This is a genomic window from Flavobacterium chungangense LMG 26729, from assembly GCF_000735715.2.
In the GTDB taxonomy this organism is placed as follows: Bacteria; Bacteroidota; Bacteroidia; order Flavobacteriales; family Flavobacteriaceae; genus Flavobacterium; species Flavobacterium chungangense.
This window is the reverse complement of the sequence record NZ_JASY01000002.1, coordinates 576,715-634,385: the sequence shown is the minus strand read 5'-3', so window position 1 is coordinate 634,385 and position 57,671 is coordinate 576,715. Positions and strand designations below refer to the sequence as shown.

The 57,671-nt window shown below is 34.9% G+C and carries 42 protein-coding genes and 2 riboswitches (2 of these 44 only partly in view); of the genes, 8 read left to right on the top strand and 34 right to left on the bottom strand.

Going from position 1 to position 57,671, the window contains the following annotated elements; genetic code table 11:
* The 3 genes from JE46_RS05910 to JE46_RS05895 all read right to left on the bottom strand — a co-directional run.
* Positions 1 to 278 carry the 5' portion of a transposase gene (locus JE46_RS05910; protein WP_035136430.1) on the bottom strand. It extends 313 nt beyond the left edge of the window, so 278 of the gene's 591 nt are visible here — the first part of the coding sequence; it begins with the start codon at positions 276 to 278; its stop codon lies off the left edge, out of view.
* A 133-nt stretch (positions 279 to 411) separates the two neighbouring features.
* Positions 412 to 6,084, bottom strand: a complete 5,673-nt coding sequence (locus tag JE46_RS05905) for an alpha-2-macroglobulin family protein (RefSeq protein ID WP_031454337.1) — start codon at positions 6,082 to 6,084, stop codon at positions 412 to 414.
* A gap of 763 nt (positions 6,085 to 6,847) precedes the next feature.
* On the bottom strand, positions 6,848 to 7,291 hold the full coding sequence (locus JE46_RS05895; protein ID WP_031454335.1) for a nucleoside deaminase: 444 nt from the start codon (positions 7,289 to 7,291) through the stop codon (positions 6,848 to 6,850).
* Positions 7,292 to 7,353: 62 nt separating this feature from the next.
* Between JE46_RS05895 and JE46_RS05890 the strand changes: the two genes are divergently transcribed.
* The 4 genes from JE46_RS05890 to JE46_RS05875 are packed head-to-tail and all read left to right on the top strand — an operon-like array spanning position 7,354 to position 11,809.
* A complete protein-coding gene (locus JE46_RS05890; protein WP_051872826.1) occupies positions 7,354 to 8,229 on the top strand; it encodes an energy transducer TonB in 876 nt (291 codons plus the stop codon).
* Positions 8,229 to 8,921 carry a hypothetical protein gene (locus JE46_RS05885; RefSeq protein ID WP_031454333.1) on the top strand — a complete coding sequence of 231 codons (693 nt, stop codon included), beginning with the start codon at positions 8,229 to 8,231 and terminating at the stop codon, positions 8,919 to 8,921. The genes JE46_RS05890 and JE46_RS05885 overlap by 1 nt, the downstream gene beginning before the upstream one ends.
* A 54-nt stretch (positions 8,922 to 8,975) precedes the next feature.
* Positions 8,976 to 10,766 (top strand): 1-deoxy-D-xylulose-5-phosphate synthase, encoded by a 1,791-nt coding sequence (locus JE46_RS05880; RefSeq protein ID WP_031454332.1) that lies wholly within the window; start codon positions 8,976 to 8,978, stop codon positions 10,764 to 10,766.
* A 41-nt stretch (positions 10,767 to 10,807) separates the two neighbouring features.
* Entirely contained in the window at positions 10,808 to 11,809 is a 1,002-nt protein-coding gene (locus JE46_RS05875; protein WP_031454331.1) for a DUF3078 domain-containing protein, read from the top strand.
* On the opposite strand, the gene JE46_RS05870 is transcribed toward JE46_RS05875, so the two are convergent.
* Positions 11,810 to 13,153 carry a deoxyguanosinetriphosphate triphosphohydrolase gene (locus JE46_RS05870; protein ID WP_031454330.1) on the bottom strand — a complete coding sequence of 448 codons (1,344 nt, stop codon included), beginning with the start codon at positions 13,151 to 13,153 and terminating at the stop codon, positions 11,810 to 11,812.
* 86 nt (positions 13,154 to 13,239) lie between these two features.
* Complete coding sequence (locus JE46_RS05865; RefSeq protein ID WP_031454329.1) at positions 13,240 to 13,701, bottom strand: Lrp/AsnC family transcriptional regulator; 462 nt, start codon at positions 13,699 to 13,701, stop codon at positions 13,240 to 13,242.
* Between the two features lie 157 nt (positions 13,702 to 13,858).
* Here JE46_RS05865 and metE point away from each other — a divergent pair, with 157 nt between their 5' ends.
* Both metE and gldA read left to right on the top strand, forming a co-directional pair.
* Positions 13,859 to 16,177 carry a 5-methyltetrahydropteroyltriglutamate--homocysteine S-methyltransferase gene (gene metE / locus JE46_RS05860; protein WP_031454328.1) on the top strand — a complete coding sequence of 773 codons (2,319 nt, stop codon included), beginning with the start codon at positions 13,859 to 13,861 and terminating at the stop codon, positions 16,175 to 16,177.
* Positions 16,178 to 16,459: 282 nt separating this feature from the next.
* Entirely contained in the window at positions 16,460 to 17,356 is an 897-nt protein-coding gene (gldA, locus tag JE46_RS05855) for a gliding motility-associated ABC transporter ATP-binding subunit GldA (protein ID WP_031454327.1), read from the top strand.
* A gap of 61 nt (positions 17,357 to 17,417) precedes the next feature.
* Here the strand turns inward: gldA and JE46_RS05850 are convergent, their stop codons facing one another.
* Both JE46_RS05850 and JE46_RS05845 read right to left on the bottom strand, forming a co-directional pair.
* Positions 17,418 to 18,182: a hypothetical protein gene (locus tag JE46_RS05850; protein ID WP_051872825.1), complete on the bottom strand. Its 765-nt coding sequence runs from the start codon at positions 18,180 to 18,182 to the stop codon at positions 17,418 to 17,420.
* Positions 18,183 to 18,265: 83 nt separating this feature from the next.
* The gene (locus JE46_RS05845) at positions 18,266 to 19,393 is read right to left on the bottom strand and encodes an AraC family transcriptional regulator (protein WP_031454325.1); all 1,128 of its coding nucleotides are present in this window, start codon (positions 19,391 to 19,393) and stop codon (positions 18,266 to 18,268) included.
* A gap of 208 nt (positions 19,394 to 19,601) precedes the next feature.
* On the opposite strand from JE46_RS05845, the gene JE46_RS05840 reads away from it, so the two are divergent.
* Positions 19,602 to 22,046, top strand: coding sequence for a TonB-dependent receptor (locus tag JE46_RS05840; RefSeq protein ID WP_031454324.1), 2,445 nt, complete (start codon positions 19,602 to 19,604; stop codon positions 22,044 to 22,046).
* 113 nt (positions 22,047 to 22,159) lie between these two features.
* Here JE46_RS05840 and JE46_RS05835 read toward each other — a convergent pair whose 3' ends face one another.
* The 18 genes from JE46_RS05835 to JE46_RS05755 form a co-directional block, all read right to left on the bottom strand.
* Positions 22,160 to 23,014 (bottom strand): alpha/beta hydrolase, encoded by an 855-nt coding sequence (locus JE46_RS05835; RefSeq protein ID WP_083480850.1) that lies wholly within the window; start codon positions 23,012 to 23,014, stop codon positions 22,160 to 22,162.
* Between the two features lie 382 nt (positions 23,015 to 23,396).
* Positions 23,397 to 24,800, bottom strand: a complete 1,404-nt coding sequence (locus JE46_RS05830; RefSeq protein ID WP_031454322.1) for a pyridoxal phosphate-dependent decarboxylase family protein — start codon at positions 24,798 to 24,800, stop codon at positions 23,397 to 23,399.
* Between the two features lie 59 nt (positions 24,801 to 24,859).
* Positions 24,860 to 27,874: a T9SS type B sorting domain-containing protein gene (locus JE46_RS05825; RefSeq protein ID WP_031454321.1), complete on the bottom strand. Its 3,015-nt coding sequence runs from the start codon at positions 27,872 to 27,874 to the stop codon at positions 24,860 to 24,862.
* A gap of 238 nt (positions 27,875 to 28,112) precedes the next feature.
* Positions 28,113 to 29,336 carry a dicarboxylate/amino acid:cation symporter gene (locus tag JE46_RS05820; RefSeq protein WP_031454320.1) on the bottom strand — a complete coding sequence of 408 codons (1,224 nt, stop codon included), beginning with the start codon at positions 29,334 to 29,336 and terminating at the stop codon, positions 28,113 to 28,115.
* A gap of 119 nt (positions 29,337 to 29,455) precedes the next feature.
* Positions 29,456 to 30,109, bottom strand: a complete 654-nt coding sequence (locus JE46_RS05815) for a class I SAM-dependent methyltransferase (RefSeq protein WP_031454319.1) — start codon at positions 30,107 to 30,109, stop codon at positions 29,456 to 29,458.
* Positions 30,110 to 30,295: 186 nt separating this feature from the next.
* A complete protein-coding gene (gene metF, locus JE46_RS05810) occupies positions 30,296 to 31,252 on the bottom strand; it encodes a methylenetetrahydrofolate reductase [NAD(P)H] (protein ID WP_031454318.1) in 957 nt (318 codons plus the stop codon).
* A gap of 78 nt (positions 31,253 to 31,330) precedes the next feature.
* Positions 31,331 to 34,006, bottom strand: a complete 2,676-nt coding sequence (metH, locus tag JE46_RS05805; protein ID WP_083480849.1) for a methionine synthase — start codon at positions 34,004 to 34,006, stop codon at positions 31,331 to 31,333.
* 241 nt (positions 34,007 to 34,247) lie between these two features.
* Positions 34,248 to 34,919: a hypothetical protein gene (locus tag JE46_RS05800; RefSeq protein ID WP_031454316.1), complete on the bottom strand. Its 672-nt coding sequence runs from the start codon at positions 34,917 to 34,919 to the stop codon at positions 34,248 to 34,250.
* 61 nt (positions 34,920 to 34,980) lie between these two features.
* Positions 34,981 to 35,985: a homocysteine S-methyltransferase family protein gene (locus JE46_RS05795; protein WP_031454315.1), complete on the bottom strand. Its 1,005-nt coding sequence runs from the start codon at positions 35,983 to 35,985 to the stop codon at positions 34,981 to 34,983.
* Between the two features lie 265 nt (positions 35,986 to 36,250).
* Positions 36,251 to 36,364: riboswitch (SAM riboswitch) on the bottom strand.
* A gap of 214 nt (positions 36,365 to 36,578) precedes the next feature.
* Positions 36,579 to 36,707 (bottom strand): hypothetical protein, encoded by a 129-nt coding sequence (locus JE46_RS24615; protein ID WP_262494090.1) that lies wholly within the window; start codon positions 36,705 to 36,707, stop codon positions 36,579 to 36,581.
* A 221-nt stretch (positions 36,708 to 36,928) separates the two neighbouring features.
* Positions 36,929 to 37,981 (bottom strand): NAD(P)/FAD-dependent oxidoreductase, encoded by a 1,053-nt coding sequence (locus tag JE46_RS05790; RefSeq protein ID WP_031454314.1) that lies wholly within the window; start codon positions 37,979 to 37,981, stop codon positions 36,929 to 36,931.
* 196 nt (positions 37,982 to 38,177) lie between these two features.
* Complete coding sequence (locus JE46_RS05785; RefSeq protein WP_031454313.1) at positions 38,178 to 38,759, bottom strand: precorrin-2 dehydrogenase/sirohydrochlorin ferrochelatase family protein; 582 nt, start codon at positions 38,757 to 38,759, stop codon at positions 38,178 to 38,180.
* 190 nt (positions 38,760 to 38,949) lie between these two features.
* Positions 38,950 to 39,726, bottom strand: coding sequence for a uroporphyrinogen-III C-methyltransferase (cobA, locus tag JE46_RS05780; protein WP_031454312.1), 777 nt, complete (start codon positions 39,724 to 39,726; stop codon positions 38,950 to 38,952).
* Positions 39,719 to 41,809: a HEPN domain-containing protein gene (locus JE46_RS05775; RefSeq protein ID WP_031454311.1), complete on the bottom strand. Its 2,091-nt coding sequence runs from the start codon at positions 41,807 to 41,809 to the stop codon at positions 39,719 to 39,721. The genes cobA and JE46_RS05775 overlap by 8 nt, the downstream gene beginning before the upstream one ends.
* Positions 41,810 to 41,943: 134 nt before the next feature.
* Positions 41,944 to 43,188: a sulfate adenylyltransferase subunit 1 gene (locus JE46_RS05770; protein ID WP_031454310.1), complete on the bottom strand. Its 1,245-nt coding sequence runs from the start codon at positions 43,186 to 43,188 to the stop codon at positions 41,944 to 41,946.
* Between the two features lie 141 nt (positions 43,189 to 43,329).
* Positions 43,330 to 44,229, bottom strand: a complete 900-nt coding sequence (gene cysD, locus JE46_RS05765) for a sulfate adenylyltransferase subunit CysD (protein ID WP_031454309.1) — start codon at positions 44,227 to 44,229, stop codon at positions 43,330 to 43,332.
* A 140-nt stretch (positions 44,230 to 44,369) separates the two neighbouring features.
* Entirely contained in the window at positions 44,370 to 45,080 is a 711-nt protein-coding gene (locus JE46_RS05760; RefSeq protein ID WP_031454308.1) for a phosphoadenylyl-sulfate reductase, read from the bottom strand.
* 27 nt (positions 45,081 to 45,107) lie between these two features.
* Positions 45,108 to 46,010, bottom strand: a complete 903-nt coding sequence (locus JE46_RS05755; RefSeq protein WP_031454307.1) for a sulfite exporter TauE/SafE family protein — start codon at positions 46,008 to 46,010, stop codon at positions 45,108 to 45,110.
* A gap of 309 nt (positions 46,011 to 46,319) precedes the next feature.
* Here JE46_RS05755 and JE46_RS05750 point away from each other — a divergent pair, with 309 nt between their 5' ends.
* Complete coding sequence (locus JE46_RS05750) at positions 46,320 to 47,102, top strand: sulfite exporter TauE/SafE family protein (RefSeq protein ID WP_031454306.1); 783 nt, start codon at positions 46,320 to 46,322, stop codon at positions 47,100 to 47,102.
* Positions 47,103 to 47,181: 79 nt separating this feature from the next.
* On the opposite strand, the gene JE46_RS05745 is transcribed toward JE46_RS05750, so the two are convergent.
* From JE46_RS05745 to JE46_RS05710, 9 genes are all read right to left on the bottom strand, one after another.
* Entirely contained in the window at positions 47,182 to 47,592 is a 411-nt protein-coding gene (locus JE46_RS05745; RefSeq protein WP_031454305.1) for an RrF2 family transcriptional regulator, read from the bottom strand.
* A 314-nt stretch (positions 47,593 to 47,906) separates the two neighbouring features.
* Positions 47,907 to 49,079 (bottom strand): trans-sulfuration enzyme family protein, encoded by a 1,173-nt coding sequence (locus tag JE46_RS05740; protein ID WP_031454304.1) that lies wholly within the window; start codon positions 49,077 to 49,079, stop codon positions 47,907 to 47,909.
* 148 nt (positions 49,080 to 49,227) lie between these two features.
* The gene (locus JE46_RS05735; protein WP_031454303.1) at positions 49,228 to 49,659 is read right to left on the bottom strand and encodes an OsmC family protein; all 432 of its coding nucleotides are present in this window, start codon (positions 49,657 to 49,659) and stop codon (positions 49,228 to 49,230) included.
* Between the two features lie 66 nt (positions 49,660 to 49,725).
* Positions 49,726 to 52,140, bottom strand: coding sequence for a bifunctional aspartate kinase/homoserine dehydrogenase I (gene thrA, locus JE46_RS05730; protein ID WP_031454302.1), 2,415 nt, complete (start codon positions 52,138 to 52,140; stop codon positions 49,726 to 49,728).
* A gap of 21 nt (positions 52,141 to 52,161) precedes the next feature.
* Positions 52,162 to 53,124 (bottom strand): alpha/beta fold hydrolase, encoded by a 963-nt coding sequence (locus JE46_RS05725; RefSeq protein WP_236010659.1) that lies wholly within the window; start codon positions 53,122 to 53,124, stop codon positions 52,162 to 52,164.
* 78 nt (positions 53,125 to 53,202) lie between these two features.
* Positions 53,203 to 53,310: riboswitch (SAM riboswitch) on the bottom strand.
* Positions 53,311 to 53,497: 187 nt separating this feature from the next.
* Complete coding sequence (locus JE46_RS05720; protein ID WP_055726140.1) at positions 53,498 to 53,698, bottom strand: hypothetical protein; 201 nt, start codon at positions 53,696 to 53,698, stop codon at positions 53,498 to 53,500.
* 686 nt (positions 53,699 to 54,384) lie between these two features.
* The gene (locus JE46_RS05715; protein ID WP_031454299.1) at positions 54,385 to 55,692 is read right to left on the bottom strand and encodes an O-acetylhomoserine aminocarboxypropyltransferase/cysteine synthase family protein; all 1,308 of its coding nucleotides are present in this window, start codon (positions 55,690 to 55,692) and stop codon (positions 54,385 to 54,387) included.
* Positions 55,693 to 55,754: 62 nt separating this feature from the next.
* Positions 55,755 to 55,925: a hypothetical protein gene (locus JE46_RS24010; protein ID WP_157505879.1), complete on the bottom strand. Its 171-nt coding sequence runs from the start codon at positions 55,923 to 55,925 to the stop codon at positions 55,755 to 55,757.
* 367 nt (positions 55,926 to 56,292) lie between these two features.
* Positions 56,293 to 57,671 carry the final stretch of a TonB-dependent receptor plug domain-containing protein gene (locus JE46_RS05710; protein WP_031454298.1) on the bottom strand. Its footprint extends 1,465 nt past the window's final position, so 1,379 of the gene's 2,844 nt are visible here — the last part of the coding sequence; its start codon lies off the right edge, out of view; it ends in the stop codon at positions 56,293 to 56,295.

Genomic DNA, 57,671 nt, shown 5'->3' with positions numbered 1-57,671 from the left:
ATACTTTTAGAATAAGAATTGAATAAATTTGAAAATGGCAAATGTATTTTTTCTTTAAATTTTTCTGGCAGATCAATTTTGTCTTTTATTCTTAAAACAATATGAAAATGATTTTTGAGCAAACAATAACCGTAAACATCAGCAATTGGCAAAATATATTTTTTGACTTTTTCTAAAAAGTAGTTGTAATTCTTCTCTTCAACAAAAATATTCTCATTATTATTTCCCCGATTATAAACATGGTAATATTGACCAGCCTCAAAAACATCTTTTTCCACACTGTTATTTTTTATTATCCTAACAGGTTTATAAAACCTGTTAGGTATCTTATTTATTCTAATATTAAAAACCCATTGTAATACCTAACAGGTTTTATAAACCTGTTAGGATACACGTATAGGACTCGCAAAACTACTTCACCACCTCAACCCAGAATCCTTTTGTTCTGGCCAAAAACGTATTATCATACATCGCTTCACATTGTAATCCCGGTAAATAATAATTCCCCAAATAAGAAGCATTCAGTAAAATTCGGAAGACTTTTGTTTCTCCGGCTTTCATTCCAAAATAAAAATTAGTCCTGTCGTCCCGAATATCAATATAATCTGCCATGTTATTTGTTGCGTCACCATAATCGGTAAAACGTGTATTTACAATTTCAAATCCAGAAGGCAGAATTTGAGATAATGCTACATTTTCAACATGTTCATTTCTTTGATTTCTTATCGTCACTTCAGCAATAAATTCAGTTCCCTGACTAATTCTTGAAACATTGATAACGCTTCCTTTTCTGTTTTTGAAAACAATAGAAGCCGAAACATCACTCTGAATTGGTTTCTCCTGTCCGATTGGTAATATTCCGGTGTTCAAAACACGAACATAAACCGTATTATTTTTAATGTTTTTCAACGTTACGCTATTAGCACCCGTTTGAACAATCAAACTTCTGTCTGCAACCGTTTTTTTAGAGTTTATCGTTTCGCCTTTTCCGTTTTTGCTAAACTGAATATTGATTCCTTTTGGACCGTTACTAACCGCGAATTTTGACATCGCATACAAGCAATAAGCTGTAGTCTGAGTGCTCATCCATTGATTGTTTGACATTTGTTTGGCTAATTTTGAAGCCATTGCAAATGCTTTTTGTTTTTGCCCCAAAAGCAGCATTGTTTCTAAAGCCATTGCTCTGTTCCTTTCACTTGAACCATAGTAGTAATAATTATAATTACTCGATTCGTCTTCAATTTTACTATGTAAAAACAAATTCAATCCAGCCGATTTTTGTCCAGCCAAAACATACGCAGCAGCTAAACGAAGCTTACTTTCGTTAGAGATTCCTTTGGTTTCTCTTAATCTGTTCATTGAAGATAAATCTGCATTTCCGGCCAGAGCCAAAGTGTACAATCTGTATGACTGAGCCAGATCATTTCCGTATTTTGGTTCAAAACGCCATTGTTTTGCTTCGCGTTGTTGATAGGAAATCCATTTTGACTTGAAATTAATTGGCAACACATAGCCTTTTTTCTCTGCTTCAATCAGAAAATGTCCGGCGTATGAAGTTCCCCAATCATCTGCAATTGTATGTCCTTGCCAGTAAGCTACACCTCCATTTGACAATTGGAAACTTCCTAATCTTGCAATTCCGGCTGTAATATTCTTTTGAATAATTCCTTTTCGGGTTGCATCTAAATCAACAACATCATTCAAATACAATTGTGGAAAAACGGATGAAGTCGTTTGCTCTACACATCCATGAGGATATTGAATAAGATATTGCAATCTTCCATTCAAATTCATCGTTGGTATTGACGATACTTCCAATCGTGCTTTATTGCTTCCTGAAACTCCAAAGGTTTTCCATGAAATCGTTTTGGTACTGTTTGGAGGCAGAATCACATCGGTAAAAGTATTCGTAACCGGATTCGGGTTCGTCATATCAATTTCAACATCATAAACCGATTTCTCTTTTCCTGAAGTGGCAACAACCTGAACTTTGGCAATTCCGGTAGTAGCACCTACAACTAAATTAAAATAGGTCATTTTTTCATCAGGCGAAGCAAAAGTTAAAGACTGTGTCGCACTTCCCATAACTTTTAAACCATTGCTCGTTTTAATCTGAATCGAAACATTTTTAATGTTATTCTCTGTTGCAAAAACAGTAACCGGAATTGTCACTTTTTCTGAAGGCGATATTTTTCTTGGCAACGAAGCTAAAACCATCAACGGGCTTTTAACCGGAGTTGCTTTTTCAACACTTCCGTAAGCACTTGTATTGGCATCGCCCGCAACCACCATAGTCCGAACAGAACCAATATATTTTGGTAATTTTAATTGATGTGATTTGGTTTGGCCTTTATCTAATTTAAATGGACCATAATAAAGCACCACGGGTTTAAAACGATTGGCTTTTTTAGCTTTTCCACCACCTAAATCCTGATCTCCACCAATACTGAAAATCTGGTTTATTTTTCCGCCATACGCTCCAATTACATCATCATAAATATCCCAGGTTTTAACGCCTAAAGCTTCACGAACATAAAAACTATCCCAGGCATTTGGTGTTTTAAAACGGGTCAAATCCAAAAGACCTTCATCCACAACTGCGATAGTATAGGTCATTTCCTTTCCGGTTTTTTCACCCACTTTTACCGTAAACGCCTGCTCTGGTTTTAAAACATCAGGCATTGATAATGTTGGTAGCAAAATGGTATTTTTATCCACCACTTCAATCGGAACAATTCCGTACATACGAATTGGCGAATCGTTTTTTGTTGAAGCATGAGGTTGTAATAATGTGATATTAAAATACACATTTGGAGCCATTGCCGAAGTTATTGGAACTTCCACTTTTGTTTCTCCTTTTTGTGTTTTAGCCCAAATGGTCTGAACCACTTTTGATCCGTTTTCGATAGAAATCAAAGCGCGTCCGCCTTCACTGGACGGAAAAGATATTTGTGCTTTTTCGCCTACTGCATAATTCTTTTTATCTGTAGAAAAAACCAACATATTGGCTGTAGAAGCATCTCTGTTGCGTGTTTTCCCAGACCAAATTGGCCAGTCGATATTTACTGTTAAAGCAGTCGCATGACCGTCTGTATTATCTGAAACACGAATCAAGTAGCGTCCCCATTCTTCATCGGTTAATGAAAACTGAATACTTCCTCTTCCACTTGAATCTGTATTAACTATAAATGTTTTATAAGATGTTGTTGCATTCGAAGAATTATAATTAGACAAATTATCGCTCGAAGCATCCCACCACCAGCGCCATTCAACTTTATAAACCTTAACTTCCAGATTTCGTACTGATTTTGGTCTTCCATTTTCATCAACCGTCACAATATCAAAACGATTGTTAGTTCTGGTTTCCAGCATTCCGTATTTATTCGGTTCTGGCGATTTAATTCCGACATAGGTTTTGTATGGCGAATAAGTCGTCGAAATTACATCGGTACTAAAATCTCCTCCTTCTTCATAGACTTTTGTGATGAACGAAGCGCGAAGCATTCCCGGTGCCTGACCTTGTAATTTTGGTTCAATGTTTACTGATGCTTTTCCGTTTTCATTCAATTTTCCGGAGAAAACATTAATTTCTTCTGTACTGAACTGACGCACTAAATCATCAAAACTAAATTTCTCATATTCTTTGAAAGTGGTGGTTTGCTGAGAAAATTTCGCCTGCATTTCTACATTCAGATTTTTAGCAATTGCACCGTGAAGCCAGGTAACTGCAAGATTGCTCGTGTTTGGATAAGAGGACGAAAGTGTTTTTCTTGAGAAATTATTTTTAATTTTCAACCGATTTGGCTTGATCGTTTCAATTTTGATACTTTTATAAAATTTAGCACCGCCAACACTCACCATAGCTTCCCAATTACCTGTTGGTGCCTCCTGACTTGTTGGAACCGTAAAAGCATAATGATTTAGTTCATTTGTTTTTTGAATGGTCTGATAAACTGTTTTTCCGTTCGGATCATTCAATCTGAATTTAATGGGGTGCGACTTCGGAAGTTTATTTGAAGCATCATTAAAAATAAAAGACAAATACAAATTATCTCCCGGACGCCAAACGCCTCGTTCTCCATAAATATAACCTTTTAAGCCTTTTTGCAAGGTTTCACCGGCAACATCAAAATTACTGACAGACAAAGAAAGTCCATCGTCCAGTTTTACGTAAGTCGACTGATCACCTAAAGATACAATTGCAAAATAAGCGAATTTATCCAGCTGGAAAGAAGCAATTCCTTCACTGCTGGTGGCTCCTGTACCAATTTTTTGCTGTTGATAATTATACAAATCCACTCTTGCGTTCGAAACTGGTTCTGTCGTTACAATATTATTTACAGCAAATAAATACGATTTATTTTCGCCTCTTTTTGCAATTACGCCCAAATCTGTCGCCAGGATATTTGTAGCGATTTTGGCATAATAATAATAGGACCCTGAACACGGATCCTGACTTTCTCTCCATTCGTAATCGTCATAATAATAATCGTCATATGAGTTTCCGCTATAGTTTACGTCGTTCTCATCAACTTCCTCCTCTTCTTCTTCATTTTGATCTGCATCTGAAGATTCGCATTTGTATAAAGAATACTTCTTTTTATAAACGAATTCTACTCTGTAAATTGCTCCTGGCTCCGGTGTAATGATTTTAGATAAATCCAAAGCAAAAGTGTTCCATTTACCTGGATTTACCAATTTACTTTCACTTAAATTCAGCGTTGTTTTAGCTACAGGCTGGGCTACTTTCTTGAGATTTTGACTGCCGTTTAATTCATTGTACTGAAGAAACTGCAGAATATTATTCTTGTAAATTTTATAGACTTTTACATCAACAGCACTTAAGTTTACTGCTTCAAAATTCAGTTTTAAATTATTGGAACTTGGCAAAATAGTTCCGTTTTTAATGAAACGAACACTTGGCTTTATTTGGTCAAAAGAAATTTTCTCCGTGTAATTCGAATCCATTTTTTTGCCATACTGGCTTTCAATTCCCTGAAAAACTTCAATCACCAAATTTCCGGCCAAAATTTGTTCCGGCTCGGCTGCTTCCTCCTGCACTACTTCTACTGGACTTTCAACAACAGCTACAGCGGTATCTACAATCACTGTCGATGAATCTACAATAGAAACTACTGAATCTTCTACCGCTATTGGTACAGGGGGTTCTTTTTTAACAACCGCTTTTTCATTGCTAAAATAAACTTTCAATACATTTCCCTGAGTTGAAAATTTCAGATTATTGGTATTCTGAATCGAAACCAAGCCCGCAAAATCCTGTCCTTTTTCTAAGGGTTCAGAAAAGTTAATTAAAACAGATTGATTGCCACCATCAGGAACTTCAACCTTTACGATTTTAAATTCGTTTACACTGGTGATCGGTACATCGATTTGACCTTTCTGATCAATATCAAAATCATCTCCATCATATAGGATTTCCAGATTTGTGGCTTCAGAATAACGCTGAATACTATCAATTATAAAGTGGAATTCTTTTGCTGAACCCGATTTTTTCTCAAACTTAATTTTAAGATTGTTTCCTTTCTGTTTTGCTTCAACTAATTTTTTGGCCGTTTCAATATCAATATCATCTGCTGTTTTCAGAACGCAGTTCAGGTATTGATATTCTTTGCTATATGATTGAATATCGGCCGTATTGATCGTAAAGTCCTGTTTAATAGTTTTAACAGTAAAATTGAATTCAGAAAGCACTTTTTCTTTCTCTTTCGGAAGTGCGATGAGTTTATCCAACTTTAAAGTTACCTGATATTCTGTTCCGGGTTTAAGCTTCTTTTCAGGGATAAAAGCAATTGTATTAGTCGAAAGTGCCACAACTTTTCCATCGACACTCGGATAAATATCAAACAAATCGCTGTCTAAAATCTGATTGGCCTTCCATTCTTTTTTATCAAAAGCCAAAACCACCCTAATATCAGATTCTGCCGAGACTATTCCACCTGTGAAACTGACTATATACTCTTTAAATAATGAAAAATCAGAATTGAAATCGGCTGCTGATTTTCTGCCGCAAGATTGAAAAATAAAAAACACACAAAACACGAGAACTAATCCTTTTGCTTTCACTTTTATTTAGAGTTTATGGGTTACGAATTTTAAGAAATGACAGAACGTTTTAACATTTTATTATTAAAACCATAACAAGCAAAATGCTAATTATATTGTAGTAAATGTAAAATATTTTCTGAGATATTTTAAGAGGAAAATTCGCTAAGTGAAATTATTTTTTTCCCTGAAGTTTAAACAAAATGAATCATTAAAAATACTATATTTCACAACGCTTAATAAAATAAAAAATGACAGCCCAATCAAACATATATTCTACTGAAAATGAATTTATTATAAAAAATAAAAATGTCATTATATACCTTATGGGTGCAGTAGTATTTTTTATTTTGCTTGGTTTCATAGATTATTATGTTTTACCTGTTTCAAAAACCACTGATGTAATAACTCATTACAGTGTTCAAACTACCGGAAAATCCAAACAAAAAGTTTCTTATCATTATTTTACACAAAAGGGATTTACATTCTCAACAGCAAAGGAATACATTGAAGACAGTAATATTGAGATCAAAACTTCCTTATTATTTAAATCGATAACAGAGGTTAAATCAAAGACAAAAAACTACACCAACCTACTTTCCAGCAGTTTAAGCATCAACGGTATCTTGTTTTATTTTTGTCTTGTTCTGCTTTTTTCAATAGGAATAAGTTTAAAAATACTTATTTCAAAAAAAGGCTTCTCAGAAAACACGTTTTATAATATAATCTGTTTTAATTCATTTATGATTTTCGTATGTCTTTATATGATGTACTTATTCTAAAACTATTTTCTTCTTTCCAGAAAAAACCGTTTCATTAAATCAGCAGCTTCATTTGCCATAATTCCGGAAACGACGGTAGTTTTAGGATGTAATTTTGTTCCCATAACTATAAAACCACGTTGTTCATCACGGGCTCCAAAAACGATTTTCGAAATCTGACTCCAATACAAAGCTCCGGCGCACATTTGGCAAGGCTCAAGGGTCACATATAAAGTACAATCTTTTAAATATTTTCCACCCAAAAAATTTGCTGCTGCCGTTATGGATTGCATTTCGGCGTGAGCTGTAACATCATTTAGTAATTCCGTTAAATTATGACTGCTTGCAATTACTTTATTAGCCACAACAATGACAGCTCCAACAGGAATTTCACCTTTTGCATAGGCCATTTCAGCTTCCTGCAAAGCTTTTTTCATAAAATATTCGTCGGTGAAAGGATTTATCATGAAACAAAAATACATTTTTAGTTAGTAATTTTTATTACATTTATTTTTTGAAATTCTAATTTATGGACAAACAATACAAAATCTCAATTCCGGAACCGTGCCATGAAAACTGGGATAAAATGACTCCTAAAGACAAGGGAAGATTTTGTGTAAGCTGCTCTAAAACTGTTGTTGATTTTACATCGATGCTTCCTGAAGAAATTCAGCTTTTTTTTATTCAAAATCAAGGCAATAAAATTTGCGGAAGATTTAAAAAAACGCAATTAGACAATGTAATAATTCAGATTCCAAGTCAAATATTATATTCCCAAAATCATTATCACAAAATATTCTTACTGGCATTGTTTATTGCTATGGGTACAACTTTGTTTAGTTGTACCGATAAAAATGGAGATAAAAAGAAAATTGATAAAATTGAAATCGTTAAGACTTCGAAAACAGAACCTATACAAGTTGGGGATATTAAAATAAAGGAGAATAATAATTTTGTACCTCCACCTCCTCCTCCTCCAAAAACAGATAACGTAAAATTTGTAAAAGGAAAAACTAAAATAAGCGATGCCAAAATTAATAGTTCTTCTACTCCTGATTGCAAAGCATCAGTACAGGAATCTACTGTACAAGGAGATACTTACATTACAGGAGCTGTTATTGAAACAAAAGCAGACTATCCGGGTGGAATTAATAACTTTTATCAGTTTTTAGTAAACGAATTAAAACTTCCTAACGAAGCTGAAAATCCAAAAGGACGAATTATAGTTTCGTTCGTAATAGAAAAAGACGGCTCTTTGTCATCATTTGAATTCCCAAGAAACATTGACTCAAAAGTAGAAGCAGAAATATCACGTGTTTTAAAACTTTCTCCCAAATGGCAGCCAGGAGAACAAAATGGCAAAAAAACACGAATCAAATATAGTTTACCCATGTCATTTCAATAATGGAAAGAAAACAAACAACTATTCGAGAAAAACAAAACAAAATAATGCTGAAATATTACTCTAAAATATTTTTACAGGCTTTGTTTATTATCATAGGAACAACTTTATTTAGTTGTACCGATAAAGACAACAAAAAACAAAATAGCGAAATTAAAGTTGTTGATGCAGAAAAAGATGTAATCAACAAATCAGAAGAGATTCCTGATTCCTCTCATCTCTCAAAAGAAGATAACCCTGAACATCCAGAAAAAAATATTGAACTCAATAATGAAGAAGTTATTTCATCGCCAAAAAAGGCAAATCAGGTAAAATCTGTAAAACCGGAAGAAAATATTACCAGTCCTGAAAAAAACAAAAAAAACAGTACTTCAAAAAAGGAATCCTTAACCAATCCGGAAGTTCCTCTTAATAAAAATGCAGAATTCCCGGGCGGGATTGATCAATTCCATAGTTTTTTTATGAAAGAATATAAAAAACCGGAAGGCGTAAGTTATTGGAAACTCAATTTCACACTTGCATTTGCAGTAGAAAAAAATGGTACTGTATCGTTTCTTGAATGTTCTCCTGCGGTTGAAGAACCTCTTGAAAAAGAAATTATCAGGGTTTTGAATTTATGCCCTAAATGGCAGCCTGGCGAATTTAACGGAAAAAAAATCAGAATGCAGTATTCTGTTCCTATTTTATTGAAATAAGACTCTGTCAAAAAAATTAAATTTAAAACCGTAAATTTGCTTTTTATCTCAATAATGAAAAGCAATTTACTTTCCAACATATACAATCCTACCGATTTACGTCTTTTAAAAGAGGAGCAGCTGGCTCAGGTTGCCCATGAACTGCGTCAGTTTATTATTGATGTTGTCTCAGTAAAAGAAGGACATTTGGGAGCAAGTCTGGGAGTTGTAGAACTTACAATTGCTCTGCATTATGTCTTTAATACTCCCGAAGATTTATTGGTTTGGGATGTTGGACATCAGGCTTATGGACATAAAATCCTGACCGAAAGACGAGAAAATTTTCACACCAACAGACAGCTTGGAGGCGTTTCAGGTTTTCCAAAAAGAGCGGAAAGTGTTTATGACGCTTTTGGTGTTGGGCATTCATCAACATCAATATCTGCAGCACTCGGAATGGCGATTGCTTCTAAATTAAAAGGAGATTTCAGCAAAGAACATATTGCTGTAATTGGCGATGCTTCAATTGCAAGCGGAATGGCATTTGAAGGATTAAACCATGCCGGAGTTACTGACGCTAATATTCTAGTCATTTTAAACGACAACGCTATCGGAATTGATCCGAGTGTGGGAGCTTTAAAAAAATATCTGACTGCAGTTAAAAACGGAAAAAATCCAAAACAGAATAATATCATCAAATCTTTAAATTTTGATTATTCAGGTCCCATTGACGGACACGATCTTCCAACTTTAATCAAAGAATTAAATCGTTTAAAAAAGATAAAAGGACCAAAGTTTCTACATATCGTTACCACAAAAGGAAAGGGTCTGCAGCAAGCAGAGGAAAATCAGGTAAAATATCATGCTCCCGGAAAATTCGATGCTTCGACTGGAGAAATTCATTTAAAATCAGAAGAAAATTTACCCCCAAAATATCAGGATGTCTTTGGTTTAACCCTTTTAGATTTAGCTAAAAAGAACAAAAAAATCATCGGAATCACACCTGCAATGCCATCAGGAAGCTCCTTGAAATTTATGATGGATGAACTGCCCGATCGTGCCTTTGACGTTGGAATTGCAGAACAGCATGCCGTTACATTGGCGGCCGGAATGGCAACTCAGGGTATGATTGTGTACTGCAATATTTATTCGACTTTTTTACAGCGTGCCTACGATCAGGTTATTCATGATGTTGCCCTACAAAATTTACCGGTTATTTTTTGCCTGGACAGGGCCGGTTTGGTTGGTGAAGACGGAGCAACGCATCATGGTATCTTTGATATTGCTTATCTAAGAACTATTCCAAATATGATTATTTATGCTCCAATCAACGAAATTGCGCTTCAGAATATTTTATATACAGTTCAGTCTGTCCCTTTAAACCATCCAATTGCTATTCGTTATCCGAGAGGCCGTGGCGTTTTACCAAAATGGGAAACAGAAAACTTCAAAAATTATCAAAATATTCCTTTGGGCAAAGCAAGTTGTTTAAAATCCGGAACAAAAACAGCTGTTTTATCTACAGGAGCTATCGGAAACAATGTAATTGCTGCCATAAATGAATTAGGTAATCCAGAAACTATCGCTCATTACGATTTTCCTTTTATAAAACCTTTAGACAATGATTTATTAGACAAAATCTTAATTTCTTTCGACCAAATAATCACTATTGAAGACGGGGCAAAAATTGGTGGTTTTGGAAATGCGGTTTTAGAATATGCATCAGCAAATAATTTTACAAAAAAAATAGAAAATTTAGGGATTCCGGACATTTTTATTGAACATGGCACAGTAATTGAGCAACAACATTTTTGCAAAATTGACGTTAAAAGTTTAGTAAATCTTTTTTCCAACATTGAAAAATAAGTATTTTGCAGCGCCAAAAAAAAAATCAAAAGCTTACCCTAATGAAATTATTCCGATCGACCCTTTTATTATTGTTTTTTTTATTTACTACCAATAATTTTGCTCAGAGTATCATCCGAACTACATTGGATCCTGGCCAGGTGCCGCCGCCACCTTCTAATTGGAGCAAAAAAAACAAGCTTGGTTTTGACATTTCAGAAATTGCATTTGTCAACTGGAGTGCGGGGGGAACGAGTTCTATTTCAGGGTTGTTTAAAGGCGAATTTACCAGAACATATACAAAAGATAATCATAAATGGTTTAATGAACTTATTGTAAAATATGGTATGAATAAACAAGATGGTACTGAACTGAGAAAAACAGATGACGCTATCCAGTTTAACTCTACGTATGGTTTTAGAAAAGATACCGTTTCAAATTGGTTTTATTCTGGTAAATTCAATTTCAATACTCAATTCACCAATGGTTACAGATATCCCAACAGGGATGTAGCGATCTCTAAACCTTTTGCACCCGCATATATCTTTCTGGGAGCCGGAGCTGAGAATTCTAACAAGAAAAAAAACAGAACCTTTTATTTCTCTCCAATCACATTAAAAACTACTTTGGTACTCGATCAGGATTTAGCAAATCAGGGAGCCTTTGGTGTTAAAAAAGCAGTTTATGCTACTGACCCGCTTGATCCGGATAATGAAATTTTAATTGAAGAAGGTCAAAAAGTAAAAGCTGAATTTGGTATCTTATTTACGGGATATATGAAAAATGAGATTTACAAAAACATTTTTTACGAAAACAGGCTGACTTTATATACGGATTATTTAAATCGTTTTGGAAATGTAGATTTAGATTACGATACACGTCTGGATCTTGTTGTTAATGCATACGTAAAAGCAAATATTGGTGTCCACATCATTTATGACGATGATATTAAAACAAAAAAAGAAGTTGTTGATCCAGTTTCCGGTTCAAAATCACAGGTAGATGACGGACCAAGAGCCCAGCTAAGACAGGTTCTGGGTGTTGGTCTTGTATATGCTTTTTAATTAGTTTTTACGCCCGTTAATCGTTTCAAATAATTCCAAAGCATTTCCATCTGTCAAAAGAGAAACAAAATGACAAATATGAAGTAAACGCTCATATAAATTACCTTTTTCTAAATGATGCTTTTCCGGCAGCATTTTCAAAATCAGCTTATCGTAGTTTGAAGCAGTTCCTTCATATTTGTTGTTAAAAGCAGTTATAAATTTATCCAGCAAAGTCTGGATGATTTGATAGCCTACAATCTCTTTCTCGATAACTTCACGGCTTTGATAGATTTTATCAACACTCAATTTGATAATATCATTCATCTGTGCTTTGTATTTGCTTTTATCTGTTAAGGCAAAAGGAAAATTTCCGGCGAGAATTGCTTCTTCATTTTCAATAAAAACATCTACAGCATCATTAATCAAAGCGCCAATAGCCAAAGCGCGCAGATAACTGATTCGGTCTTCTTTTGTTTCTAACAAATTGTATTTATCAACTCCAATATTATCTTTTACAAGTTTGATAAGGTATTCCAAAGCATAATCTTCAGAAACTAAACCAAGATTTATTCCGTCTTCAAAATCGATAATCGTATAGCAGATATCATCAGCAGCTTCAACTAAATATGCTAAAGGATGTCTTTCAAAACCAATGTCTCCTTGTTCCTTATTGGCGATCATCCCCATATCATCAGCAACTTCCTGAAAGAATAATTTATCGGACTGAAAGAAACCATATTTTTTATCTGCTATATTGCTGGTTGGTTTTTTTGGAAGACTTTCTTTAGGATATTTCATAAAAGCGCCTAAAGTCGCATACGAAATTCTCAGTCCGCCCTCAATTCCCGGACGGCTTGCCGTAAGTACTGAAAATCCATTGGCATTTCCTTCAAAATCAATAAGATCCTGCCACTGTTTAGCCGTTAATTTATCCTTGTATTTTAATCCGTTTCCGATAGAAAAATATTCTCCAATCGCTTTTTCACCAGAATGTCCAAAAGGAGGATTCCCTATATCATGTGCCAACGAAGCTGCTGCAACAATAGCTCCGAAATCGTTCATATGATAACCGTGAACTTCTTTTAGATAAGGATATTTTTCGATGATTTTTTTTCCAACCAGGCGTCCCAACGAACGCCCTACAACCGAAACCTCTAAACTATGCGTTAATCTGGTATGTACAAAATCTGTTTTAGAAAGCGGAATCACCTGAGTCTTATCCTGCAAAGATCTAAAAGCAGCCGAAAATATGATTCGGTCATAATCAACTTCAAAACCTAATCGTGTATCATCTTGTTCTACACGTAATCTTTTGGTAGTATCGCCTTGGCGTTTTAGTGATAAAAGTTGTTCCCAGTTCATTATGATATTAGATTGTCGATTAACGATTTTAGATTTTATGATTTAGAAGAATCAAAAATACATTTTATTTTACGATTTTATAAGGATTAAAACTCAAGTGCCGTACTATGTTTAATTTCTCCCATTACAAAAATACTATTCGTATTTCCTATGTTTTCAATAGTTGACAATTTATTCATCACAAAATCCTGATAACTAGCCATATCCTTTACTAATATTTTCAGCATAAAATCATAATCTCCGGCGATATTATAACATTCTATAATTTCCGGAAGTGCAACAATATCTTTCACAAAATTGCTTCCTACATTTTTTGCATGCTCTTTCAGGCGAACATTGCAAAAAACAGTCATCCCCCGGTTCATTTTTTTCTTATCCAGTAAAGCCACATATTTCGTGATATAACCATCACGTTCTAACCTTTTTATTCGTTCATAAACCGGCGTTACTGTCAAAAATAATTTACTGGCTAGATCTTTTGTGTTAATATTTGAGTTCTCCTGAAGGTGTTTCAGAATAAGCAAATCTGTTTTATCCAGGTTTTCCATAGTTTTTTTTACGGCTAAAAGTTCATTTTAAAGAAACCAACAGTAATTTAAACTTTAAAAGACAATTTTAAAAGTCTATTTTACTGAAATATACTACAAATATAAGTTATAAAATCTAATACAATAAATTTGTACAGTAAAAAAAGCTGAAATCGAAATGAAAACAAATAACTTAGGTTACCCTCGAATTGGAAGTAAAAGAGAACTGAAAAAAGCCTCTGAATTGTATTGGGCAGAAAAAATTTCGGCTGACGAACTGATGGATGCCGGAAAAGAAATCCGTATTAAAAACTGGAAATTACAATCAGATGCAGGAGTTGATCTGATTCCGTCTAATGATTTTTCTTTTTACGATCAGGTCCTGGATTTAACTTTGACAGTTGGCGCCATTCCGGAACGTTACTATGAATTCGCCAAATCAAATTCATCACTTGATTTGTATTTTGCAATGGCGAGAGGAGCGCAAAAAGAAGGACAGGATGTTGTGGCGATGGAAATGACAAAATGGTTCGATACCAATTACCATTATATCGTTCCTGAATTTACAAAAAACCAAAAATTCGAATTGTTTTCAGAAAAAATAAGCAATGAATTCAAAGAAGCAAATGCTATCGGAATTAAAACAAAACCTGTTTTAATCGGGCCTGTTTCTTATTTGTTATTAGGAAAAGAAAAAGAAGAAGGTTTTAACCGAATTGATCTTCTGGATAATTTACTTCCGGTTTATTTTGAAATCCTGGAGAAATTACAATCAGAAAATGCTGAATATATTCAATTCGACGAGCCTTTTTTAGCTTTAAATTTAACGGATAAAGACAGAAGTGCTTTCACAAAAACGTATAACGAAATCAACAAACGTTTCCCAAAACTTAAAGTTATTTTAGCGAATTATTTCGACTGTTTCGGAGAAAATTTAGAAACGGCTTTAGCTTTGCCTGTTGATACTTTCCATTTGGATTTAGTTCGTTGTCCATCTCAGTTAGATGATATTTTAGAATCCGGAAAACTGACTTCAAACGTAAACTTGTCTTTGGGAGTTGTTGACGGAAGAAATATCTGGAAAAATGATTTCACAAAATCGTTAGAATTAATCCAAAAAGCAACGGCTGTATTGGGAGAAAACAGGATTTTAGTTGCTCCATCCTGCTCTTTAATTCACAGTCCTTGCGATTTGGACTTAGAAACAAACAATCAGACATTAACTCCGGAAATCAAACAATGGCTGGCTTTCGCAAAACAAAAAATCAACGAAATTGTAGTATTGAAACAATTCGCTTCAAAAGAAACAGATGTTAAGTTTTCAGCGGATTACGAAAGAAATGTTGTGGCAAACGAAAACCGTAAAACTTCAAAATTAATTCATAATAATGAAGTAAAAGCCCGTGTTGCCAAAATCACAGCCTCTGATGACAAACGCAAAAGTACTTTTGAAACAAGAAGAAAAAGCCAGATTGAAGCTTTAAACCTGCCTTTATTTCCAACCACTACAATTGGTTCTTTCCCTCAGACCGCTGAAGTGAGAAGCTGGAGAGCAAAATTCAAAAAAGGAGAATTAACAACCCAACAATACAACGATTTAATCGAAAAAGAAACTGAAGCTACCATTCGTTTTCAGGAAGAAACCGGCATTGATGTTTTAGTGCACGGAGAATTCGAACGCAACGATATGGTCGAATATTTCGGAGAGCAATTAGCCGGATTTACATTTACGAAAAACGGCTGGGTACAAAGTTACGGAAGCCGCTGTGTAAAACCTCCCGTTATTTACGGAGACGTCTCAAGACCAAATCCAATGACTGTAAAATGGTCACAATACGCACAATCCCTGACTCCAAAATGGGTAAAAGGAATGTTGACCGGGCCGGTAACAATTTTGCAATGGTCATTTGTACGTAACGATCAGCCTCGTTCTGAAACCTGCACACAGATTGCTTTAGCGATTCGTGATGAAGTTGTAGATTTGGAAAAAGCCGGAATCAAAATCATTCAAATTGACGAACCTGCCATTCGCGAAGGTTTACCTTTACGAAAAGAAGAATGGGCAACCTATTTAGACTGGGCTGTAAAAGCATTTAGAATTTCTGCTTCCGGTGTAAATGATGATACGCAAATTCACACACACATGTGTTACAGCGAATTTAACGACATCATTCAAAACATTGCTGATATGGACGCTGACGTTATCACTATTGAATGTTCCCGCTCTCAAATGGAACTTTTAGATGCTTTCGCCAACTTTAAATATCCAAACGAAATTGGGCCGGGAGTTTATGATATTCACTCGCCAAGGGTTCCGTCAAGCGAAGAAATGGTAAAATTATTAGAGAAAGCTTCGGCGGTAATTCCCGTAGATCAGTTGTGGGTAAATCCGGATTGCGGTCTTAAAACACGCCACTGGGATGAAACCAAAAAAGCGCTGATCGAAATGGTTGCTGCCGCTCAGGAAATGAGAGCAGCCATAGAAACAACAGTTTAATTAATATTTTTTTAGATAATTCTTGTTTTTTAGTGTCAACTAGTGAAGTCGGATTCTTGTAGTTATGATTCGTTTCGGCTTCACTTTGTTGGCTTTTTTTTTGAAGCAGAATATTTTCATTGTTAGAACACCTGTCCCGTTATCCGTTAAATCTTTTCATCCGCAAAAAAGCGGATAAAAAGGATATCACTTCTACCGGGGCTAAATCAGCAAGTTTTAGTTTTCATAATATATTTAGCAATCAAAACTATTTCTGTTTACTTTTGCAGTAAATAAAAAGTCATGTCGATAGAAGTAAACAACATATCAAAAAGTTACGGAGAGCAAAAAGCTTTAAATGAAATTTCTTTTAAAATTGAAAAAGGAGAGATCGTAGGATTTTTGGGACCAAACGGTGCCGGAAAATCTACTTTGATGAAAATTTTGACTACTTATTTACTTGCCGATAGTGGCTCAGCTATTGTAAATAGTCATGATGTCGTGACAAATGCCAAAGAAGTACAGCGCTCTATTGGCTATTTACCAGAACACAATCCGTTGTATCTGGATTTATATATTCGCGAATATTTAGCTTTTAATGCTGATGTTTATAAAGTTGACAAATCCAGAATTGAAGAAGTAATTCAACTGACAGGACTAACACCCGAAAGCCATAAAAAAATCAGTCAGTTATCTAAAGGATACCGCCAGCGTGTAGGACTTGCTAATGCCTTATTACACAATCCTGATGTTTTGATTTTAGATGAGCCGACTACAGGTCTGGATCCCAATCAATTGATTGAAATTCGAAATGTGATCAAAAATGTTGGTAAAGATAAAACCGTATTTTTATCTACTCACATTATGCAGGAAGTCGAAGCTATTTGTGATCGTGTAATTATTATTGACAAAGGAAAAATTGTAGCGGATAAAAAACTCGACAATTTAATTTCAGCAGACAAAGAGCAGGTGATCGAAGTTGAATTTGATTATAAAATTGAAGAACAGGTCATTGCTACAATTCCACATTTAAAATCATTTAAAAACATACATGATTGCTTATGGGAATTAACTTTTTTAGCCGATAAAGACATGCGTCCGGCTGTTTTTGATTTTGCGCACGATAATGGATTGAAGACTTTACAATTGAATCAGAAAAATAAAAATCTGGAAGCTGTATTTAGAGAAATCACTAAATAATATTTTCTATTTCAGATAACAAAGAAACTCGTTTTAAAATATTTAAAACGAGTTTCTTTTTTTATTTAACCAATGACTTCAGATAAATCGTAAATAATAATGATAATATAATAGCGGAAACCCGAAGTATGTTTTTCAAAATTTCATTTTTGAAGTTTAATGTAGGTAAATTAGATTTTGTCTTTAGAAAAAACGCTAAAAGCTTTTTATAGTCTAAGGCAATCAAAAATAAAACACCAATTGTAAGCAATATCGATTGTAATAAAGCACCGGCATTCATATGGTAAAAAATATTAATTAAGGTCAGATTTAAAAGCAGAGAAAACAAAATTATGGCTCCAATTAATAAGGTCTTTCTAAACAACAATAAATATCCTCCCGCTATTTGTATCATTGCTATTATGATTCCGAAAGTATGTGAATACCCAAAATAAAACCAGGTTAGCCACTCGCCTGTCTGTCGGTTCATAGGCATATTTGCAATTTCTGACGGAACAATAAACTGAAGCCCGTAAAACTTCTTCCAGCCAAAAGCAGCAATGTTAAAAGCGATGCAATATCGAATGCCGCTGTACAAAATGCCATATAGTTTTGTTGAATTGATTTTTTGTTTTTTTTCTAATAAATGCCAGATCAGAGGAAAAAACAATACACCGAACAATGAAATTCCAATTAAAGAAAAAACCAAAACAGGCGGAAACCAGGGAATATTGCCCCCATTGCCGAGCAGTAACAATAAAGCGGAAAATTCGAGTCCAAGAATTAAAGTGGTGAAAAATTTTTTCCAGATTGAATTTTGAATTTCTAAAGATGAATGTTCTAACATGGTTATCGGTATTTGAGTTACTATGCTGCAAATTTGAATATTACTCAGCTAGTAAATGTTCCGATGTACCCTTTCGAACGTAATTAAGCTTCTTTTTTTATCAGATTCGTATTTGATTTTACAAACTCTGTTGGAGACATTCCGGTATGTTTTTTAAAAGTGGTATTAAAAGTTGTTTTAGAATTAAAACCGGATTCATAAGCAATTCCCAAAACATTCAATTGAGTATATTTATCAGACAGCAGCATTTTTTTTGCCTCTTCAATACGGTATTTATTTATAAAATTATAGAAATTATCCTGATACAATTCATTGATCACAAAAGAGGTTTCATTGCAGCTGGCTCCTAATCTTTTTGCCAAAACGGGCAGACTTAAATCATTTTCCAAATATATTTTTTCTGATTCTGTAAGCATTCTTAATTTTTCATCTAATTCATTTAATCTGTTGCCAGACACTCTTTTTGGACTGTCTTTTTTATATAACTGAACAGATGATAATTCATTTAATTCGGGTTTGCTAAAATCGAAAATCTCTTTTTGCTGCAAAGAAAAATAGGCTAAAAAAAAGACACTCAAAAGATAAATGAAAGGTGTAAACTGAATGAGGTACTCTAAGTTAAAAAATACCAGATTGAACCAAACCAATATTATTAACACCAAAATCAGTAAAAAATATTTCAACCAGATAAGATCTGTTTTCTCTGTTGAAGATGAAATCTGCTGCAGATGTTTAAGATGTTTCTGCAATCTGCCAAAAGACAAACACCAATAAATAAGAGCCTGCAGAGGCAATGCAATTCGCAGAACAAAAAATACTATTCTGCCGGTTTCATAACTGAATTCGATATTTTTTCCGGTGATAAAAAAGGGAAAACTGAATATCGTAAAAATGGCGAAAGGTAAAAAGTGCCATAAAATTTTCTTTTCAAATTTTTTATGTATTGATGTAAAATAGAGAACACTGATATAAAGCAACGGAGCAGTCAGAAATCTTGACAACCCTATCATTTCGAAAACATAAGGATGCTGCAAATGAAATTTTTGATGAAACAACGGAATTTCCAACATGGCAAACCCCAAGGTTATAACAAATAATCCGAGGTATTTATTGGCTTTGACGTTTACTTTTCGATTATTTAAAAAAAGTATAAAACCAAGCAGAAAAGCTGCTCCAGAGGTAATACCCATCAGAGTTGGAAAGTTCATCATATTTAGAATTATTATTTTTTAAATTCTTGATTAACAAATTACGAATATAAATTTCAAGTTTAAATTAATTAATTTAAAATTTACAAATATTACCAAAGACAGCTAATACCTATTACTCTTTAAATTTCATTTCAGAAATCATTTTATTTTTTATTTTTATTTAGTCTAAATTATTATACTTTTGCGGTCTAAAATTTAAATAACCGCCATGAAGTTTACTTATTTAATAGTATTGTTAGCCTTTTTCAATATAGGTCAGGCACAAAATGCTAATATTACGGGAAAGATAATTTCCGAAAATGATGAAGCTGTTTCGTATGCTTCTATTTCGATTAAAAGTTTAAAAAAAAATGCTGTTTCTGATGATAACGGAAATTTTGAAATCACGAATCTTGTACCAGGATCTTATACTATTTCTTTTTCGGCAATGGGATTTTCTGCTTTCGAAAAAACAATCGAGCTGCATGAAAATGAAAATGCAGAAGTTTCTATAATTTTACAGAAAAACATCAATACACTTCAGGTAGTAGAAATTACAGGACGAAAAGAGAAGTCCTATAAAAACACCAAATCTTTTATTGGAGCCAAAACAGAAATTGCCTTAAAAGATTTACCTCAGGCAGTTTCTTATGCCACAAAAGAGTTAATCGCAGATCAGGGTGCCATTCGCGTAGGCGAAGTTGTAAAAAATTTCAGCGGGGTAAGCCAGTTTACTTTTTATGATGATATCTCCATTAGAGGATTTCGCATCAATGGAGGAAGTAATACTCAGTTATTAAACGGAATGCGAACCTCAACAGGTTTTTGGAAACAGCCGCTTGCCAATTATTTAGAACGTGTTGAAGTTTTAAAAGGCCCATCTTCGGCTCTGTTTGGAAATGCATCCCCTGGAGGAGTTTTAAACCGTGTTACAAAAAAACCTTTAGACCAAACGGCCAACAGCGTGAGTTTTTCTACAGGCAGTTTTAATACATTGAGGGCTCTGGCCGATTTTACTGGCCCGCTTACTGAAGACAAATCTCTTTTATACCGCTTGAATCTGGGGTATGAGAACGCCAATTCCTTTAGAGATTTACAATTTGACAAAAATATCGTGTTAGCCCCGTCTTTGTCTTTTCTTCCAAATGATAAAACAAGTGTCAATTTTGATTTGATTTATACCTCTTCAAAAAGCATCCTGGATCGTGGTCAGTCTACCTATGAAAATAATTTGTACTCGACCAAGATTTCCAACTCTTTAAATTCTACAAATGATTACTTAAACGAGGAAACCTACATCGTAACAACTTCATTAAATCACCAATTTACGGATCGTTTATCTTTTTCAGCTTCCTATATCCGCACAGGCTACAGCGAAGATCTGCTGGAACATCGCGGTGCTAATAAATATGCCTCTGCAGGTGATGGGACCACAATTTCAACGGCAATTGAAATGCAGGTTTTTCAACGTAAGCGTAAACGTTATATCGATAATCTTTCTGCTTTTTTAAAGTATCAGGCTAAAACCGGAATTTTCGATCATAACCTGATTGCCGGTTACGATTATGCACAGGAGAATGTTCCTCCGGGTGGTTCACAATTGCAGGCATCCGGATATCGAAATGCTGCCAACACAGGATTTATCGCAACCTATAAACCTAATGACAAAAGCGCTTATTTATTAGATTCTAAAGGGAATCCGGTACCAAACGTTGCACATTTTGACCTTACGAATCCATCAGGATCACAGCAATTAAAGGATATGAGCAAATATTTTTATACAGCTCGTCCGTTTGACCCTACCTATTACTCATTGTATGGCGTATATTTTCAGGATAATGTAAAATTTGGGGCTTTTCAGGCTTTAATTGGAGTTCGTTATGATGAATATACCGATAAAGAGAATTATAAAAAAGATACGGAGAAAAAAGTCAAGCAACATTCTTTTTTACCGCGTTTTGGTTTAACCTACACGCTTAATCCAAACATTAATCTTTACGGAACTTATGTAAAAGGATATAATCCCCAATTGGCTTCCTCTTTATCAAATCCAAACGCAGGAGGCCCTTTTGACCCTTTAGAAAGTAATATGATTGAATTTGGAGGAAAATCTTCGTGGTTTAAGGAAAGACTTTTCGTAACGGTAGCCTTATTTAAAATTCAGCAGAAAAACACTTTGTATCCGGCGAATGACACTACAAATCCGGAATTAATGCGCGCTATTGGAGAAGAAGAATCTAAAGGTATTGAGATCGATATAAACGGAAGTATTACAAGAAACTGGAGTATTTCGGCGGCCTATTCTTATAATGAAGCTTATATAACAGAAAGTCCGGTAACTACAGAAGTTGGAAGGCAAAAGCCTAACACACCCCTTCAGCAGGGCAATATCTGGACGCGTTACAATTTTACAGATGGTGCACTTAAAGATTTTGGAATCGCAATGGGATCTAATTTTGTAACAACCCGTAATTTAAGTCAAACCATAACACAGACAATTCCAGGCTATACCTTGTTTAATGCTGCTTTGTATTATAGTATCAATAAGTTTAAAATTCAGTTGAATGCCAATAATATAACCAATAAGACCTATTGGGTTGGCGGGTATGACTACATTCGATTGTTTCCCGGAGCGCCATCAAATTGGCTCTTAACACTTGGCTATTCATTTTAAATTTTAATATATAATGTATCGAAACAATTAGCCCGGAGTAACATCCGGGCTAATTGTTTTATTGTCTACCTGATGATGACTGAACTATACCTTACAAATCAAATTCAAAATCCTTATTTCAAAAAATAATTAGTATCCTCAAACCAGTCGGTCAATCGCTGTGACCAGGTTTTCAGCGAATTTGTTTTAGCTCTTTTCCCCATATTAAAAGCATGCCCGCCTTTGGCATACAAATGCATTTCTACCGAAACATTTGCTTTTCGATATCCATTAAGCAGTTCAACTATCGGTGCGGAGCAACATAAATCATCATTTGCTGCTACTAAAAAAGCCGGAGGTACATCAGCCTTAATCTCTTTTGGAATGAATAAAGGCCCGGGATACACTAATATTTGAAAATTGGGCTGTGCGTCTAATTTATCAATTGCATCCGAAGTATTTTTTAAAATATTATTAGAATTATAAGCAATCAGGGCGACAACTTCTCCGCCTGCCGAAAATCCCATAGCACCAATTCGGTTAACATCAATTTTAAATTCAGCTGCTTTGCTTCTTATTAATCTCATCGCTCTTTCGGCGTCCTGCTTAACATGAGTTTCTAATTGGTACGGGGAATCTTTTGTTCTGGCTAAACGATATTTTAAAACAAAAGCCGTCACTCCAATACTATTGAAATAAACTGCTGCATCTTTTCCTTCCGAATTAAAAACCAGATTTTCATGACCTCCTCCGGGACAAATAAGTACCGCCATCCCATTTGGCTTCTCTGGAAAATATGCTGTTATTGATGGATTATGAATATTTCTAACCCACCAGTCCTGTGCTTGTTCCGGTTCATCTTTACGATTTTCAAAACCGGGAGCACCATTTTCCCAAAGTGAAATTTGACGGCCTGTTTGTTGTGAAAAAATTACATTAGAAAAGATTAGGAAATATAACCCGATATACCTTTTTACATTAAGTACCATTTTTTTTTAAATTAAAGCTAAATATTAAACAATAAAATAGGAGTTCATTTTTATATAAACTAACATGCTTTATTGAAAAATTTAATTTACAATAAATTGTCTTATGTAATTATCTAATAATCAATTCAAACATTTTTTTTTACAAAATATCAATTATATTTATTTAGACTTATTACAAATAATATTATCTTTGCATTAAATTCCATAAAATTGCTGATTTATTCATACAATTTAAATCATAGTTACCTTTTTGTTTTTTATTTTTTTTGAATAAGAAAGAATCTGCTTAAAGCAGGTTCTTTCTTTTAAAATTAGTCTTTAAAAAAACTGAAACGTTGCTATGATGCAAACATTGCCAATAAATTAAGTAAGATTTAGGATTTTAAATTTTCGAAAAAACTTCTTTCATTTCATCAATCACAATACGAATATCATTTTCAGTTGTTCGCCAATTGACAAATGATGCCCTTATTCCTTTTCGGTTTTGATATACTGTTGGTGTCATAAATACTTTTCCTGTATTGTTTAGCTGTATCAGGAACTCAGATACTTTTTCCTGATTGTGGTTTCCTTTTAAAGTAAAACAGACATTATTGAGACGGATGGGTGCCAAAAGTTCAAAAACTTTATCCTCGATAAGCATATTTCCAAAATGCAAAGCGAGAGCAATACTCTTTTCAATTATATCCTGAAAACCTTCTTTGCCATAAGCCAGCAAAGAAAACCAAACTGGCAGAGCTCTTAAACGTCTTGAATTTTCCGGCAGTACATTGAGATAATTAAAGTTCTCGAGGGGATTTCCTAAATAAGGTGCATTTGAATTCTGAAAAGTTTCAATTTGTAAAGAGGTATGCTGCTCTTTTATCAAATAAAAAGCATTCTCGTAAGGAACATTCAGCCATTTATGACAATCAATCGTAATACTGTCTGCTTCCTCCCATCCTTTTACAAAATGTTTATATTTCTCTGAAACTGCTGCAAAACCTCCAAAAGCAGCATCAATATGCCACCAGAAATTATATTGTTCTCTGAGTTTTGAAATGGATTCAAAATCGTCAAAATCAGCTGTATTAACGGTTCCGGCACTTGAAATTAAGATGAAAGGCTTTCCATCTAACTTTTTGATGTTTTTTTCTAAATCCTGAATATCAACTGCTTCACGATTTCCCGATGTTGTTTTGATTGTTGTGTAATTCTGGCTTCCAATGCCTAGCATCGACAGTGATTTTATCGAAGAAGAATGTGGAGTAGCTGTTAAGATATTTATCGGTTCTGAAATCCCGTTTTTAGCAAAATCTTTTCCAAATTGTTTACCAAACCATTGTCTGGCAACTCCAAGACAGGTAAAATTTGACATCGTCGCACCAGTCACAAATCCTCCCAAAAAAGATTTTGGAAGTTTTAATAACTGTAAAAGTAAATGGATTGTTTCAAATTCTATCAAAGCCGAATTTCCTCCCTGCGATGCGACTGCCTGTGTATTTTGATCGTAAATTGAAGCCAGCCAGTCTCCGGCAATCGAAGCCGGGGTTGAGCCACCTGTTACAAAACCCCAGTATCTTGGCCCAGGAGAAGCTACCATTAGGGGTACCAGTCTATTATTAAATTCTTCTAAAACTGCCAAAGATCCCAAACCTGACTGGTTTAATTCACGGTTGGTATCAATTGTTTCTTTTTTGGAAGTTGGGATATTTTCGAGGTCATTTAAAAAACCTATTGCCTGTTGTTTTGCTTTTTCGAGTATATTTTCAAAATCGTTTAAATCTTGTTGTAAGGCTGAATTCATTTTTTTCGAATTAAAATAATTTTGCCCGAATTTAAACAATTGCATTTATAAGAAAAAATTTATCTTTTCATTGCAAAATGCCCTTTATAGACTTTGCCGTTTGCTCTTGTTACCACAAACCAGTAATCTGTTGAAGGCAATTCATGAGCATTAAAAGTCCCATCCCAGGCTGAAGCTGCGTTTAGCTCTTTAATAAATTTACCGTATCTGTCAAAAATTTTAGTATTTATCGTTGGCTCAGTTTCTGAGAATTTTATTTTCCATGTGTCATTATAGCCGTCTCCATTTGGCGTGAAAAACTTAGGATAATTTAGCAGAAAAACTTCCTGATTTACAGTTCCGCATCCGTTTTTATCCCGCACATATACAACATAATCACCCGTTTGTAATCCCGAAAAAGTATTGCTGTCCTGATAAGTAATTCCGTCAACTGAATATTCATAATCTCCTAAACTGATGTCGGCAAGTTCTACGACGATTACATTCTCGTCATCTGTCCAATCCTTAGTACCTATATTTAAAATTGTGGCGCTATTGGATAATTTAACCTTAAATTTTTTGGTTGAAGAGCAAATCGTATTTCCATGATTTTGAGTTACGGAAACCGAATAAGATCCGGCATCAGAAACCGTTATAGATTGTGAAACCGCACCTGTAGACCATAAATAACTATCAAAACCGGAGCCTGCATCTATAGAAACATTTTTATTTTGACATAACGTAACAGTATCTGAAATGGCGATAACAGGCACCGCCACTACTGATAAATTCAGCTGAACAACCTGATAGCATTTATCATTAGAATCAATTCTCACATAAATTATTGAAGTTCCTAAAGCCAGACTGTAATTCTCCGGTGTAGTAATCTGATCTGCTATTATCTGGTTTTCTGCTCCAGATAATGTTGTAAAATAAGTAAAAGTACAGTTCGCGCAAGTCGTTATTTTAGCATTATAAATTGTCAAATCTACCTTTTCTGAACCATCATTATCAGTGTCACAAATAATATCCGAAACGTCATTTACAGGAATACTGGGCGATACTATCGAAACCAAAACCGGTAATCTGTTAACACTTTCACAGCCATTTAAAGTCTGGGATGCATAATACGTCACACCGTTTGAAAGTGAGGTAGCAGATGGCAAAACGTTTCCGTTTACTGAGGTATCATACCAGACTACATTAGTTCCTGCTGCAGATAAATTTGCAATAGTTGCTTTTTGAGTGGTACAAAAATTCTGCTGGGCATCTCCGGTTGGCGCAGGTGTATTTTGAATAGTTATAGTTATTGGAATTCGCAAACTTTCACACACACTTGCAGTTTGAGAAACATAATAAATCTGATTCTGCAAAACGGTTGAACCTGCCAGAAGATTTCCGTTTACGGCAGCATCGTACCATTTGATATTCGCGCCAGTCACTACAACATCGTTTAAAACCGCATTTTGCTGCACACAAAAAGACTGATTGGCTGATGCAGTTGGAAGAGGTTCAGTGTTAACATAAGCCTTTATCTCTACTTCTTTTGCTACAAGTGAAACACAGCCTAAAGTATTTTTTATAAGCATTTGATAAATCGCCGGAGCTAAATTATTTTTTGAATTTGAATTTGTCCATGTTTGTCCATTATCAAAACTATAAGATGCAGCATTATCTGAAATCGTGATAGCCCCCGTTAAGGTTAAACAATCCGGTTGTGTGACTGAAACTGTTGGCGTTGACGGATAACCTGGCGGAATACTAATTGTTGCCTTAATTGGTGTGGTTTCGCACAAAGTACTGTTTCGTGTTTTTACCCAATAATCACCCGGAACAAATCCAGTTTTTACATTACTTGCCTGCCAGGATAAACCGTTGTCAAAACTATACTCAGCATCCGGGCTCGTAACTGTAATTGTACCGTATGGATTTGTACAAATTACAGGTTGAACAATATCTATTGTTGGTGTCTCACTAGAAACTGCTACTAAATTAATATGAGCTGAAACCGGAGCCGAAACGCAGCTGGAACTTTTGGTAGTAACATTATAATCACCACCCGCCAAACCGGAAAAAACCATAGAGGATTGATAATTCACCCCGTCTACACTGTACAAAAGGCCTGTCGGAGTTGTTACTGTAATAGTTCCCGAAGGCACATCACAATTGGGCTGTGTGGTTTCTATTGTGGCTTTTATAGGTCCGGATTTTACATTTATTGTTATTTCGTTAGAAAAGACACGACAATTCGTAGAACTAATATTGGAACTGTCAGCTGTTGCCAAACGGTATTTATAAGTACCAACTGCACCTGAAACAAAAGTATAGGTAGCAGCATTTGCTCCCGAAACATCAGTCCATGTTATTCCTCCATCAACACTATTTTGCCATTGATAACCAGCTGTTGTATAGGCTGAAGACGAAACAGACCCACTAAGTGTAATTGACCTTGATTCCCCTTCACAAACTTCCAGGTTAGTTACCGACTCATTTACAATTGCCGAAGTAACCGTTGGCCCACAGGCTCTGAAAGTAATATCATCCAGAGCAATATCATTGCCAGGAGCAGCTCCTGCCTTATTATTTCGCATTCGAATAACAACCGTAGAAACTCCCGAAGGTGTGGTAAAAAAGAATCCGTATTGTTTCCATGTAGCACTACTGGACAAACCAATATCTCCAGTACTGTAGGTCCCTAGAATTGTCCCTCCCGTATCTTCAATTGTAAAAGTAATATTAGGAGGACTATTGTCCTGAGTTCTCAAAAGATTCATAATCCAGGCAGCAAATTCATAAGTAGTACCTGCACACAAACCGGAAACCGTATTTTTATAAAAATAATCGGTTGTAGATATACTTGCATTTACCACCATCATATAACCTCCTCCTGTATGATCTGTTGTTGTCCACCAGGTGCCAGCTGTGTTCGTCCTGCTTTCTACTGTATAAGACCCATCGTTTGGAAAATCTGCTGTAGTCCAGTTGTAACTTGTAATTCCGGTTCCCAAAGCTGTACCATGTGTTGATGTTCCTGAACCAAAATCTAATTTAACCACAGGATCACCCAAACTCCCGGTACATAACTGAGCCTGCAATTTTGATACAAAAAAAAGTATACTTAATGCTAAATAAAAGTTGATCCGATTCAAAATAAAGTTATTTTATCTCAGTAAAACTACTTTATAAAAAAATCAATTGTTAAACTTTTAGACCAATGTGCAAAAATGGACGATGAATCCTAAACTCCTATCTATTAACGTTTTATTCCCCAACCTGAATCTGTAACAAAATCCTCGCTATATCATTAAAAATGAATAACTAACACAATTATTGTTACCATTTTGTCTTATCGGAAAATCTCGAAACAAGCATTGAAGAAATGACATCGCCATTCGCATTCAATAAAGTAGCTATTGGATCAACCAGTGTTCCTAAAATCATGGCAACAGGCAAAGCCTGTTCCATCGGAAAACCATAGACCGTAATGGCTAAAACTTCACCAATATAACCGCCGTTTGGAATTCCGCCTTCAACAATTGAAACAATTATAGTGATTCCTAACGCCAAAAGAATCGTTGAAGGTTCTGTAAAATCCTTTCCAAACATGGCAAACAAAAAAGTGATTTTAAGAATCGATGACATACTTGAACCGTCTTTGTGTAAAGGTGCTCCAAGCGGAATTACCAGATTTCGGACGTGTGTCGGAATTCGCATTTTTTGTGCGGCTTCCAGATTTGCAGGAATGGTTGCAATGCTGCTGCAAGTTCCTATTGCGGTTAAAGAAGGCGTGATATTATTACTCCAAAAGACTTTAAAAGCTCTTTTTCCTCCAGCAATGATGGCATATAAACTGAAAAATGTAAAGAAATAAAATACACAGGCAGCATAATAAACTGCCATAGGCTTAGCATAAACTCCAAACAACTGAGGCCCAAAGATACCAACCTGATAAGCAAAATAAGCTCCTAAACCGATTGGTGCAAATTTCATGATACTATTCAAAAGCTGTTTCATAACCTCGTTTCCGGAATCCAGAAAACTCTTGAATGCAGTTCCTTTTTCACCTGACTGCAAGGTCGCAAAACCAATTAAAAAAGAGAAAATTATTAATGCCAGCATACTTTTTCGAGACAATAATTCAGAAAAATCATTTACTGTAACCAATTTTGCGATCTGATCACCGACAGATCCGGATTGTATATTTTCAAAAGGAACTTTAGTAATTGCTATATCCTGATGAATTGGAAAAAGGTAAACCGCAAAAATCATTATGATTGCAGAAATTATAAGAGTTGAAAGGAAAACCAATATCATAATAACAAATAGTTTTCCTAACTTCTCCGTTTGTTCCAAATTAGCAATTGAAGAACCAATTGTAAAAAAGATTAATGGAATAATGGCTGTAAAAAGCAGATTTAGAAAAATATCCCCAAGTGGTTTTATAACCTCAACTTTTTCTCCAAACACTAAACCAAAAATACTTCCTACTATAATTCCTCCCAGAAGCAAAAGGATACTGCTGTAACTTTGTAGAAAATTGATTTTTTTAACTTCCATAATGATAAAAGGCTAAATTCAGTAAAGAACAAATCATTTAAACACACATAAACCTAACCCTCTTTGACAAGGAAGTTTCGTTTGTTTAAAAATAAGCTATGTGTAAAAATGTATTTTTTTTATTTTTCTAAAACAATTGTCGTAAAAGCTCTTTCAACAAGTTCACCTGTTCTGCTTTTTACCTTTTCGGTCTGGCTTTCAGTGTAAACAATTTTAAAAACTGTTTTTTCAATTAGCTTTAATGCCTTTTCAGTACTGTAAAGCTCAAATTCAAATTGTGTAAACGGAAGCGTTTTCATAAAGCTTTCCTCGGCAAATGTCAGACAGAAATTTCCGTTCTGCTTTAAAACCCTGTAAATTTCTGAAAGCAGTTTTTGAGAATCTTCCCAAAAATAAAGGGTATTTACTGTGAAAATTTTATCGAAAGAATCTGCTTCGAACGGAATAGTATTTCCATCATAAACCGAAAAGAAAGCTTGTTTTTGAGAAACAAAATTTCGGTTGATCTGGCGTGCTTCCCGAAACATTAACTCAGACATTTCTAGTCCGTAGTATTTTAGGTTTTCTGCCTGTTCGAAAATAAATGCTGCGTGGCCGGCATTTCCGTGACCTAGTTCAAGGATAGTATTCCCTGCTGAAATATTGAGATTGTGAACTGAATGGCGGGTCATGTTGATGTTGGTTTCATGCATCATGTTGGCCATTTCAATTCCCTTTTCTCCTGATGGATGTTTTAATTGGGATGCTATTGCCTGTAGTTCTTCTTTTTCCATAATTTTTTAATTATTACAAATTGAAATTAAAATGTCAAATACCCTAGCCCAGATGGGAGGGAAAATCCTTTTGTGCCGGGGTTCGGCACAAAAGATTGGAAGGAACAGCTGGAAATAGCTCCTGAAAATTTTTATTCTTAACCTGAAAAGTAACTGTATTTACTTGATCTCTTAATGGTTAAAAAATTAAAAAACCTGACTGGCAATCTGGCGAATATTCTCAGATTTACCCATTGAATAATAGTGCAAAAACGGAACTCCGGCTGCTTTTAATTCTTTTGACTGCTGAATCGCCCACTCGACTCCGACTTGTTTGATTTCTGCGTTGTTTTTGCATTTATCAACTGCATGGATCAAATCTTCCGGTAAATCGATACGGAAAATCTGTGGTAAAATTTGCATGTGTTTTTGAACGGCAATTGGCTTAATTCCCGGAATAATTGGTACCGTAATACCCATTTCCCTAGCTTTTTCTACGAAAGCAAAATATTTAGCATTGTCAAAAAACATTTGCGTTACCACATAATCGGCTCCTGCATCTACTTTTTCTTTTAATCTTCGCAAATCAGACTGCAATGAAGGCGACTCCAGATGTTTCTCCGGATAACCGGCAACACCGATACAAAAATCGGCTCTGTTGTCGACATCCATCACTTCGTGAAGATATTTACCACAGTTCAAATCATTAATTTGTCTAACCAGATCTACAGCGTAATGGTTACCGCCATCTTTAGGAACGAAAGACTGCTCATGTTTCATAGCGTCGCCACGAAGCGCCATTACGTTATTGATTCCTAAATAGTGACAATCCACTAACATATATTCGGTTTCTTCCTGTGTGAATCCACCGCAAAGCAAGTGCGGTACCGTATCCACATTGTACTTATGTTTTATAGAAGCGCAGATTCCAAGCGTTCCCGGACGCATACGAGTCAGTTTTTTATCCAAAAGTCCGTTTCCTTTATCGATATAGATAAACTCTTCCCGAGAAGTCGTTACATCAATAAACGGCGGTTTAAACTCCATCAACGGATCGATATTATCGTATAATTCCTGAATGCTTTTCCCCTTTTGAGGCGGAATAATTTCAAATGAGAATAATGTTTTTCCTTTGGCGTTTTCTATATGTTCTGTTACTTTCATTATTAAGTCTTAAAGTTGTAAAGTCTAAAGTCTAAAGTCTTTCCTTTCGGACTTTACGACTTTTGACTTTCGACTAATTTAATCTGCTATATTAGGGTTTAACCATTTCATTGCGTAATCAAGTGGAACATTTCGGCGTTTGGCGTAATCTGTCACCTGATCTTCTTTTATTTTTCCTAGTCCGAAATATTTACTTTTCGGATTTCCAAAATAGTATCCTGAAACGGAAGAAGCCGGCCACATTGCCATACTTTCTGTTAAGGTTACTCCAATCTGTTTTTCAACATCTAAAAGTTTCCAGATCGTTGGTTTCTCTAAGTGATCCGGACAAGCTGGATAACCCGGCGCAGGACGGATTCCTTTGTAACTTTCTTTAATCAATTCTTCATTGGTTAAAGATTCTTCCGAATCATAACCCCAGAAATCTTTACGTACTCTCTCGTGAAGATATTCGGCAAAAGCCTCAGCAAAACGATCGGCAAGCGCTTTAACCATAATCGAATTATAATCATCGAGATTTTTCTCGTATTCTGCAGCCCATTCATCTACGCCAAAACCGGTTGTTACACAGAAAGCGCCCATATAATCCTCAATACCGCTTTCTTTTGGCGCAATAAAATCGGCTAAAGCTATGTTTGGAGCACCTTTTGTCTTTTGTCCCTGCACACGTAAAGTCAAAAACTTCTCTAATATTTTTCCGTTTTCATCACGCAATTCGATATCGTCGTCATCCACCTGATTGGCAGGGAAAATTCCGAAAATACCTTTTGCTTTTAGTTTTTTCTCTTCTAAAATAACTTTCAGCATTGCCTGAGCATCAGCAAATACAGAAGTTGCTTGTTCTCCCACAACCTGATCCGTTAAAATCGCCGGATATTTTCCGTGCAATTCCCAAGTTTGAAAAAATGGTGTCCAGTCGATATACGGAACCAAAACGTCCAATTCTACTTCGACGATTTGTGCGCCTATTTTTTTAGGTTTGGTCGGAGTATATTCAGACCAATCTAATTGTAATTTATTTTTACGGGCTTCTTCAATCGTCAGGAAGTTTTTATCTCTCGAACGATTTAAAAAGGTTTCTCTAAAAGCATCATATTCTGCACGAATATCTGCTGCATATATTTTTCGGTTATGATCCAACAGATTTCCCGCAACGGTAACAGCTCTCGAAGCATCGTTTACGTGAATGACGGTTTCTCTGTACTGAGGTGCAATTTTCACGGCTGTATGGGCGCGCGAAGTTGTTGCTCCCCCAATCATAATCGGGATTTTAATGTTTTGTTTGTCTAATTCTTTAGCCAGATACACCATTTCGTCCAGTGAAGGTGTGATCAGTCCGCTTAAGCCGATAATGTCTACTTCGTGTTCAATAGCCGCTGCAATGATTTTCTCCGGAGGCACCATTACGCCTAAATCTACAATCTCATAATTGTTACAAGCCAAAACTACGGAAACGATGTTTTTACCAATATCATGAACGTCGCCTTTTACAGTTGCCATCAGGATTTTTCCGTTTCCGGATTTATCACCGGCTTGTTTACTTGCTTCGATAAACGGTAACAAATACGCCACGGCTTTTTTCATTACACGTGCCGATTTAACCACCTGTGGCAGGAACATTTTTCCGCTTCCGAATAAATCTCCAACCACGTTCATACCTGTCATCAAATTGATTTCGATAACTTCAATTGGTTTTGTTGCTGCCAAACGCGCTTCTTCTACATCTTCTTCGATAAAAGCGTCAATTCCTTTTACCAACGAATGTGTGATACGTTCCTGAACGGTTCCAAAACGCCATTCCTGAACGGCTTTTTCATCGCTTTTTACTTCGCCTTTTACATTTTCTGCAAAATCCAAAAGTCGCTCTGTAGCGTCGTCACGTCTGTTTAATATTACGTCTTCAACGTGTTCTAATAAGTCTTTCGGAATATCATCGTAAATTGTCAACATCTCCGGATTCACGATTCCCATCGTCATTCCGTCCTTAATGGCATGGTATAAAAATACCGAGTGCATCGCTTCACGAACCGTATCATTTCCTCTAAATGAGAACGAAACGTTACTTACTCCACCACTAATATGTGCATGAGGCAGGTTTTCGCGAACCCATTTTGTACCTCTAAAAAAGTCAATTGCATTCAGGCGGTGTTCCTCCATTCCTGTTGCAACCGGAAAAATGTTCAAATCGAAAATAATATCCTGTGGAGGAAAACCAACTTTGTTGACCAAAATATCATACGAACGCTGGCAAATTTCCACACGACGCTCGTAATTATCCGCCTGACCTACTTCGTCAAAAGCCATAATAATGGCCGCAGCTCCGTAGCGTTTGATTAATTTGGCGTGGTGAATAAAGTTTTCTTCTCCTTCTTTTAACGAAATCGAGTTGACAACACTTTTTCCTTGTACTACTTTCAGACCTGCTTCGATAATTTCCCATTTCGAACTGTCGATCATAATCGGCACTCTTGAAATATCCGGTTCTGCAGCAATTAAATTTAGGAATTTGGTCATGGCATTTACACCGTCCAACATTCCTTCATCCATATTAATATCGATGATCTGTGCTCCTCCTTCTACTTGTTGTCTTGCAATATCAAGTGCCTCGTCATATTTCTCTTCCTTGATTAAGCGAAGGAATTTTCGCGAACCTGTTACATTTGTACGTTCTCCGATGTTTACAAAAACACTTTCGGGCGTAATAATCAACGGTTCTAATCCTGCTAATACAAGGTCTCTTCTTTTTTCTGCCATTTTTTTTTTAAGTTACTAAGATCCTGAGATTCTAAGGTTCTGAGTTTTTTTATTCTTTATTTTTTCTGCAAGGTTTTCAAAACCTTGTAGGTATTTATGTTTATTATTTTGGGCGTGTCCCAAGGGCCGGGCTATCCGTTAATTTCGTTATCACTGCATTGGTCTGCGGGCTTTTCACTTCTATCCCTCACGCAGACTCGGTTTCACAAGACGTTTATGTTTACCGATTTTTAGAAAAAGTCTAATCCTCTAAAGGTTTAATTCCAAATTCATATAGTAAAACCCCTTCTTCTTTTAGCATAAATCCACTCCACCAATCTGCCGGTCCTTCTTTCGCTAGACCACTGGAAAAAAGTAATGATTCGGAATCATAATCTCTCTCTCCTTTAAATTCGTGGCCTATTTTATAATTTACTTTTTCCAAAGCTGAAAAAAAACTATACGAATGTGGATGTAATCTTTCCATAGAAATAGAAATAAATACAAATTTTTCGTACGAAATTTTTTCTTCTACATATGCCTTAAATAAATTAGCTAAAATCAAAGCCTTTTTTACATCGTTAAATCTATCAAGACAAACCATAATTTGTTCAGTTGATTTTTTTCTAAACTGAGAATCATCATTTATCTTTTTTTGAAATTTATCTTTTTTTTCGGCATCAATTTGTCCACTATTAAATTCTCTAATAAAAGACAGCAATTTTTTTGCAAAGAAAAATTTATTTATTGAGATACCTGTTTTAATTACGCCAACAACAGTTTTAATAATAGGAATTTCCTTTAATGTTTCATTCTGAATTAAATCATCAATATAAATTTCTGAATAATCTGTAGCTAGGTCAATATTTGGATTCAATAATTCTTGTGTGAATTGTTGACTCATGCTATTATCCGAAACCTGTAAATTATCCATAATTTATATTTTAAAATTCTCAAGTATACCTAAAAGGTTTTAAAAACCTTTCAGGAAATCGTTACCCGATAACCGGAGCCACTCTCGGCTTATAATCCTTCGCAACTTCTGCCATTAATCGAATATGATCCGGAGTTGTTCCACAGCACCCACCAATAATATTGATCAAATTGTCTTCTAAATATTCTTTAATGAATGCCTGAGTCTGTTCTGGTGTTTCATCATATTGTCCGAAAGCATTTGGCAATCCTGCATTTGGATGTGCCGAAACATTAAAACTTGTATTGTGCGCTAATGTTTTTAAATACGGTTTCAACAAATCGGCTCCAAGAGCGCAATTGAATCCGACACTTAACAACGGAATATGCGAAACTGAAATCAGAAAAGCTTCAACCGTTTGCCCGGAAAGCGTTCTTCCTGAGGCATCAGTAATTGTTCCTGAAACCATGATCGGAATATCCAGATTACGTTCGTCTTTTACTTCTTCGATCGCAAAAAGTGCTGCTTTTGCGTTTAACGTGTCGAAAATTGTTTCTACTAAAAGTAAATCGCAGCCTCCGTCCATTAAAGCTTCTACCTGTTGTTTGTATGCAATTCTTAAATCGTCGAAAGTTACGGCTCTGTAACCCGGATCGTTTACATCTGGTGACATACTTGCTGTACGGTTTGTCGGCCCGATTGAACCGGCTACAAAACGTGGTTTTTCCGGATTTTTTGCTGTGAATTCATCTGCAACTTGTCTTGCAATTTTAGCCGATTCGTAGTTGAGTTCGTAAACCAGATCTTCCATGAAATAATCAGCCATACCGATTGTAGTTCCGGAGAATGTGTTTGTTTCTACGATATCCGCTCCAGCTTCATAATAGGCAGCGTGTACATCACGAATTGCCTGTGGCTGTGTGAGGGATAATAAATCGTTATTGCCTTTTAACGGATGCGGAAAATCTTTGAAACGTTCGCCACGAAAATCTTCTTCTGAGAAGTTGTAGCGTTGTAACATGGTTCCCATTGCTCCGTCAAGGATTAGGATATTTTTTTTGATTGCTTCCTGAATTGTAATCGACATATTTATTTTGTTTTAGCCGCTAAAGATTCTAAAGTTCTAAATGCTAAGTTTTTAATTCATTATTAATTCCAAAAGTTCACTATTGTCGGCTAATTAGCTCCGATGGGTGTGATATCCTTTTATTCTGGAGTTCAGAATAAAAGATATAGCATACAGCGGGAACTTTGACTGCAAAAATGCGCCAATGATTCGCTCGAAATACTGAATCTGTTTCAGAATATTGTAAGTTGTCAGAAAAGTTTTTGAGAAATACGTAGTGTATTTTGCGTTATCTATCTTGAATACATTTTGTTGTATTAAGTAGAATGTAGCACCTTCTTTATGGCAAAGGGTTGCTAAGGTTTCATTGGGTCTTTCCCTCGGCCTTTCGTGATAACTTTCAATAAAATTAGGAACGGCGCAAAGGTACAAAATAGCCTTTCGACTTGCAAGTTTTTTTTAAGATTCTAAAACACTAAGGTTCTGAGGCTTTATGCTTAAATTTTCTAAAATAAAAAAGCTCAAACTATGTATCAGTTTGAGCTTTCGATTTTAAAATCTTAGTCTATAAACCCAGCGTTACGGGCTTATTAAGGTGATCAGAATGGGGTCGTTTAAAAACTTCTGTCCCATTTTAGAAATGTATCCATGACTTCCTGATGATCTGTTAATTCATTATCTGTCATTTTCATTTCACTGCCGACTTTGGAATTTTCTTCTAGTAGTTGTTCGTCATTGTTCATAATAGATAATTTGTTTAATACTTTCTTAAAGTTAGTATTTTATATTGGTAATTCAAAATGCTAAAATCAAAATTTCTCTTTCTGAAAAAAATTAATACTGCAAATTTACCTCACTTTTTACAGACTAAGTTTAAATTAACATCAATAAAAAAGCCCAAACTTAAAAAGTTTGAGCTTTCAATATTTAAAATCTTAGTCGCTTAGCAACTTAGAAGCTTTGTTTAAACTATCGACTTAACAACTGCTTTTGGCGCTTCTTTACGAGTTCCGTCAAAACCGTCTACACCGGAAACCGTTGTGTATTTTAAAACGTATTTCTTACCCGGATTGATGATTCCGTATGCTGCCTGACACATTAATGTCGCTTCGTGGAATCCGCAAAGAATTAATTTTAATTTTCCTGGGTAAGTGTTGATATCTCCAATGGCAAAGATTCCCGGAATGTTGGTTTGGTAATCTAATGCATTGTTTACTTTAATCGCGTTTTTCTCGATTTCTAATCCCCAGTCTCCAATTGGGCCTAATTTAGGTGTCAAGCCGAAAAGCGGAATAAAGAAATCTGTTTCGATTTTACGGTGTGCTCCGTTTTCTTCGATATCCAAAGATTCTACGTGTTCAGCACCATTGATCCCGATTACCTCAGCCGGTGTGATCAATTTGATTTTTCCGGCAGTTTTTAATTCCTGCACTTTTTCTACAGAATCTAAAGCTCCTCTGAATTCATTTCTACGGTGAATCAAAGTTACTTCTGAAGCTACATTGGCAAGGAAAATACTCCAGTCTAATGCTGAATCTCCTCCACCAGCAATCACTACTCTTTTATCTCTGAATTTCTCAGGATTTTTGATAAAGTATTTTACACCTTTATCTTCATAAAATTCGATATCTTCAATAAGAGGTTTTCTTGGTTCGAAACTTCCTAAACCTCCTGCAATTGCAATTACAGGTGCATGGAATTTCTTCCCTTTATTTGACGTTACAATAAAACTTCCGTCTTCTTGCTTTTCGATTGTTTCGGCACGCTCACCTAAGGTAAAACCTGGTTCAAATTGTTTAATTTGCTCCATCAGTCCATCCACCAAATCACCTGCCAAAACTTCTGGAAATCCAGGAATATCATAGATTGGCTTTTTTGGATATAATTCTGAAAGTTGTCCGCCAGGTTGTGGCAAAGCATCCAAAATATGGCATTTTAATTTTAATAATCCTGCCTCGAAAACGGCAAATAAACCTGTTGGTCCTGCTCCAATTATAAGTATATCTGTTTTAATCATTATGGTGTTGTTTATAATCATTCTTAATAATACAAAGAAACGAATAATTTATTCTAATTTCAATGATTTTTATCATTCATTTCCTTGCGAAACTTTTTACTCTTTATTTTTTAACGAACCGGTAATTTCGTTCATTCGTTTACATCTGGTAAAAAAAAGACACTACAAAATCGGTCGTTCCTCCGGAACTTTTTTGTTATTCTCTATTTCTCAAAGAAGCTGTTATTTCATTCATCTTCTTTACTTTATCTTCAAAATCGCCCTTTAGCGTTTTTCTATATTCGTTTAGGTTTTCGACCATTGAATTGATATCTTCCGGAATTACTTCTTCAAAAAATTCTCTTAGCCTTTTGGCTGTTGTTGGTGATTTTCCGTTGGTCGAAATCGCAATTTTTACATTTCCTTTTGTTACGATTCCACCAAGATAATAATCACATAAATCAGGTGTATCTGCAATATTGCAAATCAGATAACGCTTTCTGGCTAAATCATACACTCTTTTATTAACTTCTAAATCATCCGTACAAGCGATAACCATGTGACGCTTTTTGAGCATTTTCTTTTTGAACTTAGCTTCTGTCAGTTTAATTGAAGGATGATTTTCAGCCAATACTTTTATTTCTAAATGAAAGTCGGGCGCAACTACCTCAACATTGGCATTTGGACTCGATTTTAGTAAAAAAGAAAGTTTTTCCAGTCCTACATTTCCGCCACCCACAATCAGTACATTCAGATTATGAAGTTTTAAGAATATCGGATATAATTCGTTTTGTTCCATTTTAATTTATTTTCATCCAGCCAAAATTAGATGATTTATATTTCGATCAGATTAAAAAATCTGATTTTATATTCTACCCGTTATCGTCATGCTTCCATCGGATTAAAATCCGACGCTACAATATTTGTCGTTCCTAAGAAACTTTTATACCAACTATTTCTTTGTTAAAAGTCGGGTTTGAAACCCGACTCTACGAAACATTTTCTTTTAATAGAAACTCTTCGTAAAAACCTTTTAACTTATTGCTTTCGCGAACTACTTCTCCCAAAACAATAATTGCCGGTGAACTTAGATTTTGTTCTTTTACAATTTCTAAAATCGAATCAACTGTTCCAACACCTGTTTTCTCCTCCTTTGTTGTTCCGTTTTGAATAATCGCTACGGGCAAATTGCCTTTGTTTTCCTGCTGAAACAATTCAACAATTTGAGGCAATTTGTGCATTCCCATCAAAATCACAACTGTTGCTGATGATTGTGCTGCCAAAGCTACATCTGCTGATAATCTCCTGTCTGAAGTTGTTCCTGTAATGGCCCAAAAGCTTTCTGAAACTCCTCTCTTTGTAATCGAAATTCCCTTACTTGCCGGAACAGCTACTACAGAAGAAATTCCCGGAATTACAACTGTCTCGATTCCGAAACTTTCTGCGAATTCTATTTCTTCACTTCCTCTTCCAAAAATAAACGGATCTCCACCTTTTAAACGAACTACATTTCCATACGTCAGCGCATTATCCACAATCAACTGATTGATCTGATCCTGCGAATAAACATGATCTCCAATTCTTTTTCCAACAAAAATTCTGATCGCATTTTTAGGAGCGTGGCCTAAAATTTCATCATTTACCAAGGCATCATACAAAACCACATTCGCTTCAGCCAGTGCTTTTGCTCCTTTCAGTGTAAGCAATTCCGGATCGCCGGGACCTGCACCGACTAAAGTTACTTTTGGTTTTATAGTATTATGCATTTGCTAATTCCTGTGCTCTGTATTTTTCAATTATCGCAAAAAATGCAATTCCTTCTTCAATATATTGTTTTGCGAATGCTTCTATTGGTTCATTTTTATTGATTTGATAAACCAATTCTTTGAACGTTGTTGGCAATCCAATTTTAGCACTTTCAACAAAAACAGTATCAAATAAATCTACGATTCCTGCATGGTTGTTTGTTTTTTGGTTTTCTGAAAGCAACAATGCTTTTGCACCGTTAACAAATCCTGCATAAGCGTGATAGATTGCATCAGCCCATTTTCCTTCGTCGAAAGATTCCTGTGCGAAAGTCAGTTTATCTTTAGCTTCTAACAACAAAGTAGCCACTAAATCAATTACAACTCCGGCACATTCTCCAACTCCAACCGCTTTTACATAGTTATCTGCGTTACCCCAGTCAATAAAATCGGCTTCAGTTAAATTGGTTACATCTGCAAAAGGTTTTAAGATTTCATAGAAATATTTCTCTCCTTTAGCATCATAATAATTAAGGAATTTGTCTCCGTTTCCATTAGCATCAAAATCATTTAAAATAGTTCTTAATGCGTCTGGTCCTCTACGGCTTGGAATTTTAATTACTTTATCAGCAAAACGTCCTTCTCCGTTTCCTAGACGTCCGCCTCCTAATAAAACCTGTAAAGCCGGAGCCACTAATTTTCCTGAGTTGATAGACATTCCCTGAAATCCTATTGCAGACATATTATGCTGTCCGCAGGCATTCATACAACCAGAGATTTTGATTTCAATTTCGCTGTTATTGCTGTATTGCGGATATTCTGCTTTGATTACTTTTTCTAATTCTTCTGCAATTCCGGTACTGCTCGCAATCCCCAAATTACAAGTATCAGTACCCGGGCACGCAGTGATATCACCTATAGTATTGTAACCTAAAGCTACCATATCTAATTTGGCTAATTCCTGATAAAAGAAAGGCAAATTGGCTTCTTTTATATGACGAATCACAATATTTTGACGCAATGAAAAACGTAATTCATTGGCTCCGTAATTTTTAATCAAATCTGCTAATAACCTCGCTTTATCTGTGTAAAAATCACCTAATAAAATTTTGATTCCGATAGCATAATAACCTGCCTGTTTTTGAGCGATTACGTTTGATGCTTTCCATGCTTCATAAGCAGCAGTATCATCAATAGTTACCTGTGGAACTTCCAATAAAGGTTCCGGAATTGGTCCGTCAAAAGCGGTTGTATCAATTTCATATGTTTCAAAAGCGATTGCTTTTTTCTCTTTTTCAACTAAATCAAGAAAAACATCTTTTCCGATCTCTTTGATTAAGAATTTCATACGTGCTTTCATTCTTTTTGCACGTTCACCGTATCTGTCGAAAATACGAATGATTCCTTCTGCTGTTGGGATGATTTCGTTAACGGGAATAAACTCTGAAAGTAATTCGGCATGTGCTGGCTGAGAACCTAAACCTCCTCCAAAAACTACTTTAAATCCATGTTGTCCGTCTTTAATTTTTGGAATAAATCCTAAATCGTGTAAATAACTCAACGCCGTATCTTCGTCTGAAGATGAGAACGAAATTTTGAATTTACGTCCCATTTCCTGACAGATTGGGTTTCTTAATAAGTACTGGAACATTCCGTGTGCATAAGGTGTTACATCAAACGGTTCGTTTACGTCTACACCAGCCAATTCACTTCCTGTAATATTTCTAACTGTGTTTCCACAAGCTTCTCTTAATGTAATATCGTCCTTAGCTAAATTAGCCCAAAGTTCAGGCGTTCTGTCTAGACTTACATAGTGAATCTGAATATCCTGACGTGTTGTAATGTGCAGACGTCCTGTAGAATATTCATCAGAAACTTTCGTAATACGTACTAATTGCTCGCTCGTTACTTTACCGTAAGGCAATTTGATACGAATCATCTGTACACCTTCCTGACGCTGACCGTAAATTCCACGCGCTAAACGAAGACTACGAAAACGCTCATCATCAATTTTTCCTCCACGGAATAAATGAATCTTTTTTTCTAAATCGATAATCTCTTTTTGAACTATCGGATTTTCTATTTCTGTTCTAAAACTTTCCATTTTATGTTAGTTGTTGGTTGTCGGTTGTTGGTTGTTGGCTATAACTGCCAAACTAAAACCATCAACTCATTATTTTATTTTTATTTACGATTGGTTTTAGTAATAACTATCAACCAAAAACCATAAACTGTCAACTATTTAATAAATCCTACTCCTGCTGTTGTATTAGTTACGGCATCAATTAAAATAAAAGCACCGTTTGATTTATTTTCATTATAAGAGTCAAAATACAATGCTTTGCTTAATTTAATGCTTACTTCTCCAATTTCATTAATTGCTAATTGTGAAGCCGGAGTAGTTCCTGAATAATCAGTCGCAATTGTATTGGTAACACTTTCAATTTTAGCTAAAACTCTATTCGTATTGTGCTGTACAAAATACTTCGCTCCAGCAACTAATTTTTTGCTGTCCATCCAGCATACAGTAGTCACAATGTCTTTTTCAATTTTTGGAAGCTCATCCGATTTTACAATCATATCTCCTCGCGTAACATTGATATCATTTTCTAATTCGATTGTAACTGAAGAACCTGCTACAGCTTCATCAAATTGTTTATCAAAAAAGTGAATATTTGTAACTTTTGATTCTGTTAATGATGGAAGAACTGTAACGGCATCACCGACTTTAATTGAGTTTCCGTATAATTTTCCTGCGTAACCTCTAAAATCATGGTATTCTTCTGTTTTAGGACGAATCACAGTCTGAACAGGGAAACGTGCTTTTCCACTTTCAAATACATCTGAAGAATGCAATCCTTCTAGATGCTCTAAAATGGTCTGTCCCTGATACCAAGGCATTCCATCTAATTTATCCACAACATTATCTCCTGTCAAAGCACTCAACGGAATATAACTTACGTTTTGCTCCTTGAAAGTACTTTTTGCATTTAATGCCTGAAAATCAGCCTTGATTTTGTTGAATACTTCTTCCGAGTAATCAACCAAATCCATTTTGTTGATGGCAACGATTACTTCTTTTACTCGCAATAAATTATTGATGAAAAAGTGACGGTAGGTTTGCTCGATAACTCCTTTTCTGGCATCGATCAAAATAATAGAAACCTGAGAAGTCGAAGCTCCTGTAACCATGTTTCTTGTATATTCTACGTGCCCTGGAGTATCGGCAATAATGTAACTTTTCTTTGCAGTCGAAAAGTAAATGTGAGCAACGTCAATTGTAATTCCCTGCTCTCTTTCTGCTACCAATCCGTCTGTTGCTAACGAAAAATCAAGATAATCGTATCCTTTTTGTTTACTGCTTTTTTCGATTGCTTCAATTTTATCTGTAGTCAATGATTTTGTATCGTACAATAATCTTCCGATTAAAGTACTTTTCCCGTCATCTACACTTCCTGCTGTTGCTATTTTTAAAACGTCCATTCTGTAATATTTTGTTTCAGGTTTAAAGTTTCAGGTTTTCTGTTGAAACTAATAATCTGCATGTTTTTGTTTTCTTGATTTTCACTTTTAAAATTTCGTCTAGAATTGCATTCATAATTCACAATTCATAACTCATAATTATTAAAAGTATCCTTGTTGTTTTCTTTTCTCCATTGCAGCTTCAGAACGTTTATCGTCAATTCTGGCTCCTCTTTCAGAAATTGTAGATTCTCTGATTTCACCCACAACTTCCTGGATTGTTGCCGCATAAGATTCAACTGCTGCCGTACAACTCATATCTCCAACGGTTCTGAAACGAACAATTCGCTCTTCGATTTGCTCGTCTTCTTCCTGATACACAAAAGGAGAATGTGACCAGATTAAACCGTCTCTCAAAAAAACTTTTCTTTTATGTGAAAAATAGATTGATGGAATTTCGATGTGCTCTTTTTCGATATAACTCCAAACATCTAATTCCGTCCAGTTTGAAATTGGGAAAACACGAACGTTTTGACCATTTTCGATTTTTCCGTTCAAAATATCAAATAACTCAGGTCTTTGATTTTTTTCGTCCCATTGTCCGAAATCGTCACGAACTGAAAAAATACGTTCTTTAGCTCTTGCTTTTTCTTCATCACGACGCGCTCCTCCAATACAAGCATCAAATTTGAACTCTTCAATTGCATCTAAAAGCGTAGTCGTCTGCAAGCTGTTACGGCTTGAATATTTTCCTGTTTCTTCCACCACTTTTCCTTCATCAATAGCATCCTGAACATTACGAACTATCAACTCTAAACCTAATTCCTCAACTAATTTATCTCTGAAAGCAATTGTTTCAGGGAAATTATGTCCCGTATCAACATGCAATAGAGGAAACGGAATTTTTGCAGGAAAAAATGCTTTTTGTGCCAAACGTACTAATGTTATAGAATCTTTCCCGCCTGAAAAAAGTAAAACCGGTTTGTCAAACTGAGAAACAACTTCTCTAAAGATGTATATCGCTTCACTTTCTAAAGCATTTGTTTTTAATACTGAACTCATTTTTGATATTTTATTTGATATTTTATTTGTGAAAACTTTAGTTTCAAGTTTTTTCGCCTGATCTAAAAATCTCCGCTTTTATTCTGATAATCTATATTCTTGTCTGCTATCAGCGTCTTGCCTCTAGCTTCTTTCTTCTGCTACTCTTTTTTCGCACTATGCAAACCACATTCTTTATGACTGGACTCCCAATACCATCTTCCTGCTCTGATATCTTCTCCGGGAAAAATGGCTCTGGTACAAGGTGCACAACCAATACTTACAAAACCTTTTTTGTGTAATGCGTTTTGAGGTACATTGTTATCCTTCAAATAATCTTCAACTTCCTGCAAAGACCATTTTAATAAAGGATTGAATTTGATAATGTCAAAACCTCCATCATATTCGAACAAACTCAAATCTTGTCTGTTCTCGGATTGTTCTGCTCTTAAACCTGTAATCCAAACCGCATTTCCTGCCAAAGCTTTTCGCAACGGAACCACTTTTCGGATAAAACAGCACTCTTTTCTGTTTTCAACCGAATCGTAGAAGCTATTTGGTCCTTTTTCTTTCAGTAAATTTTCAACCGATGCAGCTTCAGGAAAGAAAACCTCAATAGGTTTCTTATATTTTTTTAATGTTTTATGAAAAACATCGTACGTTTCCTGAAACAACCTTCCGGTATCTAATGTAAAAATGGTAATATCCAAATTGCTTTTGGCAATGTAATCTGTAATCACCTGATCTTCCTGACCAAAAGAAGTCGAAAAAATTACTTTTCCCGGAAATTCTTCAGCCAAAAAAGCAAAAGTCTCTTCAATTGAAAAATCTTTCGTTTTATCTAACAGTGATTGTATAATTGTCGCACTCATATTCTTTCTTTCCTTCCTAAATATTTATTACAATAATTTAGATAATGTTTTTAAACTCAATAAAATAATTAAAATTCCTACTGCCACCATCATTGGTTTTCTTCTGATTTTATTTACCAAATAAGCTGCCAATGGAGCTGAAATAACGCCTCCTAAAATCAACCCTATGATTACCTGCCAGCCGTGAATTCCTCCAAAAAGCATAAAGGTAATACCACTTGCGAATGAAATTGCGAACTCAGCTGCATTTACAGACCCAATCGTATATCTCGGATTTCTTCCTCTTCCTAATAACGTTGAAGTTACAATAGGTCCCCAGCCTCCACCTCCAACAGAATCCATAAAACCACCAAAAGCAGCTAAAGCGCTCAATTTTGTAGTTTTCTTTTTTACTATGCTCTTTTTTAATGCTTTTCTAATAATAACAACCGCCAAAATGATCATATAAACCGCAATAAACGGTTTAATAACATCGCCATTAATAACATCAGATAACAAATAAGCTCCTGTAATAGAACCTAATACTCCCGGAATCAATAAATGTTTTACGAGTTTTTTATTGATATTTCCAAACTTATGATGCGATATCGCAGATGCTCCCGTTGTAAACATCTCAGCTACGTGAACTCCTGTACTGCTAACTACCGGAGGAACTCCATAAGCCAGCAAAAATGAAGTTGAAGTCGCTCCATAACCCATTCCTAACGTACCATCTACTAATTGTGCAAAAACACCAATACCAAAAAAAACTAAAAACTGCTGATCAAAACCTCCCACAAACCCATCCCACGAAAACTCAGCATGGTGGTTATAAATCAGTGTACTTAGCAAACCTATTAATAAAACAACAGGTATCCCTATCCATAATTTATCTTTTATTGACGAATAAAAGTTAGCATCAACACTATTAATTTTTAATTCTTTCTCCATAATTACTGGGTTTTTTTGCCAAAATCTATTACCCTATCGGGTTAGTAGATTGAAAAGCAAAATTACTACTTATTTCTAAATATCAAAACAATTTTTAATTTTTTTAAACTTCTAAACTTCTTAAAATCAAATTCTAAGGAAATTTTAAAAGATTAATAAATAAATTCAATAAATCTAAAACCATATTTCTCTGTTTTTAAGATACTTACAATTACAATTATTTCAAGTTCCAAATATACACTTTTAAAGCCTACCATTTCCATAGGATAATTATAAAATTGTTTCTATTTTTGCGCCAAACTTTTATTTATGGATTTTCAAATAGGTTTAGTTATTGCAGGTTTAGTTGTTGGTTTTGTAGTAGGCCTGACAGGTGTTGGAGGTGGTTCTTTAATGACACCTATTTTATTATATTTTGGAATTCCGCCAACAAAGGCCGTGGGTACCGATTTGCTTTATGCAGCTTTTACCAAAATGGGCGGTGTATTTGTGCATCATAAAAAAAGCAACATAAACTGGTCCATTACCGGATGGTTAACCTTAGGCAGTGTTCCGGCAGCCTTATTGACTTTATGGATTCTAAATAATATCAAAACAGATATTGAAACTGTTAATCAGGTGATTAAAAAAAGTTTAGGATGGGCATTACTTTTCACTTCTGTAGCCATTATATTTAAACAAAAGATATTAAAGTTTTCTCAGAAACACGCCGGAGATAAATTTCACAGCGAAAGCACAACTCAAAATATGCTAACCATAGGAATTGGTGTTTTATTAGGTGCAACAGTAACTTTGACATCTATTGGCGCCGGTGCATTGGGAACCGTTACATTATTCTTTCTTTATCCTTTATTGCCAACACCCCGTTTAGTAGGAACTGAAATCGCACATGCCGTTCCATTAACCTTAGTTGCGGGAATTGGACATGCTTCAATGGGAAATCTGGATTTGATATTATTAGGACAATTATTATTGGGGTCTCTTCCGGGAATTTTTATAGGAAGTATGCTAAGTGGAAAAGTTCCGGATCAGTTTCTTAGAAACGCAATCGCTGTAATGCTTTTCTTAGCCGGATATAAATTAATTTTTTAGATTAAAAAATAACTATAAAAAAATGACCATTTCTGAATTTGAAATGGTCATTTTTCATTTTTAATCAAAAAGAATTTAATTAAAAAGCTATATCAGCCAAAGAATTACTTTCAAGTATTTTAAGCGTATTATCACGAACTTCCGTCATTAAACGTCTTGCTGCACAGGTTGATTCATCATCACAATCATCGCATTTTTCATAAAAATTATGACTGGCACAAGGCAACAGCGCTATTGGTCCTTCAAGAATACGATAGACTTTTGCCATGCTAATATCTTTTGGCTCTTTAATCAGATAATATCCTCCGCCTTTACCTTTTTTGGCTCCCAGAAAGCCAGAGTTTCTTAGTAGCAATAAAATACTTTCCAGGAATTTGATCGAAATATGTTCGCTTTTGGCAATTTCAGCAATTTGTACAGGCTCATTATTTTCACGTCTGGCCAAATAAGTTAAAGCTTTAATTCCGTATTTTGTTTTCTTTGAAAGCATTTTTAAATTTTAGATTGTAAATTTAGTTCAGAAGCTATCAATAAATTAAACATAAAGCTTCCTGTTATTCCGCAGCAAAAGTAAGCTTTTTGAATGAGATTTCTAATAGAACAAAAGTTAATTCTACTAAATTAGTATAGTTTTATCAATCATCTTCCTGAACTCCAATTAAATTGAATTTATGGCACCTTTTTAATTTTAGTTGCTAACAAAAATATACTTTTAGTTCAAACAAACAGTAAAAGAAAATGACAATTTTTAACAGTAATAAGTTTACAGTCAAAAATTGTCATTTTGTATAATCCAAAATTATTTTAAGAAAGTGCCTGCTCTAAATCAGCAATTACATCTTTTACGGTTTCCAAACCTACAGAAACACGTACTAAACCTTCAGTAATTCCAACTGCTAATTTTTCTTCAATCGATAATTTACTATGTGTTGTTGATGCCGGATGCGTTACAATCGTTTTTACGTCTCCGATATTGGCTGAAAGTGAACACAATTTAATTTTATCCAAAAATTTACGTCCTGCTTCAATTCCGCCTTTAATTTCGAATGCAATAATGTTACCACCTAAAAGCATTTGCTTTTTAGCGATTTCATACTTTGGATGTGATTTTAAGAAAGGATATTTTACACTGTTTACATTTGGATGGCTTTCTAAAAATTCAGCAACTTTCAAAGCATTTTCGCAATGTCTGTCTACACGAACCGCCAGAGTTTCTAAACTTTTTGACAATACCCATGCATTAAATGGTGACATTGCAGGACCTGTATTTCTTGAAAACAAGTATATTTTGCGAATTAATTCAGCATTACCAACGGCAACACCTCCTAAAACACGACCCTGACCATCCATTAATTTTGTAGCAGAATGCACTACTATATGTGCTCCGTATTTAATAGGCTGCTGAATGTATGGTGTTGCAAAACAGTTATCAATAATCAAAATCAGATTGTGTTTTTTGGCTATTTGTCCTAACAATTCCAAATCAATCACATCTACACCAGGATTTGTAGGTGTTTCAGCGTATAAAATTTTAGTGTTTGGCTTAATAAAACCTTCAATCGTTTCCGGTTTGTTGATATCAAAATAGGTCGTTTCAATATTCCATTTTGGAAAATAAGTCATAAACAATGCATGTGTAGACCCAAAAACACTTCCGGCAGAAACAATATGATCACCGGACTCCAATAAAGCAGCAAAAGTAGAATAAATTGCAGCCATTCCGGTTGCAAAGGCATATCCGGCCTCAGCACCTTCCATAGCACAAACTTTGTCTACAAACTCTGTGGTGTTCGGGTTGCTGAAACGAGAGTAAATATTACGTACTTTTTCTTCAGTAAAAGAAGCTCTCATGTCCTCTGCATCTTCAAATACAAAACTTGATGATAAATACAAAGGAGTTGAATGTTCCTGAAATTGTGACTTTTCTAAATGTGTTCTGATGGCTTGTGTTTCAAAACCAAATTCTTGTTCGCTCATTTTATTTGTTTTTCTTGTTTCAAGTTTTAAGTTTCAAGTTTTTTGCAATCGGCAATAACCAGCACTTAAAACTCAAACTGTTTAGAGTTATTATTCAATTTTCATTTTGAATTATCTCATTCTCTAATTGACTAATTTTCTAATTATTTTATTTTTCTAATTCTACACCGTTCAAAATTACTTTGTAATGTATCGTTGCATTTGGCTCAACTGTTTTAGAAACCGAGCAATATTTTTCGAAAGACAATTGTGCTGCTTTAGCTGCTTTGTCTTCTTTTATATTTCCCTCCAAAGAAAAAACCACGTAAATATCTTTAAACGGCTTTGCTTCTCCTACCTGTACGCGCTCGCCTTCAACCTCAGCTTTGAAAGAAGTAATTTCCTGACGTTGTTTTTTTAGAATCGAAATCATATCAATTCCGCTACAGCCTGCTACTCCCATCAATACTAATTCCATTGGGCTTGGTCCCATGTCGTTTCCTCCAAACTCAGGACGTGCATCAACATTTACAATATGTCCACGTTCGTTTTTTAATTCGAAATGGAAGTTTTCGTTTACTCTGTTTAAGCTTACTTTCATTTTTTCTGTTTTTTGTTTTTTTTGAATTCAAAAATCTGAAATCTACAATCTAAATTCTTAAATCTTCTATCCTTTATCAGACAATCTCAAAATATCTCCAAAAACTCCTCTTGCTGTAACCGCTGAACCTGCACCGGCTCCCTGAATTACAATTGGTCGGTCTCCATAAGATTCTGTATAAATTTCGAAGAAAGAATCAGAACCTTTTAATCCGCCAAGGGCAGTATCTGATGGTACTGAAACTAATTTTACTTCCAGATTTCCTTTGTCATTCTGCAAATCTCCTGATAATTCACCAATGTATCTTAACACGTGATTTGATTTTTGTGCCGCTTTTATTTCATCATAAATTGGATCAAACTCTTTTAATTTAGTTAAGAAATCTGAAACATTTCCTTCACGTAAATGTTCCGGAATTAAGTTCTGAATGGAAATTTCTTCAAATTCATTCTGCAAATCTAATTCTCTTGCCAAAATCAATAATTTTCTTCCTACATCATTTCCGCATAAATCCTCACGCGGGTCTGGTTCAGTATAACCATTATCAATTGCCTCTTGTAAAATTTCACTAAACGGAACATCTTTAGCAGAGAAATTATTGAACAAATAACTCAGGGTGCCAGAGAAAACGCCTTTTATTTTAGTGATATTTTCGCCTGAAAGGTGTAATAATTTTATGGTATCAATTAATGGTAAACCTGCACCAACATTGGTTTCGTACAAATAATTCTTTTGATTTTCAGCCAGAACTTTTCTTAATTCTTTATAAAAACCATAACTCAACGTATTGGCAACTTTATTCGAAGAAATCAAATCGAAACTGCTTTCTGCAAGTTTAATATAGTTCTCTACGAATGCAGCACTTGCTGTATTATCAATTGCAATCAGGTTTTCTAAATGGTATTTGTCTGCATAGTCAATAATATCCTGAATCGTATAATCAAGTCCTCTGTTTTGGATTTCATTTTTCCAGTCAGAAGTCACGCCGTTTTTGTTTAAAATCAGTTTTTTAGAATTCGCAATTGCAAAAACGTTCAGCTTAATATCTTTACGCTTTTCAATCGCTGAAGCAGACTCTAAAATCTGATTAATCAAAGTTCCACCTACTAATCCGTGACCAAAAACAGCGATATTGATTTTCTTGGAAACGCCAAAAATCTCACCATGAATTACATTTAAAGCTTTATTCAGCTCCGATTTTTTAACGACCAAACTCACGTTTTTACCCGTAACCGTGTTGTTAAATAATATCGGAACAATTTTATTTTTGATTAAAGCGGTGTATGGTTTATGAAAAGTGCTCAAATCCTGACCAATAATCGAAATAACCGAAACATTGTCTGTTACTGTAATCTGGTTTACATCTTTAGAATAAAAATCATTTTCGAATTCTTTCTCCAGTTCAACCATTGCTGTTGTCGCTTTATCAGTAGCAACCACAAGTCCAATTCCTCTTTCTGAAGAACCCTGCGAAATAATACTTACACTGATATTGTGATCACCCATTACTTTGAAAATTCGTGCATCAACTCCTGCTTTTCCAAGTAATCCACGGCCTTCCAGGTTTAGTAACGAAACGTTTTCAAGAACTGAAAGCGTTTTAATACCTTCTTTTGCAGCATCTGAAGTGATTAAAGTACCGCGATTTTCATGGTTGAACGTATTTAAAATTCGAAGTGGAATATTTTTTTCCAACAAAGGAATAATAGTTTTGGCATGCAAAATTGTTGCACCAAAATTAGCTAATTCATTTGCTTCGTTAAACGATAAATATTCAATTTTTTTAGCATCCGCAACTAAATCCGGATTTGCGGTATAAATTCCGTCAACGTGTGTAAAGTTTTGTAATTCTTCAGCATTTAAATAATTAGCAATTAAAGAAGCGGTATAATTACTACCGTTTCTTCCTAATGTTGTTGTGTCGTTGTTGTTGTTTGAACCAATGAAACCAGTTATGATATTAACGGTTGAACCATTATGTTCTTTAAAATAATTGACAACGTTTTTCTTAGAAAGCTGTTCCAAGGGCTGAGCATCACCAAATTTAGAATCTGTTTTCAGCAATTCTCTTGAATCAGTGAAATTAGCAGGAATCCCTTTTTCGATTAAAATAGCAGTCAATAATTTCGCCGAAAGCAATTCGCCTTTAGATAAAATCTGATCTTTAATTTTATTGCTGTAATCACCAATCAGGCTTACTCCTTCATAAAGTTTATCCAGAATAGTAAACTCTTCAGACAAATCAACCTGAGGATAATCTGAAACCTGATAGGTTTTGAAATTTTCTAATAATCGTTTGTAATCACCATTTTTAGCAGCAATTTTTAAAATATATTCTAATTCATCTGTAGCATTTCCTCTTGCCGAAACTACTACAGCAATTTTTTCGCCCTGATTTACTTTCTCGGCGATAATAGAGACCACTTTGTTAAGCCCTTCTCCGTTTGATAATGATTTACCTCCAAATTTTAATATTTTCATTTTATCTTTTATTATTTTCTGCTAAAAAATAGCAGCTAGTAAATTATCTAATTGTTTGTACTCGATTAAAAAAGCGTCATGTCCGTGTACCGAATTTATTTCGCTGTAAAAAACATTGTCTTTGAACTTTTTTAATTCCTGAAACGTTTCCTGATTTTCCTTTGGTGTAAAAAACAAATCCGAATCGATTGCGATAATATGGATATCAGCTTTAGTTTTTAGCATTAAAGTTTTAAAATCTTCCCCGTTTCTGGTAATATCTATTGTTTTGAGCAACTGGTTCATCAATTTATAAGATGTCAATTGATATCTCTTTTGTAATTTATCTCCGTGGTGTGCCAGCCAGCTTTCTATATTAAAAATTAAAAGATCCTGATTAATGGTTCTTTGAAATTTCTCCTTGAATGATTCCGGCGAACGGTAACACAACATGGCATGAATTCGGGCATCTTCGATAGGTTTTGATGAATTATTCAGGATTTGTTCCTGTAAAAAACAATTCGCAATCATCCAGTCTGTCGATTTCCAGTCGGTTGCAATCGGAATTAAATGTTGTGTGATGTTTGGTGCCAATGCCATCATTTCCCAAGCAATTCCTCCGCCTACCGAACCTCCGATAATCGCATACAACTCCTCAATTTGCAAAGTTTCTATTCCCTTCAAAAAAATTCGGGCAACATCTCTTGCCGTGAAATCCTGATAATTTTCGATACTAAAAGAATCGCTTCCGTTACCCGGAACATTAAATGCTAAAACGGAATATTTAGTAGTGTCGATTGTTTTTCCTTCACCAATTAAATCATTCCACCAGCCATTTTCTCCGGTAACCTGTGCATTTCCTGTTAATGCATGATTGACCAAAACAACAGGAGCACTGTGCAATGGTAAACCAAAAAGTGCAAAACTTAAGGGCAACGAATTATATAAGGCACCACTTTCGGTAGTGAAATTTTGTAATATGATAGGGTTTGGTATACTTTCCAATTTCAAATCTTTTATTTTTTTGATTTGTATATGGAAATATTAGAAAGAAAGTCTAGAACGAAACTAGAAAAACTCTTTTTGTTATCTTTCCACGTTGGGCGTGGTAGAATGCAGCACCTTCTTCGCTTTACCGAAGGGTTGCTAAGGATTCATCGGGTCTAATCCCTCGTCCTTTCTTTATAACATTTCAATACGTTTCTGAACTTAACGGTGCAAATTAACTACTATTTTCTTAAACAAACAAATTTATCTGACGAGATTCTTTTGTTTATTAACTATATCACAAACAAAAACTATTATACGCAAAAAATTACCGAACAAAATTGCCCAGTAAAATTAAGCAGGATATTACCTATTTGAAATGCTTTTTGATTTAGATGAAAAGCGTTTCATTTTCTTTAGAATACATTAAAAACAATAAAGAGTCAGGATTTTTCTTTTCTCTTTTATTATCCGTTTCATTAATTCCGAATCTTGGATGTATCAATTCATTTTTTGGCGGCGGATTATTTCTTTTAGCCCTGATGTTTTTTAATGTAGAAAACGTTTTTGTTAAATAGTTCAAAGTGCTCATGATATTAGTGTTTAGTTTGTTTATTTATATCTAATTATTTCTCTCTTTTTATTAAGTCCTTTAAAACAAAAAACCCTTTTGGTTTCAGATGCCAAAAGGGTTTAAGTTGTTTTAACTTACTATACTTTTGGAATCAACAGACGCATACGCGAATAGATGCGACATTGAACATCTTGTTCATCTGTAGGGACTTGTTCATCTGTGATTTATTTGTTATTTTAAAAAATTCTATCATTTGTCATCTAAATTAAAAAAGCCTCTCAAAATATTTTGGGAGGCTTTGCTATATTGATATTGTTCTTACAATTTTTAAGCAATAGACACCCCAACGGTTTCTTTCGAAATGGCGCAAAACATTTTATAGGAATTAAACATATCTTCAGTAGTTTTTGGGTTTAACAAATATGCGAAAGTTTTTTTTATTTACCAAATAAAAACGGGCAAAATCAATTTAAAAACAATATTTTAACGTTAAAAACATCTTACAAAAATTACAACGATTGAAATACACGTCAAAACTTACAAAATCATGCATGAATTATTGAACTTCTCCATCATCAGTCTTTCAAAGAACATTTTTTCGTTGAATCATTTTTAAGTGCTATCGAAAAATTGGGTTCAAAAAAAAAATCACCTTTGGTAAATGCATACCAGAGGTAATTTTTCAAACAAAAAACAAAAAAACTTTAATTTTTATTAAAGACCGTATTGTGCGATTTGGCAACATTTGCAAAAACTGTTTTCAAATCATCAATTAAATCTTCGATATCTTCAATCCCAACAGAAAGGCGGATTAAATCTTTTGAAACACCTGTTTCCAGCTGCTCCTGTTCTGTCAGTTGCTGATGTGTTGTACTGGCCGGATGAATAATAAGCGATTTGGTATCCCCAATATTAGCCAAAAGCGAGAACAGTTTAGTTTCATCAACAACTTGTTTCGCTGCTTCATAACCTCCCTGCAAACCAAAGGTAATCACTCCACTTTGACCTTCAGGCAAATATTCCTGAGCTAAATCATAATATTTATTCGATTTTAAACCCGGATAATTTACCCAGACCACCTGATCTTGTTTCTCTAGCCATTCTGCTAAGGCTAAAGCATTTTCACTGTGTTTTTTAATTCGGATTGGCAGGGTTTCCAGTCCCTGAATAATCTGAAAGGCGTTAAACGGACTCAAAGCTGCACCAAAGTCACGTAATCCTTCAATTCTTGCTTTAGCGATGAAGGCAGCATTACCCAGCGCTTCATAATAGATCAACCCGTGATATCCGAGTGAAGGTTCTGTAAATTCAGGGAATTTTCCGTTAGACCAGTCAAAAGTTCCGGCATCGATAATAACACCTCCCAATGAAGTACCGTTTCCTGAAAGATATTTAGTCAGTGAATGAATTACAATATTTGCCCCATGCTCAATTGGATTTAACAAATAAGGTGTTGCAACAGTATTATCTACAATAAAAGGCACTTTAAAGTTTTGGGCTTCTGCCGAAATCGCTTTCAAATCCAAAACATCTAATTTTGGATTTCCTAAAGATTCTACAAAAAAGGCTCTGGTATTTTCTTTTGCCGCTTTTGTAAAATTTTCTGCTTTTGAAGGATCTACAAAAGTGGTTGTAATTCCTAAACGAGGCAAAGTGACTTTTAAAAGATTATAGGTACCTCCGTACAAACTATTTGAAGCCACAATATGATCCCCAGACTTTAGCAAGGTTAACAATGTAGTAGAAATTGCCGCTGTTCCCGAGGCTGTTACAACAGCTCCAATTCCACCTTCAAGCGAAGCCAGCCTTTGTTCTAATACGTCATTAGTAGGGTTGTTTAATCTTGTATAAATAAATCCGGCTTCAACCAAACCAAATAAATTGGCTGCATGGTCAGAATTATTAAAAACATACGATGATGTCTGGTAAATTGGCACCGCTCTGGTTCCTGCATTTTTAGTTACGTCGTGTCCTGCGTGTAGTGCGTTTGTTGCAAATTTTAGTGTGCTCATGATTTCTTAGTTTTTAAGTATTAATACTATTCTTATTTTTTTATTATTGAAATTATTTCTGTTTAGATAAAAAGGTTTCCGTTTTCTGCAGCATACATTTGCGAAAGCAGAGAAATGGTTTTGTCTGCATGCAATCTGCTTTTTAAGATATTCTGCTTTATTTTTTGATGTTGAATTGAACCGATACTATTTTTCGGAGCAAATTTTCTTAAGATTCTATATAGTGTTTTCATGATTTTAATTTTGGAATAAAAAAAGCCCTTTTGTATGGCTACCAAAAGGGCTTATAGCTAGGAACTATAACAAAGATTTATCTTTCACTTTTGGTAACAGCAATTTGAGTTGCACATTCGCATCATCTTACAACACATCATTTCTCTTCTTTTTATTGCTTTCATTATTATTAAATTTAAGTTGTTTTTTTAAATTCGACTAATTTGATAGGATAAATATAATAACTATTTTTTTAAACACCAAATTTAAAATTGATATTTACTATTAAAATTTTTCAATTTATTATTTTACAGATAATTATAACTTAAAATTTTTCCTTAAAATTACATCAGATATCCGTTTTCATATCCGATGTAAAACTTTAAATTAGAATTTAAAACTCAACCGGGCAAAACCAAATCTTCCATTCAATCCAAATTGAGACACCGCTCTTGAATAAGCAAACTGATTCGCATTAGTTAAATCTGTACTTGGTGAACCTAATGTTGGCGTTGTATTTGTAAAGGCAGGCGTTGCAGGGTTATTCCTGTCAGGATAAACATCTCCTATATTATTAAATCCAACTGTAGCTCTGAAACGTTCATTGATCTGATAACCAAAAGACAAATCTGTAACTACTTTTGCGCTGTATTCAGGGTGTTCGTAAACAGAAGAAAATCCATCCAGATTCACATCAGTTGCTCCCGGATCTGTAACTTTTCCAAAGTAACTGTTTCGCAAATAAATGTCCAGTTTCTTTATACTAAAAGTCGTCATTAAATTAGCTTTTAACTTCGGAATTGCTTCTTCTAGATAAATTCGGCTTGACTCCGGAAAAAACGAATATTTAAACGTTTCACCACCAGCATTTATAATAGATTCCGGCACATTTAAATCACCTACTCTTTTAGTTTCGTTATAGCTTAAAGCAAAATCATTTCTGATAATAAAATCCGGTATTACATCATATTTATGAGAAACTACTACATCAATTCCTTTTGTTTCAGAATCGATTCCGTTTGTCCAGAAGGATGCTCTTTCTACGGCTTTCAAATCAAAAGCCTGCTGAAATAATGTCAACGCTTCAGCTTGTCCCTGAGATGTTGCGGCTGCTATCTGCGCATCTGTTGGTCTTGAATATTGTCCTGACAAAACTACCCTGTCGTTAATTCTTGTAAAGTATGCATCAGTCGCAATAGTTATGTTTGCATCAGGGATTTTAAATGTGAATCCTGTGCTTATACTTTTGGATTTTTCTGGTTTCAGGCTTTCTACTCCAATACTTTTTGCAGCCTGAGAATCATTTGTAAAATATCCTACCTGATATGGAGATCCGCTGATGAACAAGGTAGAACTTGCTTCAAAATATTTTTGCTGTAATGATGGCGCCCTAAAACCAGTTTGCCCTGAAATTCTCCAGTTTATATAATTATTTAGTTTTAAAAGTGATGCTAATTTAAAAGTCACTGTATTTCCAAAATCAGAATAATTTTCATATCGTGCTGCACCGTTTAAAAGCCAGTTTTCTGTTGGGTTTAATTCTAAATCAATATAAGCTGCTGCACTTTTTCTATCCTTTTCTTTAGCATCTGAAGGTTGAAATCCTGAAAACCCCTGGGCTCCCGCACCTCTTTTGTTTCCAAAAAAATCTGTTACAATTAATGGTGAATTGCTTGGTAAAATTCCCGAAACCAAATCCCCATTTACATCATACAGACCATAAGAAGCTTCCTCACCTGCTTTAATCTGGTAATTTTCATATCTGA

Excerpts from the sequence above, each read along its gene's own strand:
- JE46_RS05895 (WP_031454335.1), bottom strand. The coding sequence starts at position 7,291 with ATGATAAATCCTTTCACCGACGAATATTTTATGAAAAAAGCTTTGCAG.
- JE46_RS05890 (WP_051872826.1), top strand. The coding sequence starts at position 7,354 with ATGGACAAACAATACAAAATCTCAATTCCGGAACCGTGCCATGAAAAC.
- JE46_RS05885 (WP_031454333.1), top strand. The coding sequence starts at position 8,229 with ATGGAAAGAAAACAAACAACTATTCGAGAAAAACAAAACAAAATAATG.
- JE46_RS05880 (WP_031454332.1), top strand. The coding sequence starts at position 8,976 with ATGAAAAGCAATTTACTTTCCAACATATACAATCCTACCGATTTACGT.
- JE46_RS05875 (WP_031454331.1), top strand. The coding sequence starts at position 10,808 with ATGAAATTATTCCGATCGACCCTTTTATTATTGTTTTTTTTATTTACT.
- JE46_RS05870 (WP_031454330.1), bottom strand. The coding sequence starts at position 13,153 with ATGAACTGGGAACAACTTTTATCACTAAAACGCCAAGGCGATACTACC.
- JE46_RS05865 (WP_031454329.1), bottom strand. The coding sequence starts at position 13,701 with ATGGAAAACCTGGATAAAACAGATTTGCTTATTCTGAAACACCTTCAG.
- metE (WP_031454328.1), top strand. The coding sequence starts at position 13,859 with ATGAAAACAAATAACTTAGGTTACCCTCGAATTGGAAGTAAAAGAGAA.
- gldA (WP_031454327.1), top strand. The coding sequence starts at position 16,460 with ATGTCGATAGAAGTAAACAACATATCAAAAAGTTACGGAGAGCAAAAA.
- JE46_RS05850 (WP_051872825.1), bottom strand. The coding sequence starts at position 18,182 with ATGTTAGAACATTCATCTTTAGAAATTCAAAATTCAATCTGGAAAAAA.
- JE46_RS05845 (WP_031454325.1), bottom strand. The coding sequence starts at position 19,393 with ATGATGAACTTTCCAACTCTGATGGGTATTACCTCTGGAGCAGCTTTT.
- JE46_RS05840 (WP_031454324.1), top strand. The coding sequence starts at position 19,602 with ATGAAGTTTACTTATTTAATAGTATTGTTAGCCTTTTTCAATATAGGT.
- JE46_RS05835 (WP_083480850.1), bottom strand. The coding sequence starts at position 23,014 with ATGGTACTTAATGTAAAAAGGTATATCGGGTTATATTTCCTAATCTTT.
- JE46_RS05830 (WP_031454322.1), bottom strand. The coding sequence starts at position 24,800 with ATGAATTCAGCCTTACAACAAGATTTAAACGATTTTGAAAATATACTC.
- JE46_RS05820 (WP_031454320.1), bottom strand. The coding sequence starts at position 29,336 with ATGGAAGTTAAAAAAATCAATTTTCTACAAAGTTACAGCAGTATCCTT.
- JE46_RS05815 (WP_031454319.1), bottom strand. The coding sequence starts at position 30,109 with ATGGAAAAAGAAGAACTACAGGCAATAGCATCCCAATTAAAACATCCA.
- metF (WP_031454318.1), bottom strand. The coding sequence starts at position 31,252 with ATGAAAGTAACAGAACATATAGAAAACGCCAAAGGAAAAACATTATTC.
- metH (WP_083480849.1), bottom strand. The coding sequence starts at position 34,006 with ATGGCAGAAAAAAGAAGAGACCTTGTATTAGCAGGATTAGAACCGTTG.
- JE46_RS05800 (WP_031454316.1), bottom strand. The coding sequence starts at position 34,919 with ATGGATAATTTACAGGTTTCGGATAATAGCATGAGTCAACAATTCACA.
- JE46_RS05795 (WP_031454315.1), bottom strand. The coding sequence starts at position 35,985 with ATGTCGATTACAATTCAGGAAGCAATCAAAAAAAATATCCTAATCCTT.
- JE46_RS24615 (WP_262494090.1), bottom strand. The coding sequence starts at position 36,707 with ATGAACAATGACGAACAACTACTAGAAGAAAATTCCAAAGTCGGCAGT.
- JE46_RS05790 (WP_031454314.1), bottom strand. The coding sequence starts at position 37,981 with ATGATTAAAACAGATATACTTATAATTGGAGCAGGACCAACAGGTTTA.
- JE46_RS05785 (WP_031454313.1), bottom strand. The coding sequence starts at position 38,759 with ATGGAACAAAACGAATTATATCCGATATTCTTAAAACTTCATAATCTG.
- cobA (WP_031454312.1), bottom strand. The coding sequence starts at position 39,726 with ATGCATAATACTATAAAACCAAAAGTAACTTTAGTCGGTGCAGGTCCC.
- JE46_RS05775 (WP_031454311.1), bottom strand. The coding sequence starts at position 41,809 with ATGGAAAGTTTTAGAACAGAAATAGAAAATCCGATAGTTCAAAAAGAG.
- JE46_RS05770 (WP_031454310.1), bottom strand. The coding sequence starts at position 43,188 with ATGGACGTTTTAAAAATAGCAACAGCAGGAAGTGTAGATGACGGGAAA.
- cysD (WP_031454309.1), bottom strand. The coding sequence starts at position 44,229 with ATGAGTTCAGTATTAAAAACAAATGCTTTAGAAAGTGAAGCGATATAC.
- JE46_RS05760 (WP_031454308.1), bottom strand. The coding sequence starts at position 45,080 with ATGAGTGCGACAATTATACAATCACTGTTAGATAAAACGAAAGATTTT.
- JE46_RS05755 (WP_031454307.1), bottom strand. The coding sequence starts at position 46,010 with ATGGAGAAAGAATTAAAAATTAATAGTGTTGATGCTAACTTTTATTCG.
- JE46_RS05750 (WP_031454306.1), top strand. The coding sequence starts at position 46,320 with ATGGATTTTCAAATAGGTTTAGTTATTGCAGGTTTAGTTGTTGGTTTT.
- JE46_RS05745 (WP_031454305.1), bottom strand. The coding sequence starts at position 47,592 with ATGCTTTCAAAGAAAACAAAATACGGAATTAAAGCTTTAACTTATTTG.
- JE46_RS05740 (WP_031454304.1), bottom strand. The coding sequence starts at position 49,079 with ATGAGCGAACAAGAATTTGGTTTTGAAACACAAGCCATCAGAACACAT.
- JE46_RS05735 (WP_031454303.1), bottom strand. The coding sequence starts at position 49,659 with ATGAAAGTAAGCTTAAACAGAGTAAACGAAAACTTCCATTTCGAATTA.
- thrA (WP_031454302.1), bottom strand. The coding sequence starts at position 52,140 with ATGAAAATATTAAAATTTGGAGGTAAATCATTATCAAACGGAGAAGGG.
- JE46_RS05720 (WP_055726140.1), bottom strand. The coding sequence starts at position 53,698 with ATGAGCACTTTGAACTATTTAACAAAAACGTTTTCTACATTAAAAAAC.
- JE46_RS05715 (WP_031454299.1), bottom strand. The coding sequence starts at position 55,692 with ATGAGCACACTAAAATTTGCAACAAACGCACTACACGCAGGACACGAC.
- JE46_RS24010 (WP_157505879.1), bottom strand. The coding sequence starts at position 55,925 with ATGAAAACACTATATAGAATCTTAAGAAAATTTGCTCCGAAAAATAGT.